The sequence below is a fragment of the Ensifer sp. ENS06 genome (assembly GCF_014852205.1).
In the GTDB taxonomy this organism is placed as follows: domain Bacteria; phylum Pseudomonadota; class Alphaproteobacteria; order Rhizobiales; family Rhizobiaceae; genus Ensifer; species Ensifer adhaerens.
Genome location: NZ_JACVBC010000015.1, coordinates 113,912 through 157,135, shown reverse-complemented (window position 1 = coordinate 157,135; position 43,224 = coordinate 113,912). Strand labels below are relative to the sequence as shown.

The 43,224-nt window shown below is 61.8% G+C and carries 41 protein-coding genes and 1 pseudogene (1 of these 42 running past the window's edge); 23 read left to right on the top strand and 19 right to left on the bottom strand.

Translation table 11 applies throughout. The annotated features are described in order from the left end of the window. Positions 1–135, top strand: a pseudogene (locus tag IB279_RS31855) (IS3 family transposase); the annotation flags it as partial. Positions 136–210: 75 nt separating this feature from the next. Here IB279_RS31855 and IB279_RS31850 read toward each other — a convergent pair. Together IB279_RS31850 and IB279_RS31845 are read right to left on the bottom strand one after the other, a co-directional pair. Continuing rightward, positions 211–2,112: a DUF262 domain-containing protein gene (locus IB279_RS31850; protein WP_192340522.1), complete on the bottom strand. Its 1,902-nt coding sequence runs from the start codon at positions 2,110–2,112 to the stop codon at positions 211–213. A gap of 98 nt (positions 2,113–2,210) precedes the next feature. Then, positions 2,211–5,081 carry a DEAD/DEAH box helicase gene (locus IB279_RS31845; protein WP_192340520.1) on the bottom strand — a complete coding sequence of 957 codons (2,871 nt, stop codon included), beginning with the start codon at positions 5,079–5,081 and terminating at the stop codon, positions 2,211–2,213. Positions 5,082–5,526: 445 nt separating this feature from the next. On the opposite strand from IB279_RS31845, the gene IB279_RS31840 reads away from it, so the two are divergent. From IB279_RS31840 to IB279_RS31830, 3 genes are all read left to right on the top strand, one after another. Next, positions 5,527–6,207, top strand: a complete 681-nt coding sequence (locus IB279_RS31840) for a hypothetical protein (protein WP_192340518.1) — start codon at positions 5,527–5,529, stop codon at positions 6,205–6,207. 462 nt (positions 6,208–6,669) lie between these two features. Then, the gene (locus IB279_RS31835; protein WP_192340516.1) at positions 6,670–7,026 is read left to right on the top strand and encodes a hypothetical protein; all 357 of its coding nucleotides are present in this window, start codon (positions 6,670–6,672) and stop codon (positions 7,024–7,026) included. A 90-nt stretch (positions 7,027–7,116) separates the two neighbouring features. Beyond that, entirely contained in the window at positions 7,117–7,761 is a 645-nt protein-coding gene (locus tag IB279_RS31830; protein ID WP_192340514.1) for a DNA polymerase, read from the top strand. Between the two features lie 1,208 nt (positions 7,762–8,969). On the opposite strand, the gene IB279_RS31825 is transcribed toward IB279_RS31830, so the two are convergent. The 6 genes from IB279_RS31825 to IB279_RS31800 form a co-directional block, all read right to left on the bottom strand. Then, positions 8,970–9,467: a hypothetical protein gene (locus tag IB279_RS31825; RefSeq protein ID WP_034802641.1), complete on the bottom strand. Its 498-nt coding sequence runs from the start codon at positions 9,465–9,467 to the stop codon at positions 8,970–8,972. A gap of 92 nt (positions 9,468–9,559) precedes the next feature. Then, positions 9,560–10,666, bottom strand: coding sequence for a DUF937 domain-containing protein (locus tag IB279_RS31820; RefSeq protein ID WP_192340512.1), 1,107 nt, complete (start codon positions 10,664–10,666; stop codon positions 9,560–9,562). 430 nt (positions 10,667–11,096) lie between these two features. Continuing rightward, positions 11,097–12,773 (bottom strand): flotillin family protein, encoded by a 1,677-nt coding sequence (locus IB279_RS31815; protein ID WP_192340510.1) that lies wholly within the window; start codon positions 12,771–12,773, stop codon positions 11,097–11,099. A 33-nt stretch (positions 12,774–12,806) separates the two neighbouring features. Beyond that, positions 12,807–13,436: an OB-fold-containig protein gene (locus IB279_RS31810; RefSeq protein WP_060586478.1), complete on the bottom strand. Its 630-nt coding sequence runs from the start codon at positions 13,434–13,436 to the stop codon at positions 12,807–12,809. A 5-nt stretch (positions 13,437–13,441) separates the two neighbouring features. Continuing rightward, positions 13,442–14,587 carry a PspA/IM30 family protein gene (locus tag IB279_RS31805; protein ID WP_234824474.1) on the bottom strand — a complete coding sequence of 382 codons (1,146 nt, stop codon included), beginning with the start codon at positions 14,585–14,587 and terminating at the stop codon, positions 13,442–13,444. Positions 14,588–14,734: 147 nt separating this feature from the next. Continuing rightward, entirely contained in the window at positions 14,735–15,238 is a 504-nt protein-coding gene (locus IB279_RS31800) for a hypothetical protein (protein WP_112771781.1), read from the bottom strand. A 241-nt stretch (positions 15,239–15,479) separates the two neighbouring features. Here IB279_RS31800 and IB279_RS31795 point away from each other — a divergent pair, with 241 nt between their 5' ends. Then, the gene (locus IB279_RS31795; protein ID WP_090295460.1) at positions 15,480–15,641 is read left to right on the top strand and encodes a hypothetical protein; all 162 of its coding nucleotides are present in this window, start codon (positions 15,480–15,482) and stop codon (positions 15,639–15,641) included. 488 nt (positions 15,642–16,129) lie between these two features. Here IB279_RS31795 and IB279_RS31790 read toward each other — a convergent pair whose 3' ends face one another. Continuing rightward, the gene (locus IB279_RS31790; RefSeq protein WP_234824475.1) at positions 16,130–17,440 is read right to left on the bottom strand and encodes an amidase; all 1,311 of its coding nucleotides are present in this window, start codon (positions 17,438–17,440) and stop codon (positions 16,130–16,132) included. A 263-nt stretch (positions 17,441–17,703) separates the two neighbouring features. Here IB279_RS31790 and IB279_RS31785 point away from each other — a divergent pair, with 263 nt between their 5' ends. The 3 genes from IB279_RS31785 (at position 17,704) to IB279_RS31775 (ending at position 22,012) form a co-directional block, all read left to right on the top strand. Then, positions 17,704–19,269, top strand: a complete 1,566-nt coding sequence (locus IB279_RS31785; protein WP_112771743.1) for an alkaline phosphatase — start codon at positions 17,704–17,706, stop codon at positions 19,267–19,269. Positions 19,270–19,470: 201 nt separating this feature from the next. Then, positions 19,471–21,297 (top strand): translational GTPase TypA, encoded by a 1,827-nt coding sequence (gene typA / locus IB279_RS31780; protein ID WP_034802622.1) that lies wholly within the window; start codon positions 19,471–19,473, stop codon positions 21,295–21,297. 208 nt (positions 21,298–21,505) lie between these two features. After that, complete coding sequence (locus IB279_RS31775) at positions 21,506–22,012, top strand: GNAT family N-acetyltransferase (protein WP_112771744.1); 507 nt, start codon at positions 21,506–21,508, stop codon at positions 22,010–22,012. Positions 22,013–22,045: 33 nt separating this feature from the next. Here IB279_RS31775 and IB279_RS31770 read toward each other — a convergent pair whose 3' ends face one another. Next, on the bottom strand, positions 22,046–22,645 hold the full coding sequence (locus tag IB279_RS31770; RefSeq protein ID WP_112771745.1) for a hypothetical protein: 600 nt from the start codon (positions 22,643–22,645) through the stop codon (positions 22,046–22,048). 160 nt (positions 22,646–22,805) lie between these two features. Between IB279_RS31770 and ppa the strand changes: the two genes are divergently transcribed. Beyond that, on the top strand, positions 22,806–23,339 hold the full coding sequence (gene ppa, locus IB279_RS31765) for an inorganic diphosphatase (RefSeq protein WP_034802613.1): 534 nt from the start codon (positions 22,806–22,808) through the stop codon (positions 23,337–23,339). A 3-nt stretch (positions 23,340–23,342) separates the two neighbouring features. Here ppa and IB279_RS31760 read toward each other — a convergent pair whose 3' ends face one another. Beyond that, complete coding sequence (locus tag IB279_RS31760; RefSeq protein ID WP_192340508.1) at positions 23,343–23,660, bottom strand: DUF167 domain-containing protein; 318 nt, start codon at positions 23,658–23,660, stop codon at positions 23,343–23,345. Positions 23,661–23,681: 21 nt separating this feature from the next. Next, positions 23,682–23,975 (bottom strand): YggT family protein, encoded by a 294-nt coding sequence (locus tag IB279_RS31755; protein WP_089044330.1) that lies wholly within the window; start codon positions 23,973–23,975, stop codon positions 23,682–23,684. 237 nt (positions 23,976–24,212) lie between these two features. Between IB279_RS31755 and IB279_RS31750 the strand changes: the two genes are divergently transcribed. Further along, complete coding sequence (locus IB279_RS31750; protein ID WP_060521413.1) at positions 24,213–25,454, top strand: MFS transporter; 1,242 nt, start codon at positions 24,213–24,215, stop codon at positions 25,452–25,454. A gap of 21 nt (positions 25,455–25,475) precedes the next feature. Here IB279_RS31750 and IB279_RS31745 read toward each other — a convergent pair whose 3' ends face one another. The 6 genes from IB279_RS31745 to hemC all read right to left on the bottom strand — a co-directional run bounded on the left by IB279_RS31745 (position 25,476) and on the right by hemC (position 31,409). Next, positions 25,476–26,216 carry a glutamine amidotransferase gene (locus tag IB279_RS31745; protein WP_375292967.1) on the bottom strand — a complete coding sequence of 247 codons (741 nt, stop codon included), beginning with the start codon at positions 26,214–26,216 and terminating at the stop codon, positions 25,476–25,478. Between the two features lies 1 nt (position 26,217). Next, on the bottom strand, positions 26,218–26,700 hold the full coding sequence (locus IB279_RS31740) for a TerB family tellurite resistance protein (RefSeq protein ID WP_034802604.1): 483 nt from the start codon (positions 26,698–26,700) through the stop codon (positions 26,218–26,220). A 26-nt stretch (positions 26,701–26,726) separates the two neighbouring features. After that, positions 26,727–28,373, bottom strand: coding sequence for a heme biosynthesis protein HemY (locus IB279_RS31735; RefSeq protein WP_112771746.1), 1,647 nt, complete (start codon positions 28,371–28,373; stop codon positions 26,727–26,729). Between the two features lie 11 nt (positions 28,374–28,384). Then, the gene (locus IB279_RS31730; RefSeq protein ID WP_112771747.1) at positions 28,385–29,659 is read right to left on the bottom strand and encodes a COG4223 family protein; all 1,275 of its coding nucleotides are present in this window, start codon (positions 29,657–29,659) and stop codon (positions 28,385–28,387) included. A 102-nt stretch (positions 29,660–29,761) separates the two neighbouring features. Beyond that, complete coding sequence (locus IB279_RS31725) at positions 29,762–30,475, bottom strand: uroporphyrinogen-III synthase (protein ID WP_192340506.1); 714 nt, start codon at positions 30,473–30,475, stop codon at positions 29,762–29,764. Positions 30,476–30,479: 4 nt separating this feature from the next. Further along, positions 30,480–31,409, bottom strand: a complete 930-nt coding sequence (gene hemC / locus IB279_RS31720) for a hydroxymethylbilane synthase (RefSeq protein ID WP_060521408.1) — start codon at positions 31,407–31,409, stop codon at positions 30,480–30,482. Between the two features lie 74 nt (positions 31,410–31,483). Between hemC and tsaD the strand changes: the two genes are divergently transcribed. Genes tsaD through IB279_RS31695 form a run of 5 tightly spaced genes read left to right on the top strand, consistent with a single transcriptional unit; the run spans position 31,484 to position 35,103 of the window. Next, positions 31,484–32,578, top strand: a complete 1,095-nt coding sequence (gene tsaD, locus IB279_RS31715; protein ID WP_060521407.1) for a tRNA (adenosine(37)-N6)-threonylcarbamoyltransferase complex transferase subunit TsaD — start codon at positions 31,484–31,486, stop codon at positions 32,576–32,578. A 26-nt stretch (positions 32,579–32,604) separates the two neighbouring features. Next, a complete protein-coding gene (locus IB279_RS31710) occupies positions 32,605–33,606 on the top strand; it encodes an NAD(P)H-dependent glycerol-3-phosphate dehydrogenase (protein ID WP_060521406.1) in 1,002 nt (333 codons plus the stop codon). Between the two features lie 56 nt (positions 33,607–33,662). Beyond that, on the top strand, positions 33,663–33,956 hold the full coding sequence (locus IB279_RS31705; RefSeq protein WP_034802587.1) for a YciI-like protein: 294 nt from the start codon (positions 33,663–33,665) through the stop codon (positions 33,954–33,956). Between the two features lie 7 nt (positions 33,957–33,963). Beyond that, positions 33,964–34,395: an EVE domain-containing protein gene (locus IB279_RS31700; RefSeq protein WP_112771749.1), complete on the top strand. Its 432-nt coding sequence runs from the start codon at positions 33,964–33,966 to the stop codon at positions 34,393–34,395. 48 nt (positions 34,396–34,443) lie between these two features. After that, positions 34,444–35,103 (top strand): methyltransferase, encoded by a 660-nt coding sequence (locus tag IB279_RS31695; RefSeq protein WP_112771750.1) that lies wholly within the window; start codon positions 34,444–34,446, stop codon positions 35,101–35,103. Positions 35,104–35,179: 76 nt separating this feature from the next. Here the strand turns inward: IB279_RS31695 and IB279_RS31690 are convergent, their stop codons facing one another. Then, the gene (locus tag IB279_RS31690) at positions 35,180–36,001 is read right to left on the bottom strand and encodes a hypothetical protein (RefSeq protein WP_112771751.1); all 822 of its coding nucleotides are present in this window, start codon (positions 35,999–36,001) and stop codon (positions 35,180–35,182) included. 305 nt (positions 36,002–36,306) lie between these two features. Between IB279_RS31690 and sdhC the strand changes: the two genes are divergently transcribed. The 8 genes from sdhC to sucC form a co-directional block, all read left to right on the top strand. After that, positions 36,307–36,699 carry a succinate dehydrogenase, cytochrome b556 subunit gene (gene sdhC / locus IB279_RS31685; protein WP_034802580.1) on the top strand — a complete coding sequence of 131 codons (393 nt, stop codon included), beginning with the start codon at positions 36,307–36,309 and terminating at the stop codon, positions 36,697–36,699. 16 nt (positions 36,700–36,715) lie between these two features. Next, positions 36,716–37,096, top strand: coding sequence for a succinate dehydrogenase, hydrophobic membrane anchor protein (gene sdhD / locus IB279_RS31680; RefSeq protein ID WP_034802578.1), 381 nt, complete (start codon positions 36,716–36,718; stop codon positions 37,094–37,096). A 7-nt stretch (positions 37,097–37,103) separates the two neighbouring features. Then, complete coding sequence (gene sdhA / locus IB279_RS31675; RefSeq protein ID WP_112771752.1) at positions 37,104–38,945, top strand: succinate dehydrogenase flavoprotein subunit; 1,842 nt, start codon at positions 37,104–37,106, stop codon at positions 38,943–38,945. Between the two features lie 18 nt (positions 38,946–38,963). Then, positions 38,964–39,743, top strand: coding sequence for a succinate dehydrogenase iron-sulfur subunit (locus tag IB279_RS31670; RefSeq protein WP_034802573.1), 780 nt, complete (start codon positions 38,964–38,966; stop codon positions 39,741–39,743). Positions 39,744–40,042: 299 nt separating this feature from the next. Continuing rightward, positions 40,043–40,591: a protease inhibitor Inh/omp19 family protein gene (locus tag IB279_RS31665; RefSeq protein ID WP_034802570.1), complete on the top strand. Its 549-nt coding sequence runs from the start codon at positions 40,043–40,045 to the stop codon at positions 40,589–40,591. Between the two features lie 59 nt (positions 40,592–40,650). Beyond that, on the top strand, positions 40,651–41,805 hold the full coding sequence (gene zapE / locus IB279_RS31660) for a cell division protein ZapE (RefSeq protein ID WP_112771754.1): 1,155 nt from the start codon (positions 40,651–40,653) through the stop codon (positions 41,803–41,805). Positions 41,806–41,988: 183 nt separating this feature from the next. After that, the gene (mdh, locus tag IB279_RS31655; RefSeq protein ID WP_034802565.1) at positions 41,989–42,954 is read left to right on the top strand and encodes a malate dehydrogenase; all 966 of its coding nucleotides are present in this window, start codon (positions 41,989–41,991) and stop codon (positions 42,952–42,954) included. 108 nt (positions 42,955–43,062) lie between these two features. Continuing rightward, positions 43,063–43,224: the 5' end (the start) of an ADP-forming succinate--CoA ligase subunit beta gene (gene sucC / locus IB279_RS31650; RefSeq protein ID WP_090295314.1), read on the top strand. It continues 1,032 nt past the right edge of the window; the window shows 162 of its 1,194 coding nt (coding positions 1–162); the start codon lies at positions 43,063–43,065; the stop codon falls past the right edge of the window.

The following is a 43,224-nucleotide window of genomic DNA, read 5'->3' as shown; positions in this document are numbered from 1 at the left end:
GCCGAGTTCGCTCAGACAATCAACCCGCGACGTGATGCGGTGCTGCGCAGCCGGAATGGCTCCGCACCGCAACCCGCCGCTACCGCCCCCAATACAGCAGCCCAAAACCGCTGGAGCAAACTCAAAAATGGATAAAACTTGGGGGCAAGGTCATGGTTTTTGCTACCTAATGGCGGAAATGCGCTCGCAGGTGTTAAGTAGCGCTGTCAACTATTCGTCGTCGGGCAGCCCACTCCATCGCTGAAGTGCTAGCTCGGCGAGGTACTCTCCTCGCTCGTGAATATCGGTTTCGTCCCATTTTTCCCTTTTCGAGAACCACTTGTTCATGAACAGTGTTGTGTGCTGCTCATACTTGCTGCGTTTTTCTGTAAAGCTGCTGTTCCCTGAGGAGATATTCAACGCTCCACTCATGAGGGTTAAGTTGCCCAAAGAATGTAAAAGCGAGTTGCGGGCAATGGCCCGGGGATCTCCCGAGTAGCGCTGTACAAACGGCCCTTCCGGGAAGGGCCAGTGTTCGTTCCAAGACACAGGTAGAACGTGTTCCGTCCACAGACCTTCAGGACGTTCGATCTTTTCGCTGAACTTCGAACGACTGGCGAGTTCGAGTTCCCAGAGAATATCCTTAGTGCGCTCACCCGGGGCGAGGACATACACAGGTTTCGACTTTATCGCCTGACGAAATTCTTTGTTTGAGGGAAAGCGCGAGCTCTCGCCCGAACGAGTTGAAAAGAATGTTACCAGAGTTCCAAACGAAGGCCCGTTCTCATGAAAGTGTTGAGCAATCGCGTTGAACAGCTTGTTCAGGTTTTTACCGGTAAGCCCACTCACTGCTCGGCGGACTAGATACGAGTAGAGCAAGGTGGCAACGCGGTGTTGTTCATCTTGCGTCAACTCTGACGCAGCGATTTGCAGAGCAATTGGGTAGACTGTTGTCACCTGCCATGCAGCGAGTTTTCTACCGAACCAATGCATTGTTGCATTTTCAACTTCTTCCCCTTCTAGGGTTCGATAAATCGGTGCGTATTTTTGAAGTAAATTTAGTTCATCTTTAACGTTAGGGAAGCGTGGTTTACCTTTTGGGACGGCGAAGTTGCGATATTCGGCATACAGTTCTCTCATCGCGATACTCGCGCCCGTTTCCGCAGCTAGCACATGCGCGAGGAAATGATCGATGCGGGGGCGTTTGGGCCTCGCGAACGGAGCATCGTTTTTCCACCACGGTGCATCGAATGTTGCCCATAAATCGTTGTAGAGCTGGTCGGTTGCCAGAGACTGCCTCTCCGCTCGCTGAAAAATGTTGTTGCGGACCAAGTCCATCGCCAGGAGCGGCTCACCTTTCGAGTTGAGCGTCTCGAATATCACCTGTGCATCGTCACCCTCGTCAAGAGTGATAACAACCAGCTTCATTTGTTCGAGGGCGGCGCGTAGCAAGGCCTCTATTCTGCCTTCCATGATTTCATGCGCTGCGTCGTCGTCGATATGATCTCCGTCCTCACCGTCTTCGGTGTCGGGTTCCCAATCACTCGGGCCATTCGCCACGAAGTCGAGCGCCCACTGTCGTAACAGGTAGTACGCCCGAAGCGCAGGGAACGGGGTGTTCTTGGGAACTTTCTCTCCGTAAAAGTATTTCGCGAGCCCCAACCGGATGTCGCTATATTCTCCCTCTATAATACGATGGAAGATCTCGCGATCAGATGGGGTGGGAGTGAGCTTAAATTTAGTAAGAGGGTCGGTATCCTTTGAGCGCGGTTGATTGTACAGATAACCCTCTATGTGTTGTACAAGGTGCTCCGCTTCGTGGTGCCGGGCAACTTCTCGAAGCGCAGCGAGAAACAATTGAAAAGTGGTCAGTCGCTGCTGGCCGTCCACTACCTGTACACGTGGAGTTATGCCGATTTGAGTAGCTTCGGTCAGGGGAGCCAAAATTAGCGCGCCCATGTAGTGTTGGAACTTGTTGGAGCCTTCCAATACCTCGACTGCTTTGGCTTCCACGTCCTCCCAGAATGGCACCAACCGGCTATCGCCCCATTGATATTTTCTCTGATAGAGAGGGACCAGGAAGCGTCGTCCTTCTTTTAGGATTGTCTCAATGGAGTAATCATCTGCTTGCATTTTCGTCCCCTGGTGGGTGTCTGTCCGGAAACTCGGCGCCAAAATAAATGGAAATCAAGGTATGCAGCGCTGTCGCGTTGCGGGATACATGAGCACACTCAATGTGTGGGGAGATCTTCCGCGAGAGCAATGCCGGGGGTTGTAATCCAATTTTGCAGGGCTCCGCGTGTCAGCCGTCCCTCAGCGAGCCTTAGTAGGGCCTCGACTAGGTCGCTAATCTCCAGAACGCAGAGCCTCCCACATCCCTCAATAGTAGCGGGTACGCTTGGTTCGACGCCTGGGCTGCAAACCGTGATGCAGAAATGATCTCTGTACCCGGCCAACTCGGATGCGGATAGGACCTCCATAGCCAGGTTCAAACTTACAAGATCGTTGTCGCTGCGCTTTGATTTTAGTTCAACGATTAATGGCTCATAGTCTTCCACTTTTATTCGATAATCGGGGAAGGCTTGCCTATTAGGTGCATCTAGCTTCTCCCACTGAATCGTCAGGCTGGACAGTGCCCTTTCGAATGCGCCTTCTAGATCGTCGCCGCGGAGTTGGTATAATGCGTGCACCATTTCCGCCAGATCATGGGGAGCGGCGCGGCGTAAGTGAATAGACTTGCAATGTTCGCGGTTAGATCGCTTCCACTCAATTGCCGCATTTCGTGCGAGGTTTGCAGCGGAGTTCGAGCCCAGAGCAATCCTTCTTTTTTCGTCATTAACAGCGCCTCCATCCATTAGATCTATGGGGCGTACGACCCGTTGTGTGCGAAGTGCGATAATCTGTTTCCTCGTCAGCCGGCGACGACGACCTTGAATGTCTAGCTCAGTCATCCATAAAACGTCAGTAGGCAGGCCTACGCTAATACGAGTGGCCTGACGGCGTATGCCGCGGGCAAGCTGCCTGACATGCGAATTTCTAACGCTGTCACCTCTCAACTGCTGCGGCCTGCTTTCTTCCGCCAGCGTAGGGGATGTCACATACTGAATAACTTCTGCCACGCCAGAGAGCACCCATGCTACATCTCGTGCGGTTGCCTGGACTGTGCCCAGGCGAACTCCTTGAACAGTGCGATCTATTTCCTCGCGCGGACGCCCGGACGCCCATTGAGCAAGGAGCAAGGCGCCGTTCGCAGCGCCTGCATCCGCATTCCACGGGCCGTCAAAGAGCTCCGCGTTTAATCTTGTGCCATAATGATTGGGGACAGTCTTCCCGTCCCGACCAATGCGCCAATTAATGAAACGAGATGGCTTTCCCTTATACTGGTCGAACTCTGGGCACCGCAGGGCTGCGTGACAAAGAATAAATAGCAAATCATCTTCGCTGCCGGACGGGTTATCTCCGCCGAGTTTCGCCGTAAGACTTTCTGCCGATCTTGATAAGCCGTCGAGAAAATACAGAGCAGTGTCAGGTTTCAGGCCTGATCTTGCGACTGCTATACCAAAGGTCGTGATCACCACCTCATTGCGAGTTTCTAGCAAGCATCCATTTTGTATGAGGCGGTCAATGTTCTGATAGAGGTCGTCCTTCCAATGCGCGATGCCCGCGCGATTGCGATCTATCTCTCGGGAGGCCGTGAGCGTTGAGCCAATCAGCGTGAATGCGTCTTCTCGTGACCGGCACAATCTACCTGCGAACAGTTGAAGCGTCAGTGTCTCGAAGTCGCTGGGATTTATCCCACCGCCCAAATCGCCCTCGGCGTTGAGGCTCATCAGTTTACGAGCTTCGACCGCTTTCTGGCTGCTTTCCGCGGTGAGGATCACGAGACCTTCAGCGGCGTCCTGTCCCATGCGGCCTACTCGACCTGCCATGTTTTTGAACTCCGCTGCTTCAAGAGGGACGCGAATGCGTCTCCCGAAATCCCACCGCTCCCACGCCGCGAAGACTGCTGAACCAAGTGGAAAATTCACTCCGGCAGCAAGTGTCGTGGTCGCAAAGACCACAGAGATTTCGCCGCTCTCGATACGATCCTCGACAAACCTCCGCTCTTCTTCCGTCAACTCAGCATTGTGATATGCGGTGCGTTTGGCGACTAATGCGACTAGGTCGTTGTCGATGTCATCTGCCGCAGCGGTTTCAAGCCATTGTGCGCCTATTTGTGTCAACGCCCATGCCCGCGCCAGATCGTAGGTCTGGTCTACGGTCATACAAAAGACGATTATCGGACCACGGCCTGGTTCAGCGGCAAGGGACGCAATTATCTCATTAAGGCTCAGAGAGTTCCGCTTCCTTTCGGTAAGCTCATTACCTTCGTGGCGGGGACCAAAGGATACGTGGTGCACCTGATCCACGAGCCGGCATTCCAATCGAATTGACTTTTCTCGTTGCGGGTTCCGGACCAGCTTCAAGTCAAGCCAACTTGCTAGACTATTCGCGTCTTTCTCGCTGAGAACCGCAGAGAGCGCGACAAACTGATACCAGCCCGCTTGTCGCAGCAACGTGAGAAGAAGCTCTGTCGATTGGCCTCTGTGTTTGTCGCCGACTAGCTGAAGCTCATCGCATACGAAACAAATGTCGCGGAGGTCAGTTGGTGGGCCTCCGACAGACAGGCAGCCTAGAAACTTCTCGTAGGTTGCGACAAGTATCCTACTGTCTAGTGGCGAATTTGATCTCCGGCCAGCACAATCTTCTACGCCGTCACCCGTTGCACATACGATCGCTGACCTATCGCCATTGACATATGATTTGAGAAAGATGCTTTCCACCTCCTCAAATTTTTGTTTAGCAAGCGCACGATGTGAAACAAGATAAACGGCGCGCTTACCAGCTTCGAGCGCGGAAGCTATCGCCCACCAACCTATCAGTGTTTTACCAGTAGAAGTAGGGGCGCTAACAAGTATACTCGCGCCTTTGTAGACGCCGGAGGCTAGCGCTTCATACTGTATATCGGTAATTGATGGGCTGTTATCTGCCCGAGGCAAGAGCTTTGCTGTAGTTTGGGTTTGGGCCGAGAGGCCGTGATCTGGGGGGAGCTCGTACTTCATTGGGAAGGTCTCTGCGGTGTGGCTAAGTTATCTGCGATCGTTAGCGAAGGCGATTTCTGCGAGATACTGTCCTGCAACTATTTAAAGAAGTTTTATGGGGGTACTGTTTCTAGTGGAGATCTTGTTCATCGTCCGAGCTTCTATACTCAGAGGCTGTGCGGCAGCTCTCTTGCCTTTGACAAATCACTGGATCCGCGCGAATAAGGACGCAGAGCGGTACGTGCCGCTTTGGGGCGTCGAAACCCCTCATGACTAGGCTGGTGTCGCCGAGATGGCACCACTCTTCGACCTATAGGGTCGGGGAGCCTGCGGCGGATGCAACAGGTTCTCCGGGACTAAAGGCCGTGGGGCCGTGTCATGCGGTTTCGAACTCCCCGATCACCAGAGGGTTGAAGGGGCATTTTCGCGGGGACGTACCGCGACACTTGCCCCATAGGGGGGCGGCATGTTCTTCACAAAACACGCAGATCTCAAGCGGACCATCGAGCGTCATTATCGCTCGCTCAGCCGCACGTTCTTGGCCATTTGCGCAACGATCGGACTGACGGCGTGCGAACCGGTTAATGGCCAGCCTACCGGTGATACCGCATCTATTTCCGATGCTTCAGTGCCGGACTTCGGCAAGTGGAGCATCTACCGCCAGATCGATCCCATGACCGACAAGAAAATCGTTTCGATACAACTCGCCGCCGAGAGCGACGGAAATCGAATGGGCGTACTGCTAAGCATCTATTGCAGCAAAGATAACGGGTGGGCCACTGTGAGATGGAATGAGTTTCTCGGCGGCAAGGACTACGGCGGTCTTGAAGTAAAAGAAGTGACTTACAGGCTCGGAGACACGCAGCCGGTGTCAGATGAGTGGGCCGTGCTGGATGACCGCTCAACTTCCCGGATCACGGATGCCCCAAAATTCATTATGAAGGTACGCGATACGGAAAAGCTCGTACTTCGCGTGGAGCCGTATCAGGAGTTGCCGAAGACTGCTGTGTTCAACACAAAGGGGCTAAAAGCAGCCCTGACGGCGAACTTGCCTGAATGTGACTGGTACATGCGCGACATTCAATGGGCTGAGTATCAGGCCAAACTCAAGGCCGAAGCCGACAGGAAAGCGGCACCTTCGCAATGAGTGAGACACTTTTCACTTACCTTGCCACGCGCTTTTCGCCATGTGCGAAAAACATCGCTATCGAGGCTTTGGGCTTCATTCTGCAACTCTCTGCCGTCGCCCGAGCGGCCTTTAAGGCGGTTGCTGGGGCTGGAGGGCTGGCTCTGCCCTCGGGCCTCTCCTTTGCCGCGCGTGCGGTCGCAGAGGATGACGGCAGGCCCGACATCGAGGGGTATGTCAGCGCCGCATCCTTGTGCGGTTCAGGATCTAACCGGGAGCGGAGAAGCAGGACACCGTCGCAGCGCTCGTCGGACAAGTCGAGGCTGTGATGGGGCCCTTTGCGTCCATTTCCGCGCCAGCGGTCAACGTCGAGGCGATGGAGGGGGCTGGGAAGTGAAGGGGCTGCGGAAATGGGAGTGGGGGACGTTGCCCGTCTATAATGGTTTCTCTCACGATGAGAGGGTGCGCGGCTGGCAACTAATCATGTGGCGCATCGATAATGGTTGGGCGGCGCGTGGTGCAACATGTTGCATTTCCGGCGACACAAAGATGCCGAGGCTCCACTCGGAAAACTACTATTCGTGGTCGCCCTATCCCATCAATCATTCGATCCACATCGCACTGCACCAGCGCTTCAGCAAGCCGGATCAATGGCGGCGTATCGTGGACCGATACGCAGTGACAGGTGAAGAATGGTTCGCCCGGCTGTCGGTGGTGCCGATTGACCTCGCCGCGCATTTACGGGCTGAACATGGCTCGGAGGTAGCGGACATTTTCAGTCGGTTCCAAATCGTCACGGGCAACGCCCTCTCGTTTGGTGGCGCTTGCCCCAGTAAGTGAAAACAAGGCGCTATTGCAATTGCGTTGCATTTGCAACGCGTTGCACTGAGTGCTTTCTTGCCGGAATGCGGGGGCTTTGCATGGTGGAGATTGGCCCAAGCAAGAACCGGAGGATGGACGTGCCGCCAGATCGTCAAAGAGGACGGCGATGCGACGACACTGACACCAAGGACCTTTGCCAAAGAAGACAAGAAGGTGCCATCGGTCTCGACCAAAGACCACATGCCCTACTTCGTCACCCGCAAGGACACGGCAGGCACGTTCGTCACCCGTCTGATCGAGTACCAAAAGACCTCGAAGATGGACACGACCTACTGTGGCAACGAGGAGGAAGGCACGGGCTTCTGGCAGTACCTATCATCCAGTGGCCGCATCTTCCCATCCTTCGCTTTGCACAAGACGAACACGGGCCGCACCGCGTCGTCTGACCCGAACGGCCAGAACTACCCGAAGCGTGGTCAGTGGTCCAAGCCGTTCCTGAAGGTGTTCAAGCCCAATCCCGGCTTCCGCTTTGTCGCAGCCGACCTTTCGCAGATCGAACTCCGCATCGCCGCATGGGAGAGTGGCGACCGCACCATGCTCGACATCTATCGGAACGACGGCGACATCCACATGATGACCGCCGCCGCTACCATGCGCCTGTCCGTCGAGGAGTTCCTACAGCAGGAAGCCTCGATCAAGAAGTTCAAGCGCTTCTGCGCCAAGGCGTCCGACAAAGGATCGGGGTCAAGTTGATAGCCAGCTAATAATGTGAGAGGTTTCTCTCGCTTAAGGAGTATGGCTTGTGTTTAAATCAGGTGACGCGCATCCGCGCTCTATCCCATTGACCGACGTGGCAAGTAGAATCCGCAGCCTGAAACTGCGTGGCCTGACGCCCGTGGCAGATACACTTCGTCGTGATGGTCGCTATCGTAAGATCGACATGCTCTGCTGCGCATGCGGTACATCTCGAACTTACCATGTTGACAATCTGCTGTCGGGGAAAACGAAAGGGTGTCGTTGTCAGCAGCGGGCAGGCAAGTACAGAGACCCTAGAAGCATTACCCTCGGTGGGCGATATGATGCGATAGTTCAGCGCTGTGAACGCCCCACGCATGTTTCGTACGCGAATTACGGTGGGCGAGGCATCAGGTGCTTTCTCGGAAGTCGAGAGAAGTTTATCCGCTGGGCGCTGAAAAAGTATCAAGGAACAGATTTTGTGGGATACGACTTCGACCGTATCGATACGAATGGCCACTATGAGTACAGCAACCTACAACTTGTAACTCGATCCATTAATTTGAGGAACCGACGCGGCTCGAAGAACCCACCAGCCCCGGAGGAAGCGTCTGATTTGCTACTAACAATCCGGAAAAGAAGTCGCCCAACCATCACTTAACGGTTTAGTTCTCCGGAGGTTTGCGGTAGCCTTGCGCTACACGATAGTGCTACACAATTGCGCAGTGAGACCTGAAAAAGACCAACATTTCCGGGCCTTTATTGAATATGGCGGACCCTCCCACCCTCTCCGCCATAATCTATCTCACCACCATATGATATGCGAAGCAGCCCGACTTCAGGGCGGTTCACGGAAGCTTCCGGGGTTCGTTGTTTAAACGCGCGTCTCTATCAACTCGACTTCGGCGTCCAGGAAACAAAATCGCCAGCAGGCTCGATATCTGTTTTAGGATGGGGGCGGGGACGTCCTTGTTATGTCGGAGGCGGGGCGATCGATCGTTCTCCTTGCCAGCGGTCATCCGGCGCTTCCGATAGCCCGCCCTGATATTGCGATCGCGGGTCGTGCGCCGCGTCAAAGGGTGACCCATCTGACAACGATGTCGCGGCGTTGTCGCCAGCGATTGCGGTTTGCCGAACTATAGCCATCGACGCCCTTGCGAACCGGGCAAGGGCGTCGGCGGCCGGGCTGACGGCACGTTCGTGCTTCCGCGGCGAAACGCAGCTGCCTAGGCGACTTTCAGCGCCGCGGAAATTTCCGACAAGGTGGCCTTCTCAGCATCGCTGACAGCGACGCCGCCGAAGCCCAGGAAGCCGCCTTCCTTGGCGGCTTCCGCCACCTTCTGGCTGATCTGGTATAGCCATGTGCTGAAGGCTGCGACATCACCCTGCGCCTTGGTCTCGACGAGTGTCCGGGCCTGATTCAGCGTTTCAATGCACCTGGCCTTCATGTCCTCCGGCTTGGCACCCTTGAGTTTCGTCTGCAGCCCATCGCGAGCGGCGGTCCGGCCCTCCGAGGTTTCGAAGTCGGCGACCAGCGCCTTGACGAGCGGGCTTGCTGCGGCATCGGCTTTTGCCTGCAGAAGTGCGCTGCTGTTGGCGATGCCTTCCTTCATCATCCCCCAGAGGCCGCTCGGCTCCGCGGCCGTCACGGCAATGCCGGCCATCATCACGCTCTCCAGGAGCAGCGTCCATTCTTCCGGGGTGAATGTCGATTTGTCGGCCATGGCCGTCTTCCTTCCTATCCGGTTTCGTCGATGACAATCGCCAACGGTCCGTGCGGAATGCAGGGCCGGCAGCTCATGCTTGGGCTGGTTCTTCAGGTCGCCAGTGAGGCGAGCTTGGTCTTCAATGCATCGATTGCGGGTTTCACGATGTCGGAAGCGCCGGGTATCGCCAGCACCTTGTCGAAAAGCCCGTTGAGCGTTGGCATCATCGGCCCGACGAGCGCGGAAAGGGCTGCCTTCTGTTCGGCAGACAGTTGCCCGGTGGCGCCCGTGACTTTGTCGAGCCCGGCTGAAATCTCCTCCAGTTTCGGCAGGGCGGCCGTGGCCGAGGCGGCGTCCGTGACACCGGTCAGCGTTGTCTGCAGGCTCGCCATGCTGTCCTGGACCTGCCGGCCGATGTCGACCCCGGCGACCGTCAAGCTTTGCCCCGCCGTGCCAGCCTGTGGCGCGACCTCTCCGCTCGGTCTGCCGAACAGATAGAAGAGCACGGCTGCAAGCGCGAGTACGGCAATCACCCAGTAGAGCCAGTTGCGCGACCCGGACGGCGTCGCCGCCTCGGCTGCGCGCTGACCGGCTCCACCGACGGACGAAGCCGCTGTCGCGGCGCTGCGGGCGACCTGGCTCGCCGAGGCCGCGGCAGACTGTGCCGAAGCGCCGAGCCCGCCGAGCAAGCCTGTTCCGCCAAGCAGTTCTCTTGCGCCGGAGGGCAGGGCGGCCGCGATGTTGTCCTTCTGGCTCGCGAGCAGTCCGGCAATGCTATTGGCGCTGAGATCGCCGCCGCTCTGCCGGGCAAGGCCACCCAGCACGAGGGGAGCAAGCGTCGCCAGCAACGAACCGCTCGCCCGCGGGTCCATGCCGGAGATCCCACCGATGGCGTTCGCAAGCGCACTGCCGTCCTTCTGCCCGAAGATTGACGAAATGATCTGTGACCCGTTCTGGCTAAGCGTCGCCTGATCGCCTCCCTGAAGCATCCCGATGAGACTGTCGAGCGATCCGCCCTGTTGACTGGCGGTATCGGCGATCTTCTGCGCCCCGCCCGGTTGCGCCGCGACACCCGTCAGTCCCGCCAGCACCGCGGGAATGGCGGCGCTGACGGCGCCCTGCACCTTGCTGCTGTCGAGCCCGAGCGCCGAAGCGATGCGTGCGATCATGTCAGGGGTAAGCATCTGCGCGATATACGAAACAAGATTGCTGGCCATTGGCTTTTCCTCCACGTTGATGTCGTCGGACATCGACGGCGCTCATGGAGCGGTCGTCCGACGGCGCGGCAATTGGCTGCAAGCAATTCGCGTTTATCTGATTGTCGGCCGCGAGGCGGGTTCCTCTGGAACCTTCGGCCCAAAAATATTAGCACTTGTGGATGTAAATGGCCAGTTCTCGGCAACTTGCGGAAACGGCAGAACGCGGTGCATTGAACACGCGCGCTAGTGCGCCAGCATGTTGAGCGGCCCGTGACCCGGCAGCCGAGGCAGGAGGGAAGAAGGCGGACCGTCGGCCGCAGGGCCGGTTTAAGGGTCGCGACGACAGCGCCGCAGGATGCTTGCGGTCACGCGCGGGCCGGCCTGACCTGATGCCCGCACCCATAGTCTGATCCCCGGCCGCGAGGCCAGGGATCCCGTCGGTTTCGCGTTACTTCTTCGGCGATTTCTCCGCCGGCGGCGGTGCCGCCTGCAGGTTGCCGAGAAGCGACGAGATCGCGTTTTCACCGTTGAAGCCGGCTTCCTTCAGCAGTTGGTCGACGATCGGCTTGTTGGCCTGGTAGGACAGGAGCTGGCCCGCCAACCCGTCGCCAAGGCCGATGCCGTTTGCAGCACCGTCGCCGCCGCCGTTGCGGCCGAGCATGCCGCCGGTGTCGAAGATGCGGATGTCGGAGATCTTCTCGATCGGCTTGACCGCTTCTGCCAGCGCTTCGGGAATGATGCGGATGCGTTCGCGCAGGATCTCGAATTCAATGATGGCGGAGCTCAGCTTGTTGCGGGCTTCGTTGAGCAGCGCCTCGCTCTCGGCTGCGGCCTTGCCGGTTTCGAGCACGCCCTTCGCCTTGATGATCGCGGCGTCGGCCTCGGCGGTGGCCAGCGTCTTGATCGCATCGGCCTGGTCGAGGGCCGCCTGCTTTTCGGCTTCGGCGCCGACGGTCACGGCGGTCGCTTCGGTTTCGGCGTTCTTGCGGGCGTCGATGACGGCGATCTGGCGTTCGCGTTCGGCGATTTCCACGGCCTTTGCGGTTTCCACCTTTTCTTCCGCGGCAATGGCGAGCGCACGGGCGGTTTCAGCCTGGGCCTTCGCCTCGGACTCTTCCCGGCTCTTGTTGGCAACCGCGATGGCGCTTTCCTGCGAAACGATCTGCAGGTCGCGGCGGGCTTCCGTGTCGCGCTGCTGCACGGCGCGGGTGGCGTCGATGTTGGCGCTTTCACGCGCCTGCTTGGCAAGCGCCTCGCGTTCGGCGATCGCCTGCTCGGCGGCGATGCGAGCTTCTTCCTCGGCGCGCTTGGCCGCCTGTTCCTGCTGCGCGGTTTCGGCGCGGGTGGCGGCCGACTTGTTGGCGATGTCGCGTTCCTGGTTCAGTTCCGCCTCGCGCTTGGTGCGCTCGATCGTCAGCGATTGCTGGCGGGCTTCCAGATCCTTCTGGGCGATCGCGACTTCGGTATCGCGCACGATCTCGTTGCGCTCCTTCTTGCGGCCCTCGGTAATGCGGGTCAGCGCCGCAAGACCATGCGCGTCGAAGAAGTTGTTGGCGTTGAAGTGCTTGATATCCGTCTGGTCGAGACGGATCAGCGAAACGGATTCGAGTTCGAGACCGTTCGACTGCAGGTCGGCGCCGACCGCTTCCTGCACCGCCTTGACGAAATCCATGCGCTGTTCCTGCAGCGCGTCGAGGCTCATGGTCGCGGCGACCGAGCGCAGACCGTCGACGAACTTGGCCTCGATCAGCACGCGCAACTGTTCGGCATCGTTGGTGCGGTCACCGAGCGTCTGTGCCGCAAGCGCGATCGAGGAAGCGTCGGGCTTCACGCGCACATAGAATTCCGCGCCGATATCGACGCGCATGCGGTCCTTGGTGATCAGTGCGTCTCCTTCGCCACGACGGACTTCAAGGCGCAGCGTCTTCAGGTTGACGCGGGCGATCGAGTGGAAGATCGGCAGCACGATGGAGCCGCCGTCGAGGACCACCTTCTGGCCGCCAAGGCCCGTGCGCACATAGGCTTCGTCGCGGCTCGAGCGGGTATAGAGCGATGCAAGAACAAAGCCGATGCCTAGGATCAGGACGATGCCGATGCCGGCCGGCACCAAGAGTTCATAAAACATGGTTGCTCCGTGAGACTTTAAGACGTGGGAATTTTAAGGATTGGGCGGCGTCAGCAGGTCTGCCGGCGCCGATATCGCAATGAAAATGTTGGAAACGCGGTCGACGACGAGCACCTGCGCGCCGATGGCGATCGGTTGCTCGTTGCGGGCGGCGCGCGCGCGCAGCACATGCCAGTTGCCGTGGCGATCCTTGAGGCGGATGCGTCCCGGCAGGCCCTGGTCCAGTGGGCCGACGGTGACTTCGCCGCTGCGGCCGACGAAATCGCCGAGATCGACGGCATAGCTTTCGTCACGCGGCACGATCTTTGCCACCCATCGGCTCGACATCCGAACTGCGGGCAGCGAGACGGCGAGTGCCGGTAGCGCCGCGACAAGGGCAGGCAGCGGCGCCCACAGGGCCCCGGCCACCGCCTGGATGACAAAACCGATCATCGCGAAGAGGCCGAGGAAAAGCATCAGCAGCACGAGCAGCGGTACGCCGCCGACATTGAACCAGGACATCAGCCCGCCCAATGCGTTGTGGTCGTCCAGCCAGGCCTTGTCGATCGCCTCGCCCAGCGAGAAGCCGAGCAGCAGGCAGAGGAGCTCGATGCCGGTGAAGGCGGCCAACATCACCGCCGCAACCGCGAAGGGTAGGGATTCCGGGGCGAGGAAGAACAGCATCGGCGTCAGTGCTGCTTTGCCTTGAGTGCGGCCAGTCTCGCCTCGATCGCCCGGTCGCGATGCAGGCGGTCGAGTTCGTCCAGCTCGGCGCTGCTGCCGTGTTCTCCGCCCGGTACGCCCGTTGCGCGGGAGACAGCGGCAGCGGCGCGGGCGGCACCGTCCACCGGGCTGGGCTTTGCCAGGCCCGAAACCTTGCTCTCGGGGAACTGGGCGATGCTGCGCTTGAGATCGGCGAGCCGCGCCTCGGCCTCGCGGCGGGTGGCAAGCACCGCCTGCAGCGCCTGCTGGCCCTCTTCGAGATCGGTGCGGGCGCCGGCGAGCGCCTTGTCCAGGGCGGCGAGCTGCGATTCCAGGTCGATCTGGCGGGCGACGCCGGCCTTGGCTAGGTCTTCCCGGGCGGCAGAGATGGCGGTGCTGATCATTTCGTCCAGCTTTTCGAGATCGGCGCCGATTTCGTCGCGGCGGCTGAGGATGCGATACTCCTCGGCGCGTGCCTGGCCGATATCGACCCGGGCCTCTTCGGCGGCCGCGTCGATTTCGCGGAGCGCCTGTTCGACGATCACGATCTTGTTGCTGCCTTCCGCCTTGTCGACGGCGGCATTGGCGAGACCGGCGATCAAGCGGCCCATACGGGATAGGATGCCTTCATTCGTCATCATTTTCTTCTCCGTTCGGTCGGAATGCGTGGTGACGCCAATGTGGATCTGATAGCCGCCGTTCTGTGCAACGAGCTGGGCGGCGAAGATACTCAGAGTGCCCGGCGAATAGCCGGCGACGTCGTATGGGATCGCGACGCGACCACGCACGGTGGCGACGGTCAGATCCGACGGTCCCTTGATTGCGAAAAGCTTGTCGTCCAGCGGCAGCCTTGCGGCATTGGCCTGCTGTCCGCGGTTTGCCGCGAAGTCACGCAGTCCAAGCGTGACCATGCGCGCCGGAAGCCCGGTGCGCTCCCGGACCGTTTCGTAGGCAAGTTCATGCAACGTTACGAGATTGGCGCCCGCCTTTTCACCGGCGAGTTCATCGAGCATCGCCAGCATGTCGGCGTAGGCAACGAAGGTTTCTTCCAGCGCGCGTCTGGCCTCCGCGTCCGGCGCGAGATCGTAGTACAAGATCGACGTGTGGTTGCCCTGAGCCATGAGCAATAACATAAAGCACCACTTTCGTGCTTTCAAGGATTGGCTCAGGTTTAAGTTGCAATTTTCTTCTGCTGAACGCGCGCAACGGTCGCGCGCCGGCAATGGGGTTGCAGCGGGCGGAAGAGGGGCGCGTTGAAAGCGGACGATTGTCCGGCGGGTTCACTCCGCCGCGTTGTTGCGCAGCCAGGTTTCCAGCGCGGCAATCACCGAGAGCCGCAGGCTTGCGCCCTTGGACAGGGCGCGGGTGAGGGACAGGTCGTCGCCGGCAAATCCCATCTCGGCCATGATGTCGTTCGCCCGCATCCGGCGGCGATTCATGATCGTGCGGATTTCGGCGATCGTTTCGGGGAGCAGGTAGCGACCGCTGGCAATCGCAAGGGGCGCTGCGAGCGGCGGATCGATATGAGCGTGTGGGGCAGGCCCGTCCGGGCCGCCATTGCTGCTCAGCCACTTGAGGAACGTTTCACGCTCGGTGGGGCTTGCCTTGGTCCAGGAATTCTTGAGCTTGTCGAGGCGCGTGCGCTCGTCCTTAAGCCCTGCCGCGATAAGCGCCTTGCGCAGCGACGGGATGCGCCCGGCGATCAGATCCGCATGGATGTCGGGAAAATCGAGTTTCAGGCGCTGCACGTCCGCGGTTTCGTCGCTCTTGGTTTTCTTCGACATGCTCATTCCCGCGTCGTTCGTCGGCGACATGCTCTAGCGTGCTCGTGCGCCCGGCGCGAGCGAAATAGGTCGCTATCCTCTATCCTTTGTCAGTCGACCCCGTTAGGGAGCGCATGGAGAATAACGCGACGCTGCGTGCTGTGCCCTTCGCCTGATGTCATGCATCCAGCTTTACGCAAGTCCCTTCGCCTATAGTCACCTCAATGGCCGGGATGTGACACGGCGAATGAAGGACAATGATATGTCAAACGATATCGAGCATTACCGCGACCCATCCGACAAGATGGTTGCCCTCTATCTCGCGAACAATGACGGCGACGAACTGACCGATGTCTTGGTCGCCGCGCTTGAAGATGCCTTCCGCATCCTCCGTGACGAGATCTCCGGCGAAACGATGCATTGAGCGGAGCGCGTCTCCTCCACGAACTATTTTTCGAACGTAATCCACCATCGGTTGCGAATCGAATCAGGGATGTCCTGTTTTGGCCGGGTTCCAATCGGCGACGCGTCGGATGTCGGGAGAGTTCGCGGCCACGTATCGCTTGCGCTAGGGGAGACGCACAAGCATGACATTTTCTATCTGGCATACGGTCATAGCGCTGCTGATTATCGGCGCACCGGTCTGGCTGATCCTTCGGGCCTCGAAGCGCTCACGCTAAAGCGCGTCGCAGATCAAGTCTGCTTCATCGCATATCGCTGTCGCAAAATCGGCGCGCACATCGCTCGGCATGCTTGGCGCATCAAGGCGCGAGCGATTGGCCTTAGAGAACAAGGCGTTGCGGGGTTCCGATTTCAATGGGATCCATGCCCGCTTGATGTCCTTCGACGACGACTGCCGAACCGGCCTGCTTGCAGGCAGGTGTTTCATTCGATGACCATCGGGCGCGCCGTTCAAGCTTCCTGAAGCAGCGCCTCGGCTGAAAGGGCTGACGCCAGTACGGTCGCATCGGTTCCGTTTCTCCCAACCAGCATCAGTCCGGCCGGCCGCACAAGACCCGGCATCGGCAGGGTGATAGCGGTGAGATCGAACTGGTTGGCGACCTGGCAGTTGCGCAGCAGCAGGCTCTCGACGCGGTCGTATTCCGCCGCGTCGGTGTCGACGCTTGCGATGGACACGGCGGCGATCGGTGTCGTCGGCAGTGCGATGAGATCGTAGGGCGAGAGCCGCTCGTCCATGGCGGCGGCGAGCGCATGCCGGGTTTGCAGCAGGGCCGAGATCGCCGCGTCGGGCACCAAAAGGCGGCGGCGAAGCGAGAACTTGACCCTTTCGTCGACTGGGGCGGCCGCATCACCCAGCCATCCGGCGTGGACGCGGCTTGCCTCCAGGCCCGCAATCGAGCCGATCCGCGTCGCTTGGCCGAGCTTCTCGATCAAGTCATCGATGCTGCAGTCGACGATGTTGGCACCCGCTTTGGCCAGTCGGTCGAGGCTTGCCGCAAAGGCGTCGGCGACTTCGGGGGAGAGGTCTTCAAACAGCCTGCCACGGGGGATGCCGATACGAAGGCCTGCGACAGGGCGGGCGACAAGCGGCCTTGGCTGCTCGCCGGCCATCACCGCATCGGTCGCTGCACAATCGGCCACGGTCCGGGCGAGCGGTCCGAGCGAATCCAGAACCGGCGAGAGCGGAAAGGCGCCATCGAGCGGGATGCGGTTCGCCGTCGGCTTGAAGCCGACGATGCCGTTCAGCGCCGCGGGGATGCGGATCGAGCCACCGGTATCTGAACCGATGGCAATGTCGCAGGTGCCTTCTGCCGCCGACACGCCAGCGCCCGAGGATGAACCGCCGGGGATCAGGCTTTCGTCGGTGGCGTTGCCGGGTACCGGGTAGTGCGGATTGAGGCCGACGGCCGTAAACGCGAATTCGGTCATATGCGTCTTGCCGATAATGACCGCACCGGCAGCACGCAGCCGCTGGACAACGAGCGCGTCTTTTTGGGCCGGCGGCGCGTCGCGCCGGATGATGGAGCCGGCAAGCGTCGGTTCGCCGGCGATATCCAACAGGTCCTTGATTGAAACGATCTTGCCGTCGAGCGGCCCAAGGCTGTCCCCCGCCTGCCGACGGTGGTCGGCCGCGTCTGCCTCGCTCCGCGCGCGCTCTTCGTAGAGCCGGACAAAAGCCTTTTCCTCGTGCCGGCGATCGTTGAGCCGGCTCAGGATCTGTTCCAGGCGGTCGCGTACGGAGACGTTGGCGGCATGGGACACGATGATCACCTGTCGATTTGTGTGGCCACCGAACGGGGGCAGGAGGCGGGTTCGTTGCCCGGATTCACCAAGGCCAACGCTGATCGCCTTTGATAACAGCATTGGCGGCGTTTGCCATCGTCCCATTGTCGCCGCGGCCAGCTCCGGCCTTCACCGAACTGTCGCCAAACCGTTCAAATAGTTTCATGCGGCTGTTACGTCGCTGACACCCAGATGACCAAAGGTCCGGCACGCGCGGTGGCGCTGCCGAATCGGAGGTCTGTTTGGCCGATATCCTCAAGACGCTTTCGAGGCGTTCTTTCCTGCTTTCCGCCGGTGCCGCGGGCTTCGTGGCCTCATCCGGTCTTGCGACACCCTTTTATGCACGCGGCTACGGCCGGCCGGAATTCATTCACGGCGTGCAATCGGGCGATGTCGATACGTCCTCCGGCACGATCTGGACACGGGTGGATCGCCCGTCGAAGGTGTCGGTCGAATACTCGACCACCGAGAGCTTCTCCAACCCCCTTCGCCTTTCCGATCTGACGGCGACGCCGCAGACGGATTGCGCGATCAAATGTTCGCTCGACGGGCTGCTGCCGGACCAGGATATCTTCTACCGCTTCACCGCCACGGATCTCTACGACGTCAACCGCGTCTCCGCGCCGGTCACCGGCCGGTTTCGCACCGCGCCCTTGCGCAAGCGCTCGATCCGCTTCGTCTGGTCCGGCGACACGGCCGGGCAGGGCTGGGGCATTGATGATGTCGGCATGAAGACCTATTCGACCATGCGCCAGCACGAGCCGGACTTCTTCATTCATTCCGGTGACACGATCTATGCCGATAACCCGATCCCTGACGAGATAGCGCTACGTGATGGCGGTGTCTGGAAGAACCGCGTGGTGACGCATGAGAAGCGCGACGTGGCGCGGACGCTGGAAGAATATCGCGGGCAATGGAAATACAATCTGCTCGACGAGCATGTGCGGCAACTCAACGCCGTGTGCCCCACTTTCTATCAATGGGACGACCACGAGGTGCTGAACAACTGGTCGGCCTCGACCGACCTGCGCGACGACGCGCGCTATCCGGAAAAGGATGTTGCCGTCTATGCCGAGCGGGCGGCGCGGGCGTTCCATGAGATGACGCCGATCCGCATGCCGGCAACGCAGCCCGGCCGCATCTTCCGCAAGATCGGCTATGGCCCCTTGCTCGACGTGTTCTTCGTCGACCTCAGATCCTATCGCGGCGCCAACCAGGGAGAAGACGGCGGCGGCGCCCTGTTCGGCTGGCGGCAGGTCGACTGGCTTAAGCGCGAACTTGCTGCCTCGCGGGCCACCTGGAAGGTGATCGCCTGCGACATGCCGATCGGTCTCGTCGTCTGGGACGATTACACCAACCGGCGCGGCTCGGACGCGATCGCCAATGGCGACAACGGTCCGCCCGCGGGGCGCGAACGCGAATTTGCCGATCTCCTGCGCTTCGTCCGCGACAACGGCATCGACAACCTCGTCTGGCTGACGGCGGACGTGCACTACACCGCCGCGCATCACTACGATCCGGGGCGCGGCGCATTCAAGGATTTCACGCCGTTCTGGGAGTTCGTGTCCGGTCCACTGCATTCCGGCACCTATGGGCCGAAGGAGCTCGACATGACCTTCGGGCCGGAGGTTCGCTTCATCAAGGCATCCGGCGGCGGCATCGACCAGAACCTGCCGCCATCGGCTGGTCTGCAGTTTTTCGGCATCGTCGATATCAACGGCCAGACGCAGCAGATGACGGTGCGGCTGATGGACCGGCAGGACCAGGAACTCTGGCGCGTGACGCTCGATCCGGCCGCAATTGCATGAGGAATTCGGTCGCGGCCAACAGCTTTGCAAACGGCGTTCGTGAGACCCCTGACGAGTGCAAACCCATGGCCTACCGGCATTTGAACACGACGCTCATGCGCGCGCCCCCCTTTCGCAATCGCAAAAAAACCTGTATGAGCGCGACCATTGAAAAAGCGGCGTGGCCCATCGGGGCTTGCCCTGAACCTTCCGAGACGAAAAATGAGCATTCGTAACATCGCGATTATCGCGCACGTCGACCATGGGAAAACGACCCTTGTTGACGAGCTCCTGAAGCAGTCGGGCTCGTTCCGCGAAAACCAGCGCGTTGCCGAACGCGTCATGGACTCCAACGACATCGAAAAAGAACGCGGCATCACCATCCTCGCCAAGGCGACTTCGGTCGAGTGGAAGGGCGTGCGCATCAACATCGTCGACACCCCCGGCCACGCCGACTTCGGCGGTGAAGTCGAGCGCATCCTGTCGATGGTGGACGGTGCCATCGTTCTCGTCGACGCTTCCGAAGGCCCGATGCCGCAGACGAAGTTCGTCGTCGGCAAGGCGCTGAAGGTCGGCCTGAAGCCGATCGTCGCGATCAACAAGATCGACCGTCCGGACGGTCGCCACGAAGAAGTCATCAACGAAGTCTTCGACCTCTTCGCCAACCTCGACGCCTCTGACGAGCAGCTCGACTTCCCGATCCTCTACGGTTCGGGCCGCGATGGCTGGATGAACGTCAACCCGGAAGGTCCGAAGGACCAGGGCATGGCGCCACTGCTCGACCTGGTGCTGCAGCACGTGCCGGAGCCGACGGTTGCCGAAGGCCCGTTCCGTATGATCGGCACGATCCTCGAAGCCAACCCCTTCCTCGGCCGCATCATCACCGGTCGCGTTCACTCGGGCACCGTCAAGCCGAACCAGGCCGTCAAGGTTCTCGGTCAGGATGGCAAGCTGCTTGAAACCGGCCGTATCTCGAAGATCCTCGCCTTCCGCGGCATCGAGCGTCAGCCGATCGAAGAAGCGCAGGCAGGCGACATCGTTGCGATCGCCGGCCTTACCAAGGGCACCGTCGCCGACACCTTCTGCGATCCGTCGGTCGCCGAAGCGCTGACCGCGCAGCCGATCGACCCGCCGACCGTCACCATGTCCTTCATCGTCAACGACAGCCCGCTTGCCGGCACCGAAGGCGACAAGGTCACGAGCCGAGTCATCCGCGACCGCCTGTTCAAGGAAGCCGAAGGCAACGTTGCGCTGAAGATCGAAGAATCCTCGGAAAAGGACTCCTTCTTCGTATCGGGCCGCGGCGAACTGCAGCTTGCGGTTCTCATCGAAACCATGCGTCGTGAAGGCTTCGAGCTTGCCGTTTCGCGTCCGCGCGTCGTCATGCACAAGGATGACAACGGCCAGATGCTCGAGCCGATCGAAGAAGTCGTGATCGACGTCGACGAAGAGCATTCGGGCGTCGTCGTGCAGAAGATGTCCGAGCGCAAGGCCGAGATGGTCGAACTGCGTCCGTCTGGCGGCAATCGCGTCCGTCTGGTGTTCTTCGCTCCGACCCGCGGCCTCATCGGCTACCAGTCGGAACTTTTGACCGATACCCGCGGCACGGCGATCATGAACCGCCTGTTCCACGCCTACCAGCCCTACAAGGGCGAGATCGGTGGTCGCGTCAACGGCGTTCTGCTTTCGAACGACGCCGGTGAATCGGTTGCCTACGCGATGTTCAACCTGGAAGACCGCGGCCCGATGATCATCGACGCCGGCGAGAAGGTCTATGCCGGCATGATCATCGGCATCCACACCCGCGACAACGATCTCGAAGTGAACGTGCTCAAGGGCAAGAAGCTCACCAACATGCGCGCCGCCGGCAAGGACGAAGCTGTTCGCCTGACGCCGCCGATCCGCATGACGCTGGAGCGCGCGCTCTCCTGGATCCAGGACGACGAGCTGGTCGAAGTGACGCCGAAGTCGATCCGTCTGCGCAAGCTGCACCTCGACCCGAACGATCGCAAGCGCTTCGAAAAGGCCCGCACGGCTGGCGCTGCCTGATCGATCCTGATCGATCCTACGACTTTCAGAAAAACCCCGGAGCGATCCGGGGTTTTTTGCTGTGTGTGCCACCGATGGGCGACTTGCGGATAAAGTTAAAAAGGCGTTAACCTTCCATTGGGTGCCGTTAAAGTTGCCTGTGGGTTAACGCAGGCTGGCAACCGGGCGGGATTCCTGTTCGCCTTGTGTGTGTTTAGAGTCGCGAGTCATGAAGACTGTTTCGATAGAGATTCGGCCCGGAGAGCCGCAGGAAGCGTCGGCAATTGCCGATGTGCACCGCGTTTCGTGGCTGCAGACCTATGGCGGTCTCATTCCCCATCGTCCGCTCGTTCAGATGGTCAATCGCCGTGACGAGACCTGGTGGCGCAAGGCGACCCGCGGTCCTGCCACGCTGCTCGTCGTCGACGTCGCCGGAACCATCGCCGGCTACGCAACGCTCGGCCTCAGCCGCGCCAAGGCCCTGCCGCAGGAAGGCGAGATCTACGAGATCTACCTGAGGCCGGAATACCAGGGCATCGGCCTCGGGCGCATTCTCTTCGGCGAGGCCAAGAGCCTGCTGCGTTCGCTCGGCTGCCGTGGCCTCGTCGTCTGGTGCCTCGAAGACAGCGAGCATGCCTACCAGTTCTTCCAGGGTGCCGGCGGCACCGATATCGCCGAAGGCATGGAAGATTTCGGCGACAAGCACCTGAAGAAGGTCGGCTTCGCCTGGAGCTAGGCCCGACGCCTCCGCGACACTGAAATCAAAGACTTACTCAGGCAGTTCGTTGTTGGGATCGGCCGCCTTGTCGCCCCGCGTGCCGTGATAGGCGGGCTTGTCGACGCCGCAGCGGAAGGTCGGTGCCACCTCGTCGGCGATCTTGCGGGCGAGCGCATTCGGATCGGGATTGGCAAGCGCATCGACATAGCCGGCGACGCAGCCCTTGCCGTCATCCTTCTCGGCCACCTTGGAAATGACGAGCACCTGCCCCTGAAGTGCAGGAACCGAAGCGCCGGACGCGTCCGTGTTCTCGATGAACCAGCGCAGGATCGTTGCTACGGCCTTGCCATCCTTGGCAACCCGCCACTCCACAGTCGTGCCGGCGTGGTTGAATGGAATGAAACTCTCGAAAGCGTCGTCGGCATAGCGCTGGTTCAGGTGACCGAACGAGACACTCTGGCGGATGTCGGCTTCCTTGAAGCGAACGGGATAGTCCGCATGACCAGGGCAAGTCATCAACGCGTACATGCCCTCTTCTTCGGCGATCGTCTTGCACTTGTCGCGGCCGATGTCGGTATAGACGCTCTCATTGGCCAAGACGGGGCCGGCGGACAAAAGCACCAGCGCCAGGCATGCAACCCTTCCGTTCATACGAAACTCCCTCAAACGCGATTGGCAGACCTGTAGAGGTCGATGGGCAGGCGCAAAACGACCGGTTGAATCTGCGCTACGGACGAAAGTTATGTTGCATCGCGGCATGTTTCCCTTTATCCGACGGGCAAACTTCTCAAACTGACCCTGGAGTAGATCCATGCGCATCGACGCGATTTCCATCGGAAAGAATCCACCAGAAGATGTCAACGTGATCGTTGAGGTTCCCGTCGGCGGCCATCCGATCAAGTACGAGATGGACAAGGAAGCCGGCACGCTGGTCGTCGACCGCTTCCTCTATACGCCGATGACCTATCCGGGCAACTACGGCTTCGTGCCGCATACGCTCTCGGACGATGGCGATCCGATCGACGTTCTGATCTGCAACACCCGTCCGCTGGTTCCGGGCTGCGTCATCAATGTGCGCCCGATCGGCGTGATGATGATGGAAGACAATTCCGGTCAGGACGAGAAGATCATCGCCGTTCCGTCGGGTCACCTGACGCAGCGATACGACAAGGTTCACGAATACACCGACCTGCCGGAAATCACGCTGAAGCAGATCGAGCACTTCTTCGAGCACTACAAGGATCTGGAGCCCGGCAAGTGGGTGAAGATCTACGGCTGGAAGGATGCTTCCACCGCCCGCCAGCTGATCAAGGAAGCCGTCGAGCGCGCCAAGGGCGCCAAGTAAGCTTTATCTGCCGGCCAGTTCGGCAAGGCGTTTCATCAGCTCCTCCGGGTCGCTCTCGATCCGGAGGATTTTTTTGCGCTGCGTTTCGCCTGAGATGAGGGAGAGCTTGCTCTTGCCAAGCCCGAGCGTCTTGGCAAGAAAGGCAAGCAGTGCCTGATTGGCCTTGCCTTTCTCCGGGACCGCGCGGACGCGCACTTTCAGATATTCTTCGCCATCAGCAGCCGCTTCCAGCCCGTCGATGGCATCACGGCCGCCGTTCGGCGTCAGGCGCACCGTCAGGCGAACATGGTCGCCATGCGCGGTGAAGGCCGTGCTACTCACCCTGCACCTGGCCGGCCGTCGTCAGCCCAGCAAGGCCGGCGCGATCGTCGTGTTCAGGAAAAGCTGGATGAAATAGAGGATTACCAGAACGACCAGCGGCGAAAGGTCGACGCCGCCCATGTCGGGCAGGATGCGGCGGATCGGGCGGTAGAGCGGCTCGGTCAACTGGTAAAGCGAGCGGCCGATCATGTTGATCGCCTGGTTGTTCACGTTGATGACATTGAACGCGTAGAGCCAGGAAAAGATGGCCGACGCGATGACCAGAAACCACGCGATGTTGATGATGAAGTTCAAGGTGCCGATAACAGCAAGCATGCCGGTCTCCAAATCGTTATTGACAGACATGTAGACATTGAGACCTAAACGAGCAAGTACGCCGGTTTATCGGGCGCGATCATGTTTAACGTGTGGCCGCTCGACAGTCGGTGCCGACGAAAGCGTGTCGCGATCCTTCAGATGCGCTGCCTGCCTTTTGAATATTGACGTTTCACTTGTCGTTATCGCAAAACCGCGACCCAGTTTTGCGCAACCCGCTTCAGGAGCGACTTCCTCATGTCCGCCGTCCATGCCTCGCATCGTTTTGCCGCGTTTCGGCATGTCGGCTATCGTCGCTACTTCTTCTCGCGCTTCCTCGCCTATTTCGCGATCCAGATCATCTCTGTCGCCGTCGGCTGGCAGATCTACGATCTGACGCGCGATCCCTTCGATCTCGGCTTGATCGGCCTTTTCCAGTTCCTGCCATCGCTGGTGCTGATCCTCGTCACCGGATCCGTGGCCGACCGCTACAACCGGCGCATGATCATGGGCGTCTGCATGGTGGTCAGCACGCTTTGCGCAGCGGCGCTGCTCGCGCTGACAGTCACCGGGCTGTTTTCGCCGTGGCCGGTTTATGCGGTTCTCGTGGTCTTCGGCATCGAGCGTGCATTCCTTGCACCCGCGTCGCAATCGCTGGCGCCAAACCTGGTGCCGCCGGAAGATCTGCCCAACGCGATCGCCTGGAACTCCACCTCCTGGCAGACCGCGATGATCGTCGGCCCGGTCGCGGGTGGTCTCATCTACGCGCTCGGCGCGGTCTTTCCTTATGCCATCGGCTTCTGCTTCTTCCTCGCCTCCGCATTCATGGTCTTTGCCATTCCGAAGCCGGCGACGCGCACCCAGGCCTCGGCGCAAAGCTGGCAGACGATCACCGCCGGCTTCCGCTACATCAAGGCGGAGAAGGTGGTGCTCGGCGCCATATCGCTCGACCTTTTTGCAGTGCTGCTCGGCGGCGCCGTGGCGCTGATGCCGGTCTTTGCCCGCGATATCCTCGACCTCGGCCCCTGGGGGCTCGGCCTGTTGCGCGCGGCCCCGGGTGTCGGCGCCGTTGCCATGGCGGTCTGGCTGGCGGCGCACCCGATCCGCCATCGCGCCGGTTTCTACATGTTCATCGGCGTGGCGCTCTTCGGTCTCGGCACCGTTATCTTCGGCCTTTCAGCGACCCCCTGGGTCTCGATCGCGGCCCTCGTCGTCATGGGTGCTGCCGACATGGTCTCGGTCTATGTGCGCGAGACGCTGATCACGCTCTGGACGCCGGACGAACTGCGCGGCCGGGTCAACGCCGTCAACATGGTCTTCATCGGCGCGTCGAACGAGCTTGGCGAATTCCGCGCCGGCATGATGGCGTCCGGCTTCGGCGGGGTCTTTGCCGTCGTCTTCGGTGGCATGGGCACGCTGCTCGTCTCAGGGCTTTGGGCGCTTGGCTTTCCGCAATTGCGCAAGATCGATACGCTCGACGTGCCCGATCACCACAAGTAAGCGGTGCGAGCGGACAGCACGTTACGCGCTTTCCGCCTTTTCTCCCCGCCGTTCATCGCGCAGGAAGATCAGTTCCAGGAAGTTCTCCATCCAGGTGCGCAGCGGTCCGTCGTGCTGCATGCGGCCGTCGAGATGGGCCTTGCCCACCTGGGCACCGGGCATCTCGAAGCGATGGGCGCCGTGCACCACCCAGCGATGCATCATCGCGCGAGTGAGTTCGCCATGGAACTGGATGCCCCAGGCATTGTCTCCATAGCGGAAGGCCTGGTTGGGGTAAGTGTCGCCAGTTGCGAGCAGCTCGGCGCCGGAAGGCAGGTCGAAGCCTTCGCGGTGGAAATGGTAGACCATGGCCGGCCAGTCCATCAGCGCCTTGCCGGCTTCGGTCGCAACCAGCGGATACCAGCCGATTTCGGTCATGCCTTCGTGATGGGGTGCCACCGAGCCGCCGAGGTTGCGCGCCAGCATCTGCGCGCCGAGGCAGATGCCGAGATAGGGCTTGTTTTCCTTGAGCGGCACGGAAAGCCAGTCGATCTCGCGGCGGACGAACTCTTCCTCGTCATTGGCGCTCATCGGACCGCCGAACACGATCGTGCCGCTGTGCCGTTCCAGCGTTTCCGGCAGATCGTCGCCGAGCGCCGGACGACGGATGTCGAGCCCAAAACCCTTCTGCTCGAGTATCTGGCCGACGCGGCCGGCGCTCGATCGCTCCTGATGCAGGATGATCAGGACGGGTTTTCGGGCGCTGTCGTCGGGCATCGGCATTTCAGTTATCCTGTTGTGACTCGGCTTTCTCGACCGTGTCGCTTCTGGCCGCCGCCTCCTGGCGCTGCAACACCCGGTCGCGACCGGAAACGCCGAGCAGATCGGCAATACGCCAGATCACGTGATCTTCCATCTCACTGCGCTCGCCATCGGCATAGACGACGTCCCAGAGCATGCCGACGAGTTCGACGCGTTGCTCCTCGGAGAGGTGACGCTTGAGCTCGGCGGTGAATTGGTAGAAGTCGATCGCCTCGCTCTCGGCAGTCTCGCCGGCTTCGATCAAAGCGGAGAGCGAGGCATCGTCGAGCTTGTAATGCTCCTTGATGACCTTGCGCATCTTGCGCCGCTCGGACGCGAGGATCCGGCCGTCGGCCTCCATCACCTGGAAACAGAGAGCGATGACCGCCACGCGCGGATCGCCATGCTCTATGCGCTTCGCCGGGCCGGTCAGACCATCGAGAAACGTCCGTAAGCGTTCAAACATGTATTTTGCCACAGCCCCTTGAGAACTCAGAACAATCGGAAAGTCGTCTTTTCCGGCGCCTTCTCGCCAGCGGCCGGATCGCGCACGCCGGGGTCATCCGGCGGGCGGCCGAAGAAGGGATCGGGCCTGTGCTCGCCATTCGCGCCCTCTTCCTTCTCCGCCTTGACCGGAGGCTTGTCGGCAACCGGTTCCGGCGCCTTGCGCTCGGCGACCTTGATCGGCTGCGGCGCCGGACGCGGCTCCTCGCGCTCGGCCTCCAGGATCACCGGCGTCTCACTGCGCCGGGCTGCGGGTGCGGGCTGGTGCACATGCGCCTCCACCACGGCGGGCAGGCTGCGGATCGCCTCGTCGGCGTTCGACTGGTCGTGGTCGACCGTGGCCGAAAGCGTATGCGGCGGGGCTTTCCATTCGAAGGCATCGAGCCGGCCGCTGACCGGCGAGACCGGCAGCCAGGTCGGCGAGGTCACGCCGTCGGCGGTCCAGGCCGGATCGCGCGGGCTCTTCAGCGCCTGCGCCATCCAGTGACGGATGCGGCCCTCGTCGCCGGTGTCGGCCTCTTCGATGTCGGCAAGCAGCAGGAAGATGCTCTCGGTCGGGTCGAGCCGGGCGGCGGCTTCCGCCTTGGTGCGAGCCAGAAGCAGTTCGCGCGCTTCGAGCGCGGCTTCGGCGACGGCAGCCATCGCCACGGCATTGTTGGGCTTCAAGGCTTCGAGCTTGCGCGCCCGTTTCAACCGGTCGACCGCAGTGTCGCCGCCGCGGGCGCGCACGTAGAGCCGGGCCACGTCCGGATGCGGCTCGTGCTTCCAGTTCTTCTCCAGGATCGAGGTGCCCTTGCGCAGGTTGTCCTCGCGAAACAGCGCCTTGGCGGCCGTCAGCGCCGCCGGCACGAGATGTTCGTCGAGCTTCAGCGCGGCAAGCGCATCGTCCCGCGCACCTTTCACGTCGCCCTCGAGCTTCGTCATTGCGCGCGCCGTCAGCAGCACTGCCTTCTTGCGATCGGCTTCCTTGCGATCGACCACGTGGGCGATGCGGCTCTGGTCGAGCAGACGCAGGGCATCGTCCCATTGACCGGCCTGGCTCTGGCTGTCGAGGGTTGCAAGCGCTGCCCAGGGCAGGTGCGGCGACTTTTCGGCGGCGCGCTCGGCATATTGCCGCGCGGCCTCGTGGGCGCCGAGCCGCTTGGCCTCGAGATAAAGGCCGCGAAGCCCGAGTTCACGCGTCTCCGGATCGTCGGCCATCAGCTCGAACTTGCGGCGGGCGTCGTCGTACTTGCCTTCGATCAGTGCGGTCTGGGCTTCGAGCAGGTGGATCAGCGGTTCCTGGTCGGCGCTGATCAGGCCGCGGGTGCGGGCGGTCATCTTGCGGGCAAGATTGGCGTCACCGGCGCCGGCGGCGATCAGGCCGGTCGACAGCGCCTGGTAGCCGCGGTCGCGCTTGCGGGCGCGGAAATAGCGGGTGACCGTGTGCGGCGAAAGCCAGATGGTGCGCACCAGCCAGACGACGATCAGCACCGCGGCAATCAGCGAGATCAGCAGCGATGCCGCGCGCATCAGGCTCATCTCGATCAACTGGCCCTGCCAGACGACCGAGAGTTCACCCGGCCGGTCGGCGAGCCAGGCGAAGCCGAGGCCGAGACCAAGCACGATCAGGATGAAAATCAGAATGCGGATCATATCTGGTTCCCTCAGCCTTCCGTGCCTGGTTTTGCCATCGTCGCAGCGACGGCGGCATCGATCGCGGCTTCGACCCGCAAACGCTGGTCGAGCTTGGCCTTGAAAGCCTCGCCCGCCGGCTTGGCGGTGTCGGGCAGACCATTCCACTCCAGAGCGGCGCCCTTGAGGTCGCCATTGTTCAGCTTGTCCTCGATCCGGGCGATGACGGCTTCGGGCGTTTCACCCTCGACGCTGCCGACGGGGCGCACGCGAATGCCGGACATGGCGCTGGACACTAGCCGGTCGAAGATACCCTCGTTCGGGTCGGGCTGGTTGAGAGCGTCGAGCATGGCGTCGGCGGTTTTCGGGAACTCGCGGCGCAGGTCGGTCCGGGTCGGCACGCCGACCTGGGCATCCTGGGCGAGCGCGGCGACGGCCTGTTCGTCCGGCGCAATGCTGCGCAGCGCGTCGAGTTCGGCGAGGAAAGGCCCGCCGCGATCGATCGCCGACTTCAGTGCAGTGACCGCAACGGCTTTCGCCATCTGGATATCGTTGACCGGCTCGTTGAGCTTCTGCTCGGCGGTCTCGATGCGGCTCGTCAGTTCCGCCTTCTCGGCGGTTGCCGCCTGCTGCGCATCGGCGAGCGCTGTCTTCAGACCTGCAAGCTCCTTGGTGAGATTGTCGACTTCCGCCTTCAGCGTCTCGACCTCGGCGCTCGGTGCGCCGTTTGCGGCCGGTTGGGAGGCGGACTGTTCCAGCGCGGCGATACGACCTTCGAGTGCGGTGTTGTCGACGACGGCTGCGGGGGTGGGCAGCGCCGCGATCTGGTCGCGCAGGGCCTGCAGTTCGCCGGAAATGTTCTGCTCGACGCCGCGGGTCGGCCCAAGTCCAGGCACGATGCCGGCATATTGCAGGCCGCCGAAGCCGAGCAGCGTCACGAGACCGCCGACGATGCCGGCCGCGAGCGCACCGGAGTTCGATACCGGCTTCTGCGGCGGTTCCGGCTCGCGGGCCACATGCGGCGGCTCTTCGGCGAAGACGGCCGCGGCCGCGTCGGCGGCGGCATCGGCGCGCTGCTCCTCGATTTCTTCGTCCAGGCGGGATCCGGCGGCGCTGTCGTCGCTGGTGTCCCTTATCGGCTCATCCGTCTCGGCTTTATGCGCTGTGTTTTCGGCCGCAGCGTCTGCCAGCGTTTCGCCGGTTGCTTCCGGGCCGGCCGGTTCCGCAACGGTTTTCTCCGCTTCGAGGTCGATCGTCAGCGGTTCCTTCTCGGACTTCGAGCGGCGCGGCGGGTTTTCCGATACCATGGTGACCTCTTACCGTTGGTGCCTGTCGGCTCTTCCTTCAAACCTAGTCAGCCGGAACGGGGAGGGAAAGCCCCTCCGTTCCGTTTTTGGATGAATTCGATGTTAGAGAAGACTGAAAAGGCTGTCTTCATCGGGTCTTGCGGCGGTCTCCGCCACGACGTTACCCGGCAGTGCCTCGGCCACCACGGGGCTGAGGCAGAGGTAGCGCGGCGCAAAGGAAGCAGCATCGACACCGGCTTCGGAAAGCAGGCGAACGAACTGTCGCGCGGTTTCTCGCGAGTATAAAAGCACGGCGTCGGGACGGCTGCTCCGCCGCAGATCTTCGATCGCGGCGCGCGAATGGGCGATCGGCTCCATGCGGTAGCACTCGACCGTCCGGTGCTCGATGCCGCGTTGTCTCAGCCCCTTTTCCAGCCCTTCGGAGCGCGGCGTTCCTGCCAGATAGAGCAGGGGAAGTGGCGGCAGCGTGTCGATGGTCGCGCCGATCAGTTCCGCCAGGGACTGGCCGGTACCCACCGCTATGCGCAGATCGGAGAAACCGAGCCCGGCTGCTGTTTGCGCCGTGGCGGTGCCCACGCAGAAGCACGGGGTCGCCAGATGCTGTGACAGGTCTGCATCAGACGATACGAGCACCCGAATGGCTTCGGCGCTGGTGAGCACGATCGCCGCATGCGGCACTTCAAGCGCGGCAACGGAGACGGCAGCAAGATGTGTCGCCTGCATCAGGGGCAGCAGGATCGGCCGGTGGCCGGCGGCTTGCAGCCGGCGTACCGTCGCCTCGGCGGCGGGAAGCGGCCGGGTGACGAGCACGCGCATGGCATTAAGTCCAGCTTGCAAAGAAGCCGGGGCCGGCCTTGGCGCGGATCTCTTCGCCGGCCTTTTGCCCAAGCGCTTCGGCGTCGGTGGCCTTGCCCTCGATCGTAACCCGGTGATGGGTCTGGCCGTCGGGCGTGAGGATCATGCCGGAAAAGCTGAGATGGGTGCCGTCCGAGGTGGCGAGACCGGCGATCGGCGTGCGGCACGAGCCGTCGAGCGTCGCGAGGAAGCCACGCTCGCAGGCGACTGCCTCATGGGTGCGGGGATCGTCGATGGCTGCGAGCAGGTCGTTGATGCGGCTGTCGCCGATGCGGCTCTCGATGCAGATCGCGCCTTGGGCCGGCGCCGGCGGGAATTCCTGGGGGTCGAGCAGTTCGGTCGGAACGTCGGTCATGCCGAGACGCTTGAGGCCCGCATAGGCAAGCAGTGTCGCATCGACCTGGCCCTCGGCGAGCTTTCTCAGCCGCGTTTCCACCTGGCCGCGATAGGTGATGACATTGATATCCGGACGCAGCCGGCGGATCAGCGCCTGGCGGCGCAGCGACGACGAGCCGACCGTCACGCCCTGCGGCAGTTCCAGCAGTTTTTTTGCCGTCCGACCGATGAAGGCATCTCGAATGTCCTCACGCGGCAGGAAGGCGGAAAGACAGAGGCCGTCAGGCAGTTTCGTCGGCATGTCCTTGGACGAATGCACAGCGAAATCGAGTTCGCCCGACAGCAATTGTTGCTCGATCTCTTCGGTGAACAGGCCCTTGCCGCCGATCTCGGCGAGCGAGCGGTCGGTGATCCGGTCGCCCTTGGTCGAGAGGATGACGACCTCGAACATTTCCGGCGCCAGACCATGCGCCGCTGCGAGGCGATCGCGCGTTTCATGGGCTTGAGCGAGCGCCAGCGGGCTGCCGCGCGTGCCGATCCGGAAAGGTTTTGTTTGCATCAAAGGCTATCCATTGTTACCGGAGTTCCGTGTACCCACCTTTCGGTGCGACCGCAATCTTTGAGTAGTTCCCGATGTCTCCGCCCCTGCGCATCCTCGGCATAGAAACAAGCTGCGACGAAACCGCCGCTTCCGTCATTTTGCGCGATTCCGGCGGTAAGGGCCATATCCTCGGCGACGTGGTCTTAAGCCAGCTGGAAGAGCACAGCGCCTATGGCGGTGTGGTTCCAGAGATCGCGGCGCGCGCCCATGTGGAGGCGCTCGACACGCTGATCGAGGAAGCGCTGCTCAGGGCCGGCGTCACGCTTTCCGACATCGACGCCATTGCTGCGACAAGTGGTCCCGGTCTGATCGGCGGCCTGATCGTCGGGCTGATGACCGGCAAGGCGATCGCGCGCGCAACCGGCAAGCCACTCTATGCCGTCAATCACCTCGAAGGCCACGCGCTGACCGCGCGGCTGACCGATGGGCTCTCCTTTCCCTATCTGATGCTGCTCGTTTCCGGCGGTCACACGCAACTGATCCTCGTCAAGGGCGTCGGCGAATACGAACGCTGGGGCACGACGATCGACGATGCGCTCGGCGAAGCCTTCGATAAAACGGCCAAGCTGCTCGGCCTCCCCTATCCGGGTGGTCCGGCGGTCGAGCGGGCAGCACTTGCCGGCGATCCGCAGCGTTTCGATTTTCCGCGACCGCTCGTCGGTGACGCCAGGCTCGATTTTTCCTTTTCGGGATTGAAGACGGCGGTGCGCCAGGCGGCGCAATCGCTGGAGCCGGTAACGGAGCAGGACATCGCCGATATCTGCGCCTCGTTCCAGCGGGCGATTTCCCGCACGCTCAAGGATCGGGTCGGGCGCGGCCTGAAGCGCTTCAAGGCGGAGCATGGCAGTGTGGCGCGCCCGGCGCTGGTGGTTGCCGGCGGTGTCGCCGCCAACCAGGTGCTGCGCTCGACGCTGCAGGCCTTGTGCGCGCAGTCGGGTTTTGACTTCATCGCGCCGCCGCTTTCGCTCTGCACGGACAACGCGGCAATGATCGCCTGGGCCGGTGCCGAGCGGCTGGCGGCAGGCATGGCGGCCGACGGCCTTGATGTCGCGCCGCGCTCGCGCTGGCCGCTCGACGCCCAGGCGCAGGCGCTGCTCGGTTCGGGCAAACGCGGCGCCAAGGCGTGACAAGATCTAAAGCATACGGATAGAGCATGAACGACATTTCCAAGAACGGGCCGAAGATCGTCGTGGTCGGCGCAGGCGCCTTTGGCACTGCGCTCGCCGCGGTTGCCGCCTCGGTCGAGGGTAGCGACGTGACGCTGCTTGCCCGTCGTGCGGAGATTGCCGAAGCCTGCCGCGACACCGGCCGCAATGAGGACGCCCTGCCGGGCATCGACCTGCCGCCGGCGCTGAAACATACGGCCGATGTCTCGGTTCTTGCCGATGCCGAGGTCGTGCTCTTTGTGATGCCGTCGCAGGCGCATAGGGATGCGGCGAGACAGTATGGTCCTCATATCAATGCGGCTGCCACGATCGTCACCTGCGCCAAGGGTATGGAGCAGGCGACGGGACGGTTGCTGACCGACGTTCTGGCGGAGGAGCTGCCCGGCCATGCGGTCGGCGTGCTCTCCGGTCCGGGTTTCGCCGCCGATATCGCCAAGGGCCTACCGACGGCTATGGTGGTCGCCGCGGCCGATGGTCAGACGGCGACGATGCTGGCCGAGGTGCTCTCGGGTCCGACCTTCCGGCTCTATCCCTCGCAGGATCGCATCGGCGTGCAGCTCGGCGGCGCGCTGAAGAATGTGCTGGCGATCGCCTGTGGCATCGTCGAGGGCGCAGGCCTTGGCGACAGCGCCCGTGCCGCGCTGATCTCGCGTGGCCTTGCGGAGATGTCGCGCTTCATTGCTGCCGAGGGCGGCGAGGCCGATACTGTGCGCGGTCTCTCCGGCCTTGGCGATCTGGTGTTGACGGCGACCAGCCACCAGTCGCGCAACCTGCGTTTCGGCATCGCGCTCGGCAAGGATGGTCGCGCCAGCGGACGCAAGGGAGAACTGGTCGAAGGCGCGTTCGCCGCATCGGTTGCTGCCCGCGTCGCCCATGATCTCGGCGTCGAAATGCCGATCACCGAAGCGGTGGCGGCGATCATCGACGGCAAGCTCGATGTCCGCACCGCGCTCGAACAGTTGATGACCCGCCCGATCACCCAGGAATGAAGGGAGCGGCGATCTTCCGCCCGCATCCCGCGCCAACGAAAACTCTAGGAGGAAGCATGCTCTTCGCACTTCATTGTACCGACAAGCCAGGCGCGCTGCAGCTTCGGCTCGATACCCGCCCCGATCACGTCGCCTATCTCAACGATCTTAACGCCAAGGGCATTTTGAAGATGGCCGGTCCGTTCCTCGGCGACGACGGCAAGCCGACCGGTAGCCTGGTGCTCGTCAAGGCGGAGACGATCGACGAGGCGCGTGCGATCGCCGAAGCCGATCCCTATGCCAAGGCCGGGCTCTTTTCCAATGTCGAGATCAAGGCCTTCAACTGGGTCTTCAACAATCCGGAGGCTTGAGACCAACATGGCGTATTGGCTCTACAAATCCGAACCGTTCAAATGGTCCTGGCAGATGCAGAAGGATGCCGGCGCCAAGGGCACCGAATGGACCGGCGTGCGCAACTATCAGGCGCGCAACAACATGCGGGCGATGCAGATCGGCGACAAGGGCTTCTTCTACCACTCGAACGAAGGACTTGAGATCGTCGGCATCGCCGAGGTCTGCGCGCTGTCGCATCCGGATTCGACCGCCGAGGGTGACGCCCGCTGGGACTGCGTCGATATCCGCGCGGTTGCCGACATGCCGCGGCCGGTGACGCTGAAGGAGATCAAGGACAATCCGAAGCTCGCCAAGATGTCGCTCGTCACCTCCATGCGCCTGTCGGTGCAGCCGGTGACCGAGGACGAATGGCTCGAGGTCTGCCGCATGGGCGGGCTCGACAATCCGCCGCGCTAGTCTTGTTTTCCGCCTGTCCGGGACGCTCGGGCAGGCGCGGAGAGTTTTGTGAAGACCGATCCGGAAAGCTTCATCCTCGAAAACACCGATGTGCTCACGCCGCCGCATGTGCCGGAGATCCGTCTGCATCTGGCGACCGAAGCGCATGAGCTCTGGCTGAAGACCGAGGAAGAGTTGCAGGAGATCGGCCTGCCGCCGCCGTTCTGGGCCTTCGCCTGGGCCGGCGGGCAGGGGCTCGCCCGCTACATCCTCGATCACCCCGAAGCGGTGCGCGGCCGCCGTGTCGTCGACTTTGCCTCCGGTTCGGGTCTGGTGGCGATCGCGGCGATGAAGGCGGGTGCAGTATCGGTGCTGGCCGCCGATATCGACCCCTGGGCGGAAACGGCCGTCCGGCTCAATGCCGCACTCAATGGGGTCACGCTTTCCTATACCGGCGAGGACATCACTGGCCGCGATCTTGAAGCCGAGGTCTATCTCGCCGGCGACGTCTTCTACGACAAGGCTTTTGCCGACCGGTTGAAACCGTGGTTTTCGGGACTTGCCGCGAACGGCGCCTTGGTGATCGTCGGCGATCCCGGACGTTCCTATTGCCCGCGCGAGATGATGACGGCGCTTGCCACCTACGAGGTTCCCGTCACCCGGGCGCTGGAGGACAGCGAGGTCAAGCGCACCACCGTCTGGCGCTTCGGCACCACCTCCTGCAATTGACGATGCCTGCACTTCCGACGATGCGCCCGATCATCGAAGCCGTTGGCCTGACGGGCTGATATCGCTGTAGTCGCGATTACCGGCGGATGACACAGACGCCGTGTTCGTAGGCGCAGGAACTGTTCATGGTCTGTGGCGTCACGTTGATGATCTTGCCGCGTTTCGCCTCGGGCGGCGGCGCAATGTCTGCCTCATCCGCATAGCCGTAGTCGCCTTCCTGGCTGAAATAGATGCCATTGCCGACGTCGACATAGGCCGAAATGCCGCCGATATAGGTGCCGATACCAGGAATGATGTCCGGATATTCATCACCGCCATAATAGCTCGGGCGATAGTCTCGGCCTTGGTTGCTCGATGTCCAGATCTCTCGCCCGGCCTGATCGCGCCCCCATCCGCCGCCATTGCCCCACCGCTCGGGATAGGCCCGATATTGCGGCAGGCGGACATGGCGGGTGCGGGTCGAGACCTGCGGCGGCACGTCATAGATGCCTGGGCGACCGTCGTGCCTGCGGGCGTCGGATGTCCAGTAGTCGCGACCGGCTCCGTCGCGCACCCATCCGCCACGCTGCTCCGACCGTCCGGCATAAGCGCCGGGGTAGGGGCGGTAGCGCGGCAGGCGAATGTGCCGGGTGCGCGTGTTCACTTCCGGCGGGCCACCGTTGGACGCCCAGTCGCGGCGCGGTCCGCGATGGCGGTCCCAGTCGTTGCGATAACCCATGCGATCGAAATCGTGACGAGGATAGAAACGATCGGCATTCATCCTGACATGGCGTGTTCGCGTCTGCGCCTCCGGCAGTCCGCCCCGGTCTCGAGCTTCCATCGGAATGTAGCTGGTGGCGATGACCAGGCCGGCAAGCGCTAGCACTTTGGTCGCATGGATTGCCCTGAACAGAATCATTCTGCCCGCCCTCCGGGTGACGCTTAACAAATCGTTAAGGGCACTCTGGGCCAGATCGTCGGGAAAGTCACGGAATTGCTTGGCTTTTTGTCGCTATCGTTAACGCCGGCCCATGTCTCCGGCTGGCAGGAAAATGGCGCAATTCGTCTAATCGATTAAATTGATTTTGCACCGCAAACACACTTGTCGTTAAGCTTTATGGTGATTAAAGGTCCGAATGACTGAATTGCGCACAATCAGGTGCGATACCGGACTAAAATCGTCCAGTTTTTTGGGCGGAAATCCGGGCATTCCGTGAGGTTCCGATGACGAATGTCACAAGAAGCCGGCCACTCTCGCCGCATCTTCAAATCTATAAACCTATCCCGACGATGGTCATGTCCATTGTGCACCGCATCACCGGTGGTGCGCTCTACTTCGGGACCATCCTCGTCGCCTGGTGGCTGATCGCCGCTGCGTCGGGTGCTGCCTATTACGACTGGGTCAGCTGGCTGTTCGGTACGCTGATCGGCAAGCTGGTGCTGTTCGGCTATACCTGGGCCCTGGTGCACCACATGCTCGGCGGCTTGCGCCACTTTGCCTGGGATCTCGGCTACGGCTACGAGAAGCACTTCGCCACCAAGATGGCCAAGGCAACGATCATCGGTTCGGTGGCGCTGACGCTGCTGATCTGGGTGGTCGGCTATCTCGTTCGCTGACTGAGGGAGAATACTCATGGATATGCGCACTCCTCTCGGCAAGGTTCGCGGTCTTGGCTCGGCCAAGGAAGGCACGGATCATTTCTGGCGCCAGCGCCTGACGGCCGTCGCCAACGTTCCGCTGTTGATCTTCTTCGTCATCTTTCTCGTTCGCTACGCAGGCGCGCCCTATGCGGATGTCGTCGCCGCGCTCGCGAACCCCTTCGTCGCCGTCGTCATGGCGCTCGTCGTGCTCTCGGGCCTCGTTCACATGCGGCTCGGCATGCAGGTGATCATCGAAGACTACGTGCATGGCGAAGGCATGAAGATCGTGCTTCTCATGCTCAATACATTTTTCACGATCGCGGTTGGCGGGCTCTGTCTCTTCGCCATCCTGAAGATCGCTTTTGCAGGGTAATTTCGCCATGGCATCGAACAGTTCACCCGCTGCAAACGGCAAGGCCTATCAATATGTCGACCACGCCTTCGACGTCGTCGTCGTCGGCGCCGGCGGTGCGGGCTTGCGCGCGACGCTCGGCATGGCCGAGCAGGGTCTGAAGACCGCCTGCATCACCAAGGTCTTCCCGACCCGCTCGCACACGGTTGCCGCCCAGGGCGGCATTGCCGCCTCGCTGCAGAACATGACGCCGGACAGCTGGCAGTGGCACCTCTACGACACCGTCAAGGGTTCCGACTGGCTTGGCGACGTCGACGCCATGCAGTATCTCGCCATGGAAGCGCCGAAGGCGGTCTATGAGCTCGAGCACTATGGCGTGCCTTTCTCGCGTAACGCCGAAGGCAAGATCTATCAGCGACCGTTCGGCGGCCACATGCAGAACTACGGCGAAGGCCCGCCGGTCCAGCGCACCTGTGCTGCTGCCGACCGTACCGGCCACGCGATCCTGCACACGCTCTATGGTCAGTCTCTGCGCAACAACGCCGAGTTCTTCATCGAGTATTTCGCGCTCGACCTGATCATGTCGGATGACGGCCGCTGCACCGGCGTCGTCGCCTGGAACCTCGACGACGGCACGATCCATCGCTTCTCCGCCAAGATGGTGGTACTGGCGACCGGCGGTTACGGCCGCGCCTACTTCTCGGCGACCTCGGCGCACACCTGCACGGGCGACGGCGGCGGCATGATTGCACGCGCCGGCCTGCCGCTGCAGGACATGGAATTCGTCCAGTTCCATCCGACCGGCATCTACGGTGCGGGCTGCCTGATCACCGAAGGCGCACGCGGCGAAGGCGGCTACCTCGTCAACTCCGAAGGCGAGCGCTTCATGGAGCGCTATGCGCCGTCCGCCAAGGACCTTGCCTCGCGTGACGTCGTCTCGCGCTGCATGACGATGGAAATCCGCGAAGGCCGCGGCGTCGGCAAGAACAAGGACCACATCTTCCTGCACCTGGATCACCTCGATCCGGCCGTCCTGCACGAACGCCTGCCGGGCATCTCGGAATCGGCGAAGATCTTTGCCGGTGTCGACGTGACCCGCGAGCCGATCCCGGTTCTGCCGACGGTGCACTACAACATGGGCGGCGTGCCGACCAACTACTGGGGCGAAGTCCTGAATGCCGACAGCCAGAACCCGGAGCGCATTGCGCCCGGCCTGATGGCGGTCGGCGAAGCCGGCTGCGCCTCGGTGCACGGCGCCAACCGCCTCGGCTCCAACTCGCTGATCGACCTCGTGGTCTTCGGCCGTGCCGCCGCCATCCGCGCCGGCCAGGTCATCGACCGAAACGAGCCGGTGCCGGAACTGAACAGGGCCGCCTGCGACCGGATCATGGACCGCTTCGACCGCCTGCGTAACGCCAATGGCTCCACGCCGACCGCCGTGCTGCGCGAAAAGATGCAGCGCGCCATGCAGGAAGACGCGGCCGTGTTCCGCACCCAGGAATCGCTGGAATCGGGCTGCAAGCGCATCTCGGCGATCTGGAAGGAGATGCCCGACATCAAGGTCACCGACCGCTCGATGATCTGGAACTCGGACCTCGTCGAGACGCTGGAACTCGAAAACCTCATGGCCAACGCGATCACGACGATCTACGGTGCCGAAGCGCGCAAGGAGAGCCGTGGTTCGCACGCCCGCGAGGACTACACCGAGGGTCCGCTCGGCGGCCGCGACGACGTCAACTGGCGCAAGCACACGCTCGCCTGGGTCAACGAGGCCGGCGACGTCAAGCTCGACTACCGCCCCGTCCATACCGACCTGATCGCCGACGGCATCGATCCCAAGAAGATCGAGCCGAAGGCCCGCGTCTATTGATCTTGAGGAACAAGCCACATGGTTGAACTCGCTCTCCCCAAGAATTCGCAGATGACGGAAGGCAAGGTCTGGCCGAAGCCTGCCGGCGCGACCAACGTTCGCGAATACCGCATCTATCGCTGGAACCCGGATGACGGTGCAAATCCGCGCATCGATACCTTCTACATCGATGTCGACGATTGTGGCCCGATGGTGCTCGACGGTCTGCTCTACATCAAGAACAAGATCGACCCGACGCTGACGCTGCGCCGCTCCTGCCGCGAAGGCATCTGCGGGTCGTGCGCCATGAACATCGACGGCACCAACACGCTTGCCTGCACCAAGGGCATGGACGAGGTGAAGGGTGCGGTAAAGGTCTATCCGCTGCCGCACATGCCGGTCGTGAAGGACCTGGTTCCTGACCTCACCAACTTCTACGCCCAGCACCGCTCGATCGAGCCCTGGCTGAAGACGGTATCGCCGACGCCGGCCAAGGAATGGAAGCAGAGCCACGAGGACCGCCTCAAGCTCGACGGCCTCTACGAGTGCATCCTGTGCGCCTGCTGCTCGACCTCCTGTCCGAGCTATTGGTGGAACGGCGACCGTTACCTCGGTCCGGCGGTTCTGCTGCAGGCCTACCGCTGGCTGATCGATAGCCGCGACGAAGCGACCGGCGAGCGCCTCGACAACCTCGAGGATCCCTTCCGCCTCTATCGTTGCCACACGATCATGAACTGCGCCCAGGCCTGTCCGAAGGGCCTGAACCCGGCCAAGGCGATCGGCGAGATCAAGAAGATGCTGGTCGAGCGCCGTGTGTAATCGGCCGGACCGGACATGAAGTTTTGGAAACGGCGGGCCCTGGCTCGCCGTTTTCTGTTTTGCGCCTCTCCAGGGCGGCGGACAATTCGTGATTGTGCCGATGCGGGAGAGGCGGGCCGACGGCAGGAGGCGATGATACGCAGCGAGGACGTGGCGCGCGATCCGGCCCTGCGGACGTTTCAATCCTGCAACAGGTCGCCAGGAATCGTCGTCCCTTGATTTGTCAGGTGGATTTGCTGTATTTCGGCCTATATTATCGCGTTGCATCATGGTTCGCGGACACGAACAGGAGTAGGGATATGCGGGTAATTCATGCGGCGGCGGGGCTGGCGGTTGTGCTTGCGCTGGCCGGATGCCAACGGACGTCGATGGGCGGTTTCAGCTCCCAGGACGCCTCGCCCGCTCCCATCCAGGCCGCACCGGTCCCTTCGGTTTCGTCGAACCAGCTTCCGGCACCAACCGGAAACACGTCGCAATTCCCGGCTGCACCGGCGAGCGGCACGGCGGTTGCCGGCGGCGCTGTCCAGCAGCCCGGCACGCAGGTCGCCGCGGCTGCAGGTGGCGGGCTCGACGTCACCAAGGAAGCGATGGTCGGCAACTGGCGCGTCTCCAGCGCCGGCAGCTCCTGCGACATGTTCCTGACGCTCACCAATCTTGGCTCCGGTTCGCGAGGCGGCACGCGCGGTTGCGCCGGCGAGCTGACGACCATGGGCTCCTGGGAAGTGGCCGGCAAGCAGGTGGTCCTCAAGGACCGCAGCGGCAATGCCATCGCCCGCCTCTACAAGACGGCCGACGCGCGTTTCGACGGCTCGACCAATGGCGGCCAGCCAGTCAGCCTCAGCCGCTGACGCTTCTCCAGCCCGGTCTCGTGCCGGGCTTTTGTTTTCCGTCCCATCTCGGGTGAGACGTGCTCAATCCTGACGACAGCATTTACCGCAAGCTTGAAGCGCTCGTCGCGAACGGCGAGCGCAAGCGTGACCCGGCGCAGTTTACGATCGCGCGGCGGTTCGATCATCTCTCGGCCGAGCTGCTCGCCAGCCGCCCGTCGCGCAAGACCAATGCGCTCGGCTGGCTGTTTGCCTCGCGCAAGAAGGACCACCCGCCGGTCAAGGGCCTCTACATCCACGGCGGCGTGGGGCGCGGCAAGACCATGCTGATGGACATGTTCTTCGAGGCGGTGCCGATCCAGCGCAAGCGCCGGGCGCATTTCCACGAGTTCATGGCCGATGTGCACGAGCGCATCTACAAGCACCGGCAGAAGCTGAAGAACGGCGAGACCAAGCAGGCCGATCCGATCCCGCCCGTCGCCTCTGAGCTCTTCGGTGAAGCGCGGCTGCTCTGCTTCGACGAATTCTCCGTGACCGACATCGCCGATGCGATGATCCTCGGCCGCCTGTTCGGCGAACTCTTCGCCAAGGGCTGCGTGCTGGTTGCCACCTCGAACGTGGCGCCCGACGATCTCTATCGCGATGGCCTCAACCGCGGCCTGTTTTTGCCGTTCATCGAACTCCTTAAGTCAAATGCCGAGGTTATCTCGCTGGACACGGACACCGACTACCGGCTGACAAAGACCGACGGCAGCCCGGTGTGGCTCTCGCCGCTCGGGCCTGAGGCGGATGCGGCGATGGCGCGCGCCTGGGCTCATGAGACCGGCAATGTGCCGGCCGCTCCGGCGGACGTGCCGCGCAAGGGGCGTAAGATCCCCGTACCGGCCGCGTCCGGAAAGAGTGCCCGCTTCAATTTCGCCGACCTCTGCCAGCAACCGCTTGGGGCTGCCGACTATCTCGCCATCCTCGAGCGCTATTCGACGATCTTCGTCGACCACGTACCGCATCTCGGTCCGCATATGCGCAACGAGACCAAGCGTTTCATCCTGCTGGTCGATACGCTCTACGACAACGGCGCCCGGCTCTTTGCCTCGGCGGCGGCAGAGCCGCAGGATCTCTTGACCCAGAAAAAGGGCACGGAAGGCTTCGAGTTCGACCGCACGGTTTCACGTCTGATCGAGATGCAAAGCGAGGAATATGCCGCTGCGCATCCCGCAAATGTTGCTGTTTCGTGACGCAGATGTGGCGAAAACTCTTACGTTTACGTAAGAATTTTATGATCTAACCGATTGAAATTGTTCCACCAAAAAGTATCGATTGATATTTTACCGATTGCCGTTTAATGGCTTCCGGCGAAGGTTTGGCGTTTGCCGCGTTTCAGGCCTTGATCATATTGGGATCACAAAGGAAGCACTTTCATGGCTCGCAACAAGATCGCACTTATCGGTTCAGGGATGATTGGTGGCACGCTGGCGCATCTCGCCGGCCTGAAGGAACTGGGCGACATCGTCCTCTTCGACATCGCCGACGGCATTCCGCAGGGCAAGGGTCTCGACATCGGCCAGTCCTCCCCGGTCGAAGGCTTCGACGTGAACCTGACGGGTGCGAGCGACTATTCCGCCATCGAAGGCGCTGATGTCTGCATCGTCACCGCCGGCGTCGCTCGCAAGCCGGGCATGAGCCGCGACGACCTGCTCGGCATCAACCTCAAGGTCATGGAACAGGTCGGCGCCGGCATCAAGAAGTATGCCCCGAACGCCTTCGTCATCTGCATCACCAACCCGCTCGACGCCATGGTGTGGGCGCTGCAGAAGTTCTCGGGCCTGCCGAAGAACAAGGTCGTCGGCATGGCCGGCGTTCTCGATAGTTCGCGCTTCCGCCTGTTCCTCTCGCAGGAATTCAACGTCTCGGTCCAGGACGTCACCGCCTTCGTTCTCGGCGGCCACGGCGACACCATGGTGCCGCTCGCCCGCTACTCGACCGTTGCCGGCATCCCGCTGACCGACCTCGTGCAGATGGGCTGGGTCACCAAGGAACGCCTCGAAGAAATCATCCAGCGCACCCGTGACGGCGGCGCGGAAATCGTCGGCCTGCTCAAGACCGGTTCGGCCTACTACGCACCGGCCGCCTCGGCGATCGAAATGGCTGAAGCCTACCTCAAGGACAAGAAGCGCGTTCTGCCCTGCGCGGCACACCTGACCGGCCAGTACGGCGTCAAGGACATGTATGTCGGCGTTCCGACCGTTATCGGCGCCGGCGGCGTCGAGCGCATCATCGAGATCGATCTCAACAAGGCCGAGAAGGAAGCGTTCGACAAGTCCGTCGCTTCGGTCGCCGGTCTTTGCGAAGCCTGCATCGGCATTGCGCCGAGCCTCAAGCAGTAATCGCCTCCCGTCGGGCGGACGCTGATCCGCTCGACCTCATTGTTTTTGCCGCATTGGTGCGGGTAGGTGCCCCACCTGCCCGCACAATGCTCAGACAGGAAAAACACCATGAACATTCATGAATATCAGGCCAAGGCTCTCCTGAAGAGCTATGGCGCACCGGTCGCGGAAGGTGTCGCGATCTTCTCGGCTGACGAAGCTGAAGCTGCTGCCAAGTCGCTCCCGGGCCCGCTCTACGTGGTCAAGAGCCAGATCCATGCGGGCGGCCGC

Excerpts from the sequence above, each read along its gene's own strand:
- IB279_RS31850 (WP_192340522.1), bottom strand. The coding sequence starts at position 2,112 with ATGCAAGCAGATGATTACTCCATTGAGACAATCCTAAAAGAAGGACGA.
- IB279_RS31845 (WP_192340520.1), bottom strand. The coding sequence starts at position 5,081 with ATGAAGTACGAGCTCCCCCCAGATCACGGCCTCTCGGCCCAAACCCAA.
- IB279_RS31840 (WP_192340518.1), top strand. The coding sequence starts at position 5,527 with ATGTTCTTCACAAAACACGCAGATCTCAAGCGGACCATCGAGCGTCAT.
- IB279_RS31835 (WP_192340516.1), top strand. The coding sequence starts at position 6,670 with ATGTGGCGCATCGATAATGGTTGGGCGGCGCGTGGTGCAACATGTTGC.
- IB279_RS31825 (WP_034802641.1), bottom strand. The coding sequence starts at position 9,467 with ATGGCCGACAAATCGACATTCACCCCGGAAGAATGGACGCTGCTCCTG.
- IB279_RS31820 (WP_192340512.1), bottom strand. The coding sequence starts at position 10,666 with ATGGCCAGCAATCTTGTTTCGTATATCGCGCAGATGCTTACCCCTGAC.
- IB279_RS31815 (WP_192340510.1), bottom strand. The coding sequence starts at position 12,773 with ATGTTTTATGAACTCTTGGTGCCGGCCGGCATCGGCATCGTCCTGATC.
- IB279_RS31810 (WP_060586478.1), bottom strand. The coding sequence starts at position 13,436 with ATGCTGTTCTTCCTCGCCCCGGAATCCCTACCCTTCGCGGTTGCGGCG.
- IB279_RS31805 (WP_234824474.1), bottom strand. The coding sequence starts at position 14,587 with ATGTTATTGCTCATGGCTCAGGGCAACCACACGTCGATCTTGTACTAC.
- IB279_RS31800 (WP_112771781.1), bottom strand. The coding sequence starts at position 15,238 with ATGTCGAAGAAAACCAAGAGCGACGAAACCGCGGACGTGCAGCGCCTG.
- IB279_RS31795 (WP_090295460.1), top strand. The coding sequence starts at position 15,480 with ATGTCAAACGATATCGAGCATTACCGCGACCCATCCGACAAGATGGTT.
- typA (WP_034802622.1), top strand. The coding sequence starts at position 19,471 with ATGAGCATTCGTAACATCGCGATTATCGCGCACGTCGACCATGGGAAA.
- IB279_RS31775 (WP_112771744.1), top strand. The coding sequence starts at position 21,506 with ATGAAGACTGTTTCGATAGAGATTCGGCCCGGAGAGCCGCAGGAAGCG.
- IB279_RS31770 (WP_112771745.1), bottom strand. The coding sequence starts at position 22,645 with ATGAACGGAAGGGTTGCATGCCTGGCGCTGGTGCTTTTGTCCGCCGGC.
- ppa (WP_034802613.1), top strand. The coding sequence starts at position 22,806 with ATGCGCATCGACGCGATTTCCATCGGAAAGAATCCACCAGAAGATGTC.
- IB279_RS31755 (WP_089044330.1), bottom strand. The coding sequence starts at position 23,975 with ATGCTTGCTGTTATCGGCACCTTGAACTTCATCATCAACATCGCGTGG.
- IB279_RS31750 (WP_060521413.1), top strand. The coding sequence starts at position 24,213 with ATGTCCGCCGTCCATGCCTCGCATCGTTTTGCCGCGTTTCGGCATGTC.
- IB279_RS31745 (WP_375292967.1), bottom strand. The coding sequence starts at position 26,216 with ATGCCGATGCCCGACGACAGCGCCCGAAAACCCGTCCTGATCATCCTG.
- IB279_RS31740 (WP_034802604.1), bottom strand. The coding sequence starts at position 26,700 with ATGTTTGAACGCTTACGGACGTTTCTCGATGGTCTGACCGGCCCGGCG.
- IB279_RS31735 (WP_112771746.1), bottom strand. The coding sequence starts at position 28,373 with ATGATCCGCATTCTGATTTTCATCCTGATCGTGCTTGGTCTCGGCCTC.
- IB279_RS31730 (WP_112771747.1), bottom strand. The coding sequence starts at position 29,659 with ATGGTATCGGAAAACCCGCCGCGCCGCTCGAAGTCCGAGAAGGAACCG.
- IB279_RS31725 (WP_192340506.1), bottom strand. The coding sequence starts at position 30,475 with ATGCGCGTGCTCGTCACCCGGCCGCTTCCCGCCGCCGAGGCGACGGTA.
- hemC (WP_060521408.1), bottom strand. The coding sequence starts at position 31,409 with ATGCAAACAAAACCTTTCCGGATCGGCACGCGCGGCAGCCCGCTGGCG.
- tsaD (WP_060521407.1), top strand. The coding sequence starts at position 31,484 with ATGTCTCCGCCCCTGCGCATCCTCGGCATAGAAACAAGCTGCGACGAA.
- IB279_RS31710 (WP_060521406.1), top strand. The coding sequence starts at position 32,605 with ATGAACGACATTTCCAAGAACGGGCCGAAGATCGTCGTGGTCGGCGCA.
- IB279_RS31705 (WP_034802587.1), top strand. The coding sequence starts at position 33,663 with ATGCTCTTCGCACTTCATTGTACCGACAAGCCAGGCGCGCTGCAGCTT.
- IB279_RS31700 (WP_112771749.1), top strand. The coding sequence starts at position 33,964 with ATGGCGTATTGGCTCTACAAATCCGAACCGTTCAAATGGTCCTGGCAG.
- IB279_RS31690 (WP_112771751.1), bottom strand. The coding sequence starts at position 36,001 with ATGATTCTGTTCAGGGCAATCCATGCGACCAAAGTGCTAGCGCTTGCC.
- sdhC (WP_034802580.1), top strand. The coding sequence starts at position 36,307 with ATGACGAATGTCACAAGAAGCCGGCCACTCTCGCCGCATCTTCAAATC.
- sdhD (WP_034802578.1), top strand. The coding sequence starts at position 36,716 with ATGGATATGCGCACTCCTCTCGGCAAGGTTCGCGGTCTTGGCTCGGCC.
- sdhA (WP_112771752.1), top strand. The coding sequence starts at position 37,104 with ATGGCATCGAACAGTTCACCCGCTGCAAACGGCAAGGCCTATCAATAT.
- IB279_RS31670 (WP_034802573.1), top strand. The coding sequence starts at position 38,964 with ATGGTTGAACTCGCTCTCCCCAAGAATTCGCAGATGACGGAAGGCAAG.
- IB279_RS31665 (WP_034802570.1), top strand. The coding sequence starts at position 40,043 with ATGCGGGTAATTCATGCGGCGGCGGGGCTGGCGGTTGTGCTTGCGCTG.
- mdh (WP_034802565.1), top strand. The coding sequence starts at position 41,989 with ATGGCTCGCAACAAGATCGCACTTATCGGTTCAGGGATGATTGGTGGC.